Source organism: Candidatus Delongbacteria bacterium (assembly GCA_041675285.1).
In the GTDB taxonomy this organism is placed as follows: Bacteria; CAIWAD01; CAIWAD01; order CAIWAD01; family CAIWAD01; genus CAIWAD01.
Genome location: JBAYTZ010000005.1, coordinates 229,107 through 285,627, shown reverse-complemented (window position 1 = coordinate 285,627; position 56,521 = coordinate 229,107). Strand labels below are relative to the sequence as shown.

The 56,521-nt window shown below is 70.1% G+C and carries 49 protein-coding genes and 2 tRNA genes (2 of these 51 only partly in view); 2 read left to right on the top strand and 49 right to left on the bottom strand.

Going from position 1 to position 56,521, the window contains the following annotated elements; translation table 11 throughout:
• From scpA to WC326_07135, 33 genes are all read right to left on the bottom strand, one after another.
• Positions 1–21, bottom strand: partial view of a methylmalonyl-CoA mutase gene (scpA, locus tag WC326_07295; GenBank protein ID MFA7330861.1) — the 5' portion only. It extends 2,127 nt beyond the left edge of the window; only the first 21 of its 2,148 coding nucleotides appear in the window; it begins with the start codon at positions 19–21; its stop codon lies beyond the left edge, outside the window.
• A complete protein-coding gene (locus WC326_07290) occupies positions 18–1,874 on the bottom strand; it encodes a methylmalonyl-CoA mutase family protein (GenBank protein MFA7330860.1) in 1,857 nt (618 codons plus the stop codon). Before WC326_07290 ends, scpA begins: the two co-directional genes overlap by 4 nt.
• A 193-nt stretch (positions 1,875–2,067) precedes the next feature.
• The gene (locus WC326_07285; GenBank protein MFA7330859.1) at positions 2,068–2,751 is read right to left on the bottom strand and encodes a Crp/Fnr family transcriptional regulator; all 684 of its coding nucleotides are present in this window, start codon (positions 2,749–2,751) and stop codon (positions 2,068–2,070) included.
• A 37-nt stretch (positions 2,752–2,788) separates the two neighbouring features.
• On the bottom strand, positions 2,789–3,088 hold the full coding sequence (locus tag WC326_07280; protein MFA7330858.1) for a hypothetical protein: 300 nt from the start codon (positions 3,086–3,088) through the stop codon (positions 2,789–2,791).
• A 111-nt stretch (positions 3,089–3,199) separates the two neighbouring features.
• Positions 3,200–4,282, bottom strand: a complete 1,083-nt coding sequence (locus tag WC326_07275; GenBank protein ID MFA7330857.1) for a mannose-1-phosphate guanylyltransferase — start codon at positions 4,280–4,282, stop codon at positions 3,200–3,202.
• Complete coding sequence (locus WC326_07270; protein ID MFA7330856.1) at positions 4,279–5,928, bottom strand: Ig-like domain-containing protein; 1,650 nt, start codon at positions 5,926–5,928, stop codon at positions 4,279–4,281. The genes WC326_07275 and WC326_07270 overlap by 4 nt, the downstream gene beginning before the upstream one ends.
• 16 nt (positions 5,929–5,944) lie before the next feature.
• Positions 5,945–6,877: a UDP-glucuronic acid decarboxylase family protein gene (locus WC326_07265; GenBank protein MFA7330855.1), complete on the bottom strand. Its 933-nt coding sequence runs from the start codon at positions 6,875–6,877 to the stop codon at positions 5,945–5,947.
• 71 nt (positions 6,878–6,948) lie between these two features.
• Positions 6,949–8,250 (bottom strand): UDP-glucose/GDP-mannose dehydrogenase family protein, encoded by a 1,302-nt coding sequence (locus WC326_07260; protein ID MFA7330854.1) that lies wholly within the window; start codon positions 8,248–8,250, stop codon positions 6,949–6,951.
• On the bottom strand, positions 8,247–8,963 hold the full coding sequence (locus tag WC326_07255; protein ID MFA7330853.1) for a sugar phosphate nucleotidyltransferase: 717 nt from the start codon (positions 8,961–8,963) through the stop codon (positions 8,247–8,249). Before WC326_07255 ends, WC326_07260 begins: the two co-directional genes overlap by 4 nt.
• A 125-nt stretch (positions 8,964–9,088) precedes the next feature.
• Complete coding sequence (locus WC326_07250) at positions 9,089–9,709, bottom strand: hypothetical protein (protein ID MFA7330852.1); 621 nt, start codon at positions 9,707–9,709, stop codon at positions 9,089–9,091.
• Positions 9,706–10,305: a sigma-70 family RNA polymerase sigma factor gene (locus tag WC326_07245; GenBank protein MFA7330851.1), complete on the bottom strand. Its 600-nt coding sequence runs from the start codon at positions 10,303–10,305 to the stop codon at positions 9,706–9,708. Before WC326_07245 ends, WC326_07250 begins: the two co-directional genes overlap by 4 nt.
• Positions 10,290–11,336, bottom strand: a complete 1,047-nt coding sequence (holA, locus tag WC326_07240; protein ID MFA7330850.1) for a DNA polymerase III subunit delta — start codon at positions 11,334–11,336, stop codon at positions 10,290–10,292. The genes WC326_07245 and holA overlap by 16 nt, the downstream gene beginning before the upstream one ends.
• Positions 11,333–12,097 carry a gamma-glutamyl-gamma-aminobutyrate hydrolase family protein gene (locus WC326_07235; GenBank protein MFA7330849.1) on the bottom strand — a complete coding sequence of 255 codons (765 nt, stop codon included), beginning with the start codon at positions 12,095–12,097 and terminating at the stop codon, positions 11,333–11,335. The genes holA and WC326_07235 overlap by 4 nt, the downstream gene beginning before the upstream one ends.
• Complete coding sequence (locus tag WC326_07230; protein MFA7330848.1) at positions 12,097–12,918, bottom strand: undecaprenyl-diphosphate phosphatase; 822 nt, start codon at positions 12,916–12,918, stop codon at positions 12,097–12,099. The genes WC326_07235 and WC326_07230 overlap by 1 nt, the downstream gene beginning before the upstream one ends.
• Positions 12,918–14,588 carry an ABC transporter substrate-binding protein gene (locus WC326_07225; GenBank protein MFA7330847.1) on the bottom strand — a complete coding sequence of 557 codons (1,671 nt, stop codon included), beginning with the start codon at positions 14,586–14,588 and terminating at the stop codon, positions 12,918–12,920. Before WC326_07225 ends, WC326_07230 begins: the two co-directional genes overlap by 1 nt.
• Positions 14,589–14,590: 2 nt before the next feature.
• Positions 14,591–16,414, bottom strand: coding sequence for a glutamine--fructose-6-phosphate transaminase (isomerizing) (glmS, locus tag WC326_07220; protein ID MFA7330846.1), 1,824 nt, complete (start codon positions 16,412–16,414; stop codon positions 14,591–14,593).
• A gap of 93 nt (positions 16,415–16,507) precedes the next feature.
• Positions 16,508–18,049 carry a glutamine-hydrolyzing GMP synthase gene (gene guaA, locus WC326_07215; protein MFA7330845.1) on the bottom strand — a complete coding sequence of 514 codons (1,542 nt, stop codon included), beginning with the start codon at positions 18,047–18,049 and terminating at the stop codon, positions 16,508–16,510.
• Positions 18,046–18,834 (bottom strand): 5'/3'-nucleotidase SurE, encoded by a 789-nt coding sequence (gene surE, locus WC326_07210; GenBank protein ID MFA7330844.1) that lies wholly within the window; start codon positions 18,832–18,834, stop codon positions 18,046–18,048. The genes guaA and surE overlap by 4 nt, the downstream gene beginning before the upstream one ends.
• A complete protein-coding gene (accD, locus tag WC326_07205; GenBank protein ID MFA7330843.1) occupies positions 18,831–19,721 on the bottom strand; it encodes an acetyl-CoA carboxylase, carboxyltransferase subunit beta in 891 nt (296 codons plus the stop codon). The genes surE and accD overlap by 4 nt, the downstream gene beginning before the upstream one ends.
• Before the next feature lie 82 nt (positions 19,722–19,803).
• Positions 19,804–20,253, bottom strand: coding sequence for a ribosomal protein S18-alanine N-acetyltransferase (rimI, locus tag WC326_07200; GenBank protein ID MFA7330842.1), 450 nt, complete (start codon positions 20,251–20,253; stop codon positions 19,804–19,806).
• A complete protein-coding gene (folP, locus tag WC326_07195; GenBank protein ID MFA7330841.1) occupies positions 20,244–21,113 on the bottom strand; it encodes a dihydropteroate synthase in 870 nt (289 codons plus the stop codon). The genes rimI and folP overlap by 10 nt, the downstream gene beginning before the upstream one ends.
• A complete protein-coding gene (locus WC326_07190; GenBank protein MFA7330840.1) occupies positions 21,113–22,618 on the bottom strand; it encodes a hypothetical protein in 1,506 nt (501 codons plus the stop codon). The genes folP and WC326_07190 overlap by 1 nt, the downstream gene beginning before the upstream one ends.
• A complete protein-coding gene (locus tag WC326_07185; GenBank protein ID MFA7330839.1) occupies positions 22,615–24,018 on the bottom strand; it encodes a hypothetical protein in 1,404 nt (467 codons plus the stop codon). Before WC326_07185 ends, WC326_07190 begins: the two co-directional genes overlap by 4 nt.
• Positions 24,015–24,677 carry a carboxypeptidase-like regulatory domain-containing protein gene (locus tag WC326_07180; GenBank protein MFA7330838.1) on the bottom strand — a complete coding sequence of 221 codons (663 nt, stop codon included), beginning with the start codon at positions 24,675–24,677 and terminating at the stop codon, positions 24,015–24,017. The genes WC326_07185 and WC326_07180 overlap by 4 nt, the downstream gene beginning before the upstream one ends.
• Before the next feature lie 2 nt (positions 24,678–24,679).
• Positions 24,680–26,671 (bottom strand): ATP-dependent zinc metalloprotease FtsH, encoded by a 1,992-nt coding sequence (gene ftsH, locus WC326_07175; GenBank protein ID MFA7330837.1) that lies wholly within the window; start codon positions 26,669–26,671, stop codon positions 24,680–24,682.
• Positions 26,671–27,231 carry a hypoxanthine phosphoribosyltransferase gene (hpt, locus tag WC326_07170; GenBank protein ID MFA7330836.1) on the bottom strand — a complete coding sequence of 187 codons (561 nt, stop codon included), beginning with the start codon at positions 27,229–27,231 and terminating at the stop codon, positions 26,671–26,673. Before hpt ends, ftsH begins: the two co-directional genes overlap by 1 nt.
• Complete coding sequence (gene tilS, locus WC326_07165) at positions 27,207–28,565, bottom strand: tRNA lysidine(34) synthetase TilS (GenBank protein ID MFA7330835.1); 1,359 nt, start codon at positions 28,563–28,565, stop codon at positions 27,207–27,209. Before tilS ends, hpt begins: the two co-directional genes overlap by 25 nt.
• Positions 28,562–29,221 (bottom strand): hypothetical protein, encoded by a 660-nt coding sequence (locus tag WC326_07160; protein MFA7330834.1) that lies wholly within the window; start codon positions 29,219–29,221, stop codon positions 28,562–28,564. The genes tilS and WC326_07160 overlap by 4 nt, the downstream gene beginning before the upstream one ends.
• Before the next feature lie 117 nt (positions 29,222–29,338).
• A tRNA-Met gene (locus tag WC326_07155) sits at positions 29,339–29,412 on the bottom strand.
• Between the two features lie 6 nt (positions 29,413–29,418).
• Positions 29,419–29,491 (bottom strand) — tRNA-Met (locus WC326_07150).
• Between the two features lie 37 nt (positions 29,492–29,528).
• Positions 29,529–31,460 (bottom strand): homoaconitase, encoded by a 1,932-nt coding sequence (lysF, locus tag WC326_07145; protein ID MFA7330833.1) that lies wholly within the window; start codon positions 31,458–31,460, stop codon positions 29,529–29,531.
• A 104-nt stretch (positions 31,461–31,564) separates the two neighbouring features.
• Positions 31,565–31,777, bottom strand: coding sequence for a cold shock domain-containing protein (locus WC326_07140; protein MFA7330832.1), 213 nt, complete (start codon positions 31,775–31,777; stop codon positions 31,565–31,567).
• A gap of 9 nt (positions 31,778–31,786) precedes the next feature.
• The gene (locus tag WC326_07135) at positions 31,787–33,439 is read right to left on the bottom strand and encodes a carboxyl transferase domain-containing protein (GenBank protein ID MFA7330831.1); all 1,653 of its coding nucleotides are present in this window, start codon (positions 33,437–33,439) and stop codon (positions 31,787–31,789) included.
• A gap of 153 nt (positions 33,440–33,592) precedes the next feature.
• Here WC326_07135 and WC326_07130 point away from each other — a divergent pair, with 153 nt between their 5' ends.
• The gene (locus WC326_07130; protein ID MFA7330830.1) at positions 33,593–35,476 is read left to right on the top strand and encodes a (Fe-S)-binding protein; all 1,884 of its coding nucleotides are present in this window, start codon (positions 33,593–33,595) and stop codon (positions 35,474–35,476) included.
• Between the two features lie 378 nt (positions 35,477–35,854).
• Here WC326_07130 and WC326_07125 read toward each other — a convergent pair whose 3' ends face one another.
• The 13 genes from WC326_07125 to WC326_07065 all read right to left on the bottom strand — a co-directional run bounded on the left by WC326_07125 (position 35,855) and on the right by WC326_07065 (position 52,437).
• On the bottom strand, positions 35,855–36,799 hold the full coding sequence (locus WC326_07125) for an electron transfer flavoprotein subunit alpha/FixB family protein (protein MFA7330829.1): 945 nt from the start codon (positions 36,797–36,799) through the stop codon (positions 35,855–35,857).
• A 10-nt stretch (positions 36,800–36,809) separates the two neighbouring features.
• On the bottom strand, positions 36,810–37,556 hold the full coding sequence (locus WC326_07120; protein MFA7330828.1) for an electron transfer flavoprotein subunit beta/FixA family protein: 747 nt from the start codon (positions 37,554–37,556) through the stop codon (positions 36,810–36,812).
• A gap of 52 nt (positions 37,557–37,608) precedes the next feature.
• Positions 37,609–38,775: a tRNA guanosine(34) transglycosylase Tgt gene (tgt, locus tag WC326_07115; protein MFA7330827.1), complete on the bottom strand. Its 1,167-nt coding sequence runs from the start codon at positions 38,773–38,775 to the stop codon at positions 37,609–37,611.
• 337 nt (positions 38,776–39,112) lie between these two features.
• Positions 39,113–39,457 (bottom strand): MGMT family protein, encoded by a 345-nt coding sequence (locus WC326_07110; protein ID MFA7330826.1) that lies wholly within the window; start codon positions 39,455–39,457, stop codon positions 39,113–39,115.
• 2 nt (positions 39,458–39,459) lie between these two features.
• The gene (locus WC326_07105) at positions 39,460–43,386 is read right to left on the bottom strand and encodes a T9SS type A sorting domain-containing protein (protein ID MFA7330825.1); all 3,927 of its coding nucleotides are present in this window, start codon (positions 43,384–43,386) and stop codon (positions 39,460–39,462) included.
• 133 nt (positions 43,387–43,519) lie between these two features.
• Positions 43,520–44,941 carry a tRNA (N(6)-L-threonylcarbamoyladenosine(37)-C(2))-methylthiotransferase MtaB gene (mtaB, locus tag WC326_07100; protein ID MFA7330824.1) on the bottom strand — a complete coding sequence of 474 codons (1,422 nt, stop codon included), beginning with the start codon at positions 44,939–44,941 and terminating at the stop codon, positions 43,520–43,522.
• A 424-nt stretch (positions 44,942–45,365) separates the two neighbouring features.
• On the bottom strand, positions 45,366–47,114 hold the full coding sequence (gene rpsA, locus WC326_07095) for a 30S ribosomal protein S1 (protein MFA7330823.1): 1,749 nt from the start codon (positions 47,112–47,114) through the stop codon (positions 45,366–45,368).
• Between the two features lie 248 nt (positions 47,115–47,362).
• Positions 47,363–48,679 (bottom strand): pyridoxal phosphate-dependent aminotransferase, encoded by a 1,317-nt coding sequence (locus WC326_07090; protein ID MFA7330822.1) that lies wholly within the window; start codon positions 48,677–48,679, stop codon positions 47,363–47,365.
• A 64-nt stretch (positions 48,680–48,743) separates the two neighbouring features.
• Entirely contained in the window at positions 48,744–49,400 is a 657-nt protein-coding gene (locus WC326_07085; protein ID MFA7330821.1) for a lysophospholipid acyltransferase family protein, read from the bottom strand.
• Entirely contained in the window at positions 49,400–50,068 is a 669-nt protein-coding gene (cmk, locus tag WC326_07080) for a (d)CMP kinase (protein MFA7330820.1), read from the bottom strand. Before cmk ends, WC326_07085 begins: the two co-directional genes overlap by 1 nt.
• Positions 50,061–50,867 (bottom strand): pseudouridine synthase, encoded by an 807-nt coding sequence (locus WC326_07075; GenBank protein ID MFA7330819.1) that lies wholly within the window; start codon positions 50,865–50,867, stop codon positions 50,061–50,063. The genes cmk and WC326_07075 overlap by 8 nt, the downstream gene beginning before the upstream one ends.
• A complete protein-coding gene (scpB, locus tag WC326_07070) occupies positions 50,858–51,661 on the bottom strand; it encodes an SMC-Scp complex subunit ScpB (protein MFA7330818.1) in 804 nt (267 codons plus the stop codon). Before scpB ends, WC326_07075 begins: the two co-directional genes overlap by 10 nt.
• On the bottom strand, positions 51,658–52,437 hold the full coding sequence (locus tag WC326_07065) for a segregation/condensation protein A (GenBank protein MFA7330817.1): 780 nt from the start codon (positions 52,435–52,437) through the stop codon (positions 51,658–51,660). Before WC326_07065 ends, scpB begins: the two co-directional genes overlap by 4 nt.
• 180 nt (positions 52,438–52,617) lie before the next feature.
• On the opposite strand from WC326_07065, the gene WC326_07060 reads away from it, so the two are divergent.
• On the top strand, positions 52,618–52,788 hold the full coding sequence (locus tag WC326_07060; protein ID MFA7330816.1) for a hypothetical protein: 171 nt from the start codon (positions 52,618–52,620) through the stop codon (positions 52,786–52,788).
• On the opposite strand, the gene WC326_07055 is transcribed toward WC326_07060, so the two are convergent.
• From WC326_07055 to WC326_07045, 3 genes are all read right to left on the bottom strand, one after another.
• Complete coding sequence (locus tag WC326_07055; GenBank protein MFA7330815.1) at positions 52,775–54,034, bottom strand: permease; 1,260 nt, start codon at positions 54,032–54,034, stop codon at positions 52,775–52,777. The two genes, WC326_07060 and WC326_07055, sit on opposite strands and share 14 nt — an antisense overlap.
• 90 nt (positions 54,035–54,124) lie before the next feature.
• Positions 54,125–55,003 (bottom strand): hypothetical protein, encoded by an 879-nt coding sequence (locus tag WC326_07050; GenBank protein ID MFA7330814.1) that lies wholly within the window; start codon positions 55,001–55,003, stop codon positions 54,125–54,127.
• A 17-nt stretch (positions 55,004–55,020) separates the two neighbouring features.
• On the bottom strand, positions 55,021–56,521 hold the 3' portion of the coding sequence (locus WC326_07045) for a hypothetical protein (GenBank protein ID MFA7330813.1). 83 nt of this gene lie beyond the right edge of the window; the window shows 1,501 of its 1,584 coding nt (coding positions 84–1,584); the start codon falls outside the window, past its right edge; it ends in the stop codon at positions 55,021–55,023.

The following is a 56,521-nucleotide window of genomic DNA, read 5'->3' as shown; positions in this document are numbered from 1 at the left end:
GAAGTCGGGTAGGCGGCTCATGCGTGCTCCTCCAGGCGCTGCAGGACGGGGATCAACACTTCGGGCAGACTGGCCTTCAGGTGCAGGAAGCCCTGCACGCCCGCGGCGCGCAGCGCGTCCAGCTGCTCCGGGGGATGGCCGGCCAGCAGCAGCAGGGCCGGCGCGCGGCCGGCCGCCCGCTCCGCCTCCCGCAGGGCCGGCACGAAGACCGGGACCAGTTCGGGATAGCTCTCGTCGCTGGAACAGCAGACCACCACCGCGGCGCCGGACTGCGCGGCGGCAGCAGCGGCCGCCAGCGGGTCGGCGTGGCCCTCGTCCTGGCCGCAAGGCAGCCCGGCCACGGCCAGGAAGCCGCGGCTGAAGTCCGCCCGGGCCTTGTGCTGCTTGAGCGGGCCGAAGGTCGCCAGCCAGACCGGCGGCAGTCCCTGCCCCGCCAGGCGCGCACCCTGCTCGCGCAGGGCCTCCAGCTCCTCGGCCAGCCGGCGCCGGGGCGGGATGGCGAAGTCGGCGGCGGGCGGCGGCGGGACGGGCGCCCCAGGCTGGCCCCAGTCGGGCAGGGTCTCGCCCAGGTTGGGATAGGCGCTGGTGCCCACCAGGGTCTCCCGGCGGCGGGCCAGCCGGGCCTGCCGGCGCTCGCCGGCTTCGCGCAGCCAGGCCTGGGGCAGGCCCTCTGCCAGGGCGGCCCAATAGCCGCCGGCGGCCTCTAGCTCCTGGAAGAGCGTCCAGGCCCGTTCCGCCAGGGCCGCGGTGAGACTCTCCACGTAGGCGCTGCCCCGGGCGGGATCGGCCACCCGGGCCAGGTGGGCCTCGTCCTGGAGGATCACTTGGGCGTTGGCGGCCAGCCGCCGGGCCTGGGCGTCGGAGGCTCCCAATCCTTCGGCCAGCGTGGGCAGGTGCAGGAAGTCCGCGCCTCCCGCGGCGGCGGCGAAGCCCGCCAGCGCGACGCGCAGCAGGTTGACCCAGGGATCGCGCCGGGTCTGGTGGCGCAGGGAGCCCCGGGCGCCCAGACGGATGCCCCGCCCTTCCGGCGGCACTCCCGCGGCCTCCAGCCAGCGCGCAGCCAACAGACGGGCGGCCCGCAGGCGCGCGAGGCTCTCGAAGAGGTCGCGGCTGCTGGAGAGCTCGTGCTCGCTCTTCTCCAGCAGGGTCTCCAGCGGCACGCCCACGGCTTCCAGCTCGCGCGCGGCCGCCGTCCAGGCCGACAACCAGAGGGCCAGCTCCTGGGCCGAGGTGGCGCCGGCCTCGTGGGCGGCCACGCCGCTGATCCGCAGGGTGGCCGCGGGGGCTGCGGGATCCTGCCAGAGCGCGGCCAACTCGCCCGCCGCGGCGGCGGGATGGCGGCCCTGGCGCAGCCCGGCCGTGGTCCAGTCGCAGAGCAGGCGGCGGGTGACAGAGGTGGGCAGGGCGGCCAGCAGGCCCGCGCCCCGGGCGGGTTCGGCGCCGCAGGCCAGTTGCAGGATCGCGCCACCGGGCTCCCAGCCCTCCAGCAGCTCGGCCAGGCGGGCGGGTTCCAGCGGCCCGTTCGCCGCTTCCAGCCGCTCCAGGCTGAGCGGCAGGCTGGCCTGGCCGCGGGCGTCCAGCTCCTGCAATTCCGCGCGCAGCTCGGCGGGGGTCGTGGACAGGCACTCCTGGCGGATTTCCCAGGCCCCGGGCCGCGCGGATTCGGGCCCGGCCGGATCCGTCAGCTGGACGTGCGGCAGCCGCTCCAGGTCTTCCAGCCAATAGAGGGGTTCCAGCGACAGGCCGTCCTCGCTCTCGCCGCGCAGGCTGGCCAGGGGCCGGCCCTTGAGACTCTCCTGGGCGCAGCGTTCCCATACCGGACGGGTCACGGGGGCGAATTCGCCCTGCGGCAACCCGGCGTGTGTCGACTCCATGCGTGCTCCTCTGACAAAATCGCCGTCCCGCTTCCGAAAGCTGGGAAGCCGGAACGCCGGACGCCCCCGGAGGGGCGATGAACTCCATGGCGGGCAAGGGCCTTTTTACGGGCTCCCGCCGCTGGATTTGGAATGGCAAGCCGCGTGCCGGTTTGAACGCGCCTGCGCCCACTAGGCGGGGAGGGGCAGATTCTTAGGGGTGGAGCTTTTTGAAGTCGGCGAAGTTGTGGACCACCAGATCCGCCCCGCGGCGCTCCAGCCACTCCTCGCTCTCCAGCTTGGCCAGCAGGCGGGACATGGTTTCCCGGCTGGTGCCGGCCATGGAGGCCAGGTCGCGTTGCAGAGGGAGGTCGGTCAGCACCATGTCGGCGCCCTCGTCCCGGCCCAGGTCGCGGCAGAGGTGGACCAGGGTGTTGATCACCCGGCCGCGGGCGTCCAGGCTGGAGAGGCTGACCAGCTGGGCGTCGGTCTTGCGGATCCGCCCGGCCATCAGCTTGAGCAGCGAGATGGCCACCGAGGGATAGGTGTGCAGGATGTCGAAGAAGTCCTTGCGGCGCAGGCTGAGCAGCTCCACCTCGTCCAGCGAGGTGACCGTGGCGCTGCGCGGGCCGCCGTCGATGATCGACAGCTCGCCGAAGAAGTCCGCCCCGCCCAGGATGGCCAGGATCACCTCCTCGCCCGAGACGTTGATGCGCGAGATCTTCACCCGGCCGCTGCGGATGATGAACAGCACCTGCCCCTCATCCTCCTCGAAGATGATCAGGTTGTTCTTGCGGTACTTCTTGGCGCTCAGGCGCTCGGCCACCCGCATCAGGTCGCCGTCCTCCAGGTCCTCGAAGAGGATCACGCTGCGCAGGAACAGGGGGTCCGTCATCATCTCCGCCTCCCAGAGGTCCGCTTGGCTGCCCGTGTCTTCATCCGCCGTCCCCGGACGCGCCGCCCAGTTCGAGGATCCGTTCCCGGACCGCGGGCAGCAGAAAGGCCTTGTCCAGATCCTCGCGCGCCAGGATGCGCGCCAGCACCTGGGCCCGTTCGAAGGTCCCCAGACGCCGATTGAGGATGATCAGTTCGTCGGAGCGCGAGCGGCAGCGCCCGCTGCGGAAACTGCCGCGTTCCACGCGCACGCGCAGGCCCAGGGCGCGGGCCGCCTCCTCCAGTTGGGACAGGAGCAGGCGTTCTTCCTCTTCGCGTTGGGTGCTGCGGGCGGCGTCCATGGGGAAAAGGTAGCGCCCGCGCGGCCGGCCTCCAAGCTTGGTGGGCCGCTCCGCGGGCTATCCGCCAGGGTGCTCTCAGAGCAACTCGTGCAGGTGGTTCTAACTCAACGCTCAGAGCAACTCATGAAGGCCTTCCTCTTTCAGCCGCTGGATCACCTGGCGGATCTCCTGGTCTTGGCTGAGCGGGCAGACCAGCAGGGCGTCCGGCGTGTCCACCACGATGGTGTCCTGCATGCCCAGCAGGACCACGGTGCGGCGGTCGGCCTGGACGTGGCAGTTGCGGCTGTTCACGAACAGCGCCTCGCCCTGGGTCGTGTTGCCCTCGCCGTCGCCCTCCAGCATGCGATGCACTTCGGCCCAGGTGCCCACGTCGTTCCAGGGGAAGCTGGCGCGGATCACCCGCACCTTGCCGGCCACGCGCGCGGCGGGCTCCATCACACCCACGTCGATGGAGACCGGGCGCAGACCCGCGTAGCAGGCGGCCAGCTCCGCGCCGAAGTCCGATTGCCCCGGTGCGCCCTGCAGGGCGGCGATGGCCTCCCAGGTCTCGGGCAGCCAGGTCTCCAGGGCGGCGATGAGCGCGTCGTTCTCCCAGACAAAGATCCCGCTGTTCCAGAGGAAGTCCCCGCTGCGCAGGAAGCGCAGGGCGGTGGCCAGGTTGGGTTTCTCGGCGAAGGTCCGCACCGGGTGGACCCCGGCGCTCAGCTCCTCCTCGCCGTGCTGGATGTAGCCGTAGCCCGTCTCCGGGCGATCCGGCGCGATGCCCAGCGTGACCAGATGGCCGCCCTGGCAGGCCAGCAGGGCGCGCTCCAAGGTGCAGAGGAATTCCTCGGCGTCCCCCACGAAGTGGTCGGCGGGCAGCACGATGACCCGCGAGTCGGGTTCCCGGTCGCGGATGAGCTTGGCGGACAGCGCGATGCAGGCCGCCGTGTTGCGTCCCACCGGTTCGCCGATCACATTCTCCGGCGGCAGCTCGGGCAGCAGCTCGCGGGTCCGCTCCACGTGGAGCGCGTTGGTGACCACCAGGATGTGCGCCGCATCCAGTTGGCCGCCCAGCCGGTGGACGGTCTCCGCCAGCAGGGGTTCGGCGCTGAACACCGAGAGGAACTGCTTGGGGCGCTCCAGCCGCGAGAGCGGCCAGAAGCGGGCGCCGACGCCGCCCGCCATGATCACGGCCCAGACGGAAGAGGTCATGGAATCCACTCCGGCAACTGAAAGACGATTCCGCCCTGGATCCAGCCCGGCAGCACGTCCACCGTGTCGGCCAGGGCCTGCCAGGGCTCGGCGGGCTGATAGGGCGCCAGGCGGCCCGGCGACCAGCTGCCCGAGCCGTCCCGGTCCTGGTAGAGGGCGAAGGTGACGGGGCCCACGGGGAGGCGATCCAGCGTCTGCTCCAGGCCCGCCGTGCTCTCGCGCTCGCCGCCAGCCCCGCGGATCACCAGGCGCCAGCCCACCTCGCGCGGGGCGCGGTTCCAGCTCCACTGCAGGCCGCCCGTCCGGGGCGGATCCACCGGGGCCGCGGGCACGGGCAGGCTGAACAGGGAGTCCGGCCAGAGCTGGGCGCCGCGCGTCAGGAAGCCGCGCTCGAAGCGCAGCAGGCCGCCGGGTTGGGCCGGCACCAGTTCCAGCCGGTCCGCCGCCCGGCGCCGCACGCCCACGGCCAGCGTGTCCTGCTCCACCACCTGGCGGACCCGGGTGGCGTCGGGCCAGACGGCGTGGCTGCTGCGCAGGGTCAGCCGGCCCGCTCCCCAGCCCTGGGTCAGGGCCTGGGTGTTGACCAGCGCCTCGCTCAGGGCTCCGGCGGGCGGGCGCAGGCTCAGGCTGTCCGAACCGTCACGCAGACGCAGCACGTGGGACAGCGAGTCCGCCGGCTCCGCCAGATAGAGGCGCCAGGCCGATTCCTGTGGCGCCAGGCCGGCAAGCGGCAGCCGCCGTCCGGCGGAGTCCAATAGTTCGAGGAGATCCAGCCGCAGGCTGTCGGCGGCGTGGGAATCGCGCAGGCTGTCCGCCCAGTCCGCCAGCGCCGGGGCCTCCAGCCAGCCGCGAAACTCCACGCGCTCCCGGTCCAAGAACTGGCCGCCGTCCAGCGACAGGCTGTCCGTCCAGAGACCGTGGGTCAGGCGCAGGAGAATCGGCAGGCGGGCCAGCGAATCCGGGGCCAGCAGCGACCGGCTGGGCAGGCCCGCGCGCTCGTTTAAGGGATCCCACCAGCCGTTGCGGTCCAGGTCCTCCACGGCCAGGGCCAGCCAGCGGCCGGGCGGCAGGCCTTCGAAGCGCACGCGACCCTGCTCGTCCGGGCTGCTGCGCCAGGGCGCGCGACCGAAGGCGCGGCGCGGGCTCTCCTCCAGCGGCCAGAGCCAGACCTGGGTCAACCCCTCCCGGCCCGCCTCCTCCACGCGCAGTTCCAGGGAAAGCGAATCCAACCCCTCCCCCGTGCTGAACGGGATGCGCAGGGGACGGGTCAGATGGTTGCCCGCCAGGTCGCGCAGACCGGTGCCCAGTTCCAGGGTCCAGGTGCGGCCCGCAGCCAGCGGCTGCTCCGGACGGATCCAGAGGTGCCGGCCGCGCCAGTCCAATTCCAGTTCGCCCTCCGGGCGCGGATTGAGCGAGAGCGCCGGGCGCACCGTGGCCCGGTCGACGTATTCGTTGAACAGGAGGTGGAAGCGCTGATCGCCCGGCAGTCCCCGGGAGCCGGGTTGGGGGCTGAGGACGCGGACCTGTGGCGCGTCGGCGTCGGGGGCCTCGCCGGGGGGCGGCTGGATGCGCGCGCAGCCGAGGATCAGCCCCGCTGTCAGCAGGAGGGCGGCCCGGCGGCCGGCGCTTGGGGTCGGCCGGATCATGCCTGTGCCGTCTCCATCAGGCCGTCAGCACGCGGCGAAACCACTCGATGGTGGGGGGCAAGCCTTCGCGCAGCGGCACGCGCGGCTCCCAGCCCAGCTTCTCCCGGGCCAGCGTGATGTCCGGCCGCCGCAGTTTGGGGTCGTCCTGGGGCAGGGGCAGTTCGACCAGAGTGGACGTGCTGCCCGTCAGCTGGATCACCTGCTCGGCCAGTTCGCGGATGGTGAACTCCTCCGGGTTGCCCAGGTTGACCGGCCCGATGAAGCCGTCCTGGCGCATCATGCGCAGCATGCCCTCCAGCAGATCGTCCACGTATTGGAAACTGCGGGTCTGGCTGCCGCTGCCGTAGAGCGTGATCGGCTCCCCGCGCAGCGCCTGCAGGATGAAGTTGGAGACCACGCGCCCGTCGTTCTGGGCCATCCGCGGCCCGTAGGTGTTGAAAATGCGGATCACCCGCACGTCCACGCCGTTCTGGCGGTGGTAGTCGAACATCAGGGTCTCGGCCACGCGCTTGCCCTCGTCGTAGCAGGAGCGCGGGCCGATGGGGTTGACGTTGCCCCAGTAGCTCTCCGGCTGGGGATGCACAGCCGGGTCGCCGTAGACCTCGCTGGTGGAGGTGTGGAGGATCCGGGCCCGCACGCGCTTGGCCAGGCCCAGCATGTTGATGGCCCCCATCACGCTGGTCTTCACCGTCTTGACCGGGTTGAACTGGTAGTGGATGGGCGAGGCCGGGCAGGCCAGGTTGAAGATCCAGTCCACCTCAAGCAGCAGGGGCTCGGTGATGTCGTGGCGGACGAACTCGAAGTTGCGGTCGTCCAGCAGCTCTTCCACGTTGGCCTTGGAGCCCGTGAACAGGTTGTCCAGGCAGATGACCTCGTGCCCTTCGCGCAGCAGGCGGCGGCACAGGTGACTGCCGATGAAGCCGGCCCCGCCGGTTACTAGGGTACGCATGGAACTCCCGAGTGAAGGACAAGCCCCGCCGCCGGAAGACGACGGGGCCGGGTAGACTAAATCCGTGTGGGCTACGGCCGGCCGATGGACTGGTACTCGAAGCCCAGCTTGCGCAGCTTCTCGGGCCGGTAGATGTTGCGGCCGTCGAAAATGATCGGCGTCTTGAGCAGGGTCTTCATCCGCTCGAAGTCGGGTTCGCGGAAGTCCGACCACTCGGTGGCCACCAGCAGGGCGTCGGCGTCGCGCAGGGCCTCGTAGTCGTCCGCTGCGTAGCTCACCTTGTCGCCCAGCCGGCGCCGGGCCTCGTGCATGGCCTCCGGGTCGAAGACCTGGAAGCGCGCGCCCAGCGCCAGCAGCCCCTCGATGATCTCCAGGGCGGGCGCCTCGCGCATGTCGTCCGTGCGCGGCTTGAAGGCCAGGCCCCAGAGGGCGAACACCCGGCCCGTGAGGTCGTCGCCGAAGCGCGCCCGCACGCGCTCCACCAGCAGGCGCTTCTGCAGGGCGTTCACCTCCTCGACGGCCTTCAGGATGCGGAAATCGTAGCCGTAGTCTGCGGCGGTGTGGATGATCGCCTTGACGTCCTTGGGGAAGCAGCTGCCGCCGTAGCCCACGCCGGAATAGAGGAACTGCGAGCCGATGCGCGTGTCGCTGCCGATGCCCATCCGCACGTTTTCCACGTTGGCGCCCACCAGGTCGCAGATCCGGGCGATCTCGTTCATGAAGGAGATCTTGGTGGCCAGCATGGAATTGGCCGCGTACTTGGTCAGTTCGGCGCTGCGCACGTCCATGGTGATGATCGGGTGGCCCGAGCGCACGAAGGGCCCGTAGAGTTCGAGCATGATCTCCCGGGCGCGCTCGCTGTCGGCGCCCACCACCACGCGGTCCGGCTTGAGGAAGTCGTTGATCGCCGCGCCTTCCTTGAGGAACTCGGGGTTGGAGACCACGTCGAACTCGTGCTGGGCCACGGCGCGGATGGCCTCGCGCACCTTGTCCGCCGTGCCCACGGGCACCGTGGATTTGTCCACCACCACCGTGTAGCCGGTGAGGGCGGCGCCCACCTGGCGGGCGGCGGCCAGCACGTGCTGCAGGTCCGCGCTGCCGTCCTCGTCCGGCGGCGTGCCCACGGCGATGAACACCACCTGGGACTTGGCCACGGCCGGGCCCGTCTCCGTGGTGAAGGACAGCCGGCCCAGCTTGACCACGCGGTCCAGCAGTTCCTTCAGGCCGGGCTCGTAAATCGGCAGTTCGCCCCGGTTGAGCATGTCGATCTTGCGCTGGTCCACATCCACGCAGACCACTTCGTTGCCGGTCTCGGCAAAGCACACGCCGGCGACCAGTCCCACGTATCCCGTTCCAATGACGGTGAGCTTCATGCGGTGACTCCACTGATCAGTTGATTCGCCAGGGCCAGCGACTCGAAAGTGCCGGCATCCGTCCACCAGCCGTCCAGGACCGCGCTCTGCAGCGTGCCCCGGCGGATGTATTCGTTGTTCACGTCGGTGATTTCCAGCTCGCCCCGACCCGAGGGCTTGAGGGTGCGGATGATGTGGAAGACTCCCGGGGAATAGAAATAGATGCCGGTCACGGCGAAGCTACTGCGCGGATGGGCGGGCTTCTCTTCGATTCCCCGCACCACGCCGTCCCGCACATCGGCCACGCCGTAGCGGCCGGGGTCCGGCACGTCCTTCACCAGCACCAGGGCCTCCGCGCCGGACTCCAGGAAGCGGCGCTGGGCTTCGTGCAGACTGGACTGGAAGATGTTGTCGCCCAGCAGCACGAGCATGGGGTCCTCGCCCACGAAGCCCTCCGCCAGGCCCAATGCCTGGGCGATGCCGCCGGCCTCGTCCTGCACGCGGTAGGTGATCCGGCAGCCGAAGGCCCGGCCGGAACCCAGCAGGTTGACCACCTCGCCCATGTGTTCCAGGCCGGTGACCACCAGGATGTCCTGGATGCCCAGCTCGAGCAGCTTTTTGAGGGGATGGTGGATCATGGGCTCGCGACCCACGGGGAGCAGGTGCTTGTTGGTGACCTTGGTCAGGGGATGCAGCCGGGAGCCCGTGCCGCCTGCCAGGAGGATGCCCTTCATGATGTCCTTCCAACTGGCAGCCCGCTGCCACAGCTTGACCGGGCCGGGATCCCGCGGGTCCGCCGCGGCACGCGCCGCAGTCCGCTACGGTCGCCGGTGGGAAGGTAAAGAACCGACCTCGCTCCTCAAGGGGTGACGGTGACCGGGGTCAGCTTCTCGCGGGCCTCCGGGCGACGCGCGGCGTCCCGGCTGGAATCCGGCTCGTCGTAGGGCCGTTCGGCCAGCAGGCCCGTTTGGGCCGGGTCCGCTGCCGGATCGACACCGGGCGCGAGCAGCGAGTCCACCACGGGTGTCGGTTCCGCCAAGCGGGCCGCACTTTCCACCGGCAGGCCGGCGGGGGACTGGCCCGACCAGCGGGTCACCAGGCCCAGCACCAGCACGGCCGCGGCGCCCGTGGCCACCAGGGCCAGCGGCCGCCACCAGAGCGGCGACCGGCGCTCCACCAGCAGGGCCTCCGGCGGGGCGGCCTCGGCCAGGAAGGGATCCTCCTCGAAGCGGCCGGCCTGGGGATCCACGCCCGTCGTCCGCAGGTGCTCCAGGCGCTGCTGCAAGGATCCCTCGAAGCCCGTCGGCGCCACCTCCGCCAGGGAGCCCAGCCCGGCACGCAGCCGGCCGATCTCCTCGACCTGCAGGCTGCAGGCGGCGCACCCGGCCAGGTGGTCGCGCAGCTCGGCGTCCAGGGGATGCGCGGAAGCTTGCAGGAGCCAGTCCCACGCTTCGTTCGAAACCGTCTGGCAAGGAATCATGGGCGCTCGTCCTTGATCTGCTGGGACAACAGGGTTTGCAGCCGGCCGCGGGCGCGGTTGATCCGGCTTTTCACGGTGCCCAGGGGCACATGGAGCATCTCAACGATTTCCTCGTAGGAAAGTTCCTCAATCTCGCGCAGCAGAATGACTTCCCGGAATTCGTCCGGCAGCTGGTCGATGGCGGCCCGCACTTTTTCCACGGTCATGTTGCGGTGGACCTGGGCATCCACGGAAGGACCGGGATGGGGCAGCTCGATGGCCCGTTCGGAGGGATCGCGCGGCTCCAGGTCCACGCGCGGCTCGCGGGCCTGCCGGCGCATCTCCGAGCGCACCAGGTTGGCGGCGATGGTGAACAACCAGGTGGAGAAGCGCGCGATGTTGCGGTACTTCATCTTGTGGCGCCACAGGCGGATGAAGCTCTCCTGCAGGATGTCCTGGGCCAGCGGCGGGTTGCGCACCATCTGCTGGATGAAGGTGTAGAGCCGGTCCTTGTAGCGGCGCACCAGCTCGTCGAAGGCCAGCGGGTCCTCCTCCTGGAAGCGGAGCATGACCTCCTCGTCCGTCAACGGGGCCAGCGGATTCACTGGGTTCTGCATAAGCGGACCACCAACTGGAATAGAATCTGCGCCGGCGGCAGCGCGCTTTCGCCCTTCAGCCCCAGGTCCGCCTCGAGGATCAGGCGCAAGGCCTCCTCCACCCGGGGCAGGGTCCAATTCCGCGTCTGCTCCAGGCTGCGGCGCACCAGCCAGTCCTTCTGGCCCAGGCGCTCGCCGATCTCCCCCTCCCCCAGTTTCTGGTCGCGCAGCTGGCGCATGAACCAGGTGCGGCCCAGGCTCTTGCCCAAGAGGGGCACCAGCGTGTAGGCGCTCTCCGGCTGGTGCAGCAGGCTTTGCAGGATGGCCAGGGCCGCGCCCGTCCGACCCTCGTAGATCGCGTCCAGCAGCTTGAAGGGATTAGCGTCGGGCTCCATGCCCAGGGCCGTGGCCAGGTCCGCCTCGCTGATGGTGGCGCCGGAGCCCGCCAGCAGGCAGAGCTTCTCCACCTCCTGGCCGGCCATGCGCAGGGGTGTGGGCCCCAGCTGTTCCGCCAGTTGCTGGGCCTGGGGGGCGGGCAGCGTGCAGCCGGCCCGCGTGCAGGCATCTTCCAGCCAGGCGGCCAGCTGATCCGGGCTCAAGGGGTTGAATTCGTAGACGTCGCCCAGTTCCTGGACCCGCTGCCAGACCTTGCGGCGCTTGTCCACGCTGGCGGCCAGCAGCAGCAGGCAGGTGGAGGGCGAAGGCCGCTCCAGATACGTGGCCAGATCCGTCAACAGGGCGGCGGGTGCCTTCTCACAGCGCCGCAGCACCACCAGCCGGCGCTCGGCCATCATGGGAAAGGAGGCGGCTTGGGCGAAGAGCTCCTCGCGCTTCACCTCGTCGGCCTGGAACAGGTCGCGGTTGAAGTCGGCCATGGCCGGAACCGTGGTGTGTTCCCAGAAGAGCTGGAAGGCCTCCTCCAACAGGAACTCCTCTTCCCCGCAGAGCAGGACCACGGGCGGCAGCGGCCCCGCGGCCAGTTCGGCCGGGCTGGGCAGCCGGCGCTTGGCGGCCGGCTTGCGCGGCGCGCTGGCGGTCCGGGCGGCGCTCACGGGCGACTCCGCCGGCGTTCCACGGCGTCCAGGAAGGCCTCGAGCAGGGCCTGGGTGCTGGGCGCCTGGGGCATGCGCTCCGGGTGCCACTGGACGCCCAGGGCGAAGGACGCGCCCCGCAGGCGCACGGCCTCCACCACCTCGGGCTCGCCCGCGGCCGTGGCCAGGATCTCCAGTCCCTCGGCCACTCGGCGCAAGCCCTGGTGGTGCGTGCTGGTGACCCGCGCCCCGTCCAGGCGGCGGCTCAGCTCGTCGCCCGGCAGGACGCCCTGCACGCAGTGGATCAGTTGAAAGGGATCCTCGCAGCCGGGATGTCCGGGTCGGCCCGCCTGGCGCTCCAGATCCTGCCACAGGCTGCCGCCCAGGCTGACGTTCAGCTGCTGCATGCCGCGGCAGATGCCGAACAGGGGCAGCCGGGCCGCCAAGGCCTGCTTCACCAGCGCGTCTTCCCAGCGGCTGCGGGCGAACTCGTCCTCCGTCAGCGGCAGGACCAAGCCGCCGGGCTCCAGCTCCGCCTCGCCCCACAGGCCCGGATCCAGGTCGCTGCCCCCTGAGAGCAGCAGGCCGTCCACTCGTCCCAGCAGGTCCCCGGCCCGGGCAGGATCCGCTCCCACCGGCACCAGCAGCGGCTGCAGGCCGGCGGACTCCAGCAACTCGCAATAGGTGGTCAACAGGTAGTCCAGTCGGTGACCCGTGCGCCAGGGACGCTGGCGAGCGGGATCGGAGCTGCGCTCCAGACTGACGGCGATCACCGGCCGCATCAGAGATTTCCAAACAGCAGGGCGACCACGCTCAGCAGCACGCAGTAGCAGGCGAACAGGGTCAGGCTGCGGCGCCGGATGGCGATCAGCAGCCACTGCAGGGCCAGGTAGCCCACCACGGCGGAACTCAGGAAGCCGGCCAGCAGCGCACCCAGAGGCAGTTCCGGCCCGCTGCCCGCACCCAGCAGATCCAGGGCCTCGAGAAAGGCCGCGCCGGAAACCGCGGGAATCATGATCAGGAAGGAGAAGCGCGCCGCTTCCACCGGGCGCAGGCCCACGGCCAGGCCCGCCACAATGGTGGAGCCCGAGCGGCTGATCCCCGGCAGGATGGCCAGGGCCTGGGCCAGGCCGATGGCCAGCGAGCGCCAGGGGCCGTTGTCCTCGGGCAGGCGGTCGCCGCGCCGCAGGCGGTCCCCGACGAAGAGGATCGCCGCCGTGCCCAGCAGCAACAGGGCCACCAGATGCGGGTCGCCGAACAGGGCGGTGATGGGGTCCTTCAGCGTCAGGCCGATCACGCCCGCCGGAATGCTGGCCAGCAGGATGGCCAGGATCAGGCGGCGGCGGCGCGCGAGTTCGGCCGGCGGCAGGCGCCGGGCCCAGGCCGGAACCAGGGCGGCGATCAGCTCGGCCAGGTCGGCGCGGTAAGCCACCAGCACGGCCAGCAGGGTGCCCAGGTGCAGCAGGACCTCGAACAGGATGTTGGCATGTCCATCGCTGAACAGTCCCAGGGCATGTTCCCCCAGCACCAGGTGCCCGGAGCTGGAGATGGGCAGGAACTCGGTCAGCCCCTGCAGGATGCCCAGGAGAATCGCTTCCAGCATCAACGCGTCCTTTCCGCCAGGGTGCGACGGCCCAGCACCCGATATTCACGACCCGTCCAACCCAACAGGAGCGGACCCTCCGCCTGGGCCGCCCCCAGTTTCAGCGAACCGGCGAACAGGCTGGGCTCGCGCAATTCGCCCAGTTCGCGCTCCAGTCCGCGCCCGCTGCGCCGGGCCCGTTCGGCGGCCAAGAGCAAGAGGCGCACCGACTCGTAGGAGCGGCTCTCCAGCGTGTTGGGGCCGCGACCCTGCCGGGCCTGGACCTGGCTGCGGAAGGCCTGCCAACCGGCCGTCCCCGCGGGCCCGGCCAGGTCCGCCACCTCCGCGGGCAGCCAGTCCGTCAGGATCAGCAGGCGGCCCGCCAGACTGGCCGGCACCCGGTTCCCCAGCGCCTCCAGCAGGCCCGTGTCGCCCACGACGTGCACGCCGGCCGGCGCGGCGGCCAGCGCCTCCGCCAGGGCCGGACCCTCGCGCGGGCTGCCCAGCACCAGCCAGACTCCCGGGGCGCCCGAGCCGCCCTGGAAGAGCAGCAGGTTCTCCAGTTGCCGCTCCAGATGGCGCGCCCCGAAGAAGTACCACTGCTTCTGTCCCAGCTCCGGGGCGGGCGCGCGGCCGTTCAGCCAGCCCTCGAAGCCGTCCACCAGGCGCATGGAGGCCCGGGTGGCCGGTCCCAGCGTGCCCACCTGGCCGGCCCGCAGGCTGTCCCGGGCCAACTCCGCGGCCAGGGCGCCGACGCTGGCGGGATCCAGCCCGAAGTGCAGCAGGCGCCGGTTGAGGCTGGCGGGGGCCGGACCCTCATAGCCCAGGGCCAGCACAGGGACGGCCAACTCCAGCCCCGTGGTGGCGGCCAGATAGCCGGGCAGGCCCGGCAGCAGCACGGCGTCCGCCGCCTGCGCCGCGCACAGTGTCAGCTGCTCGCGCGTCAACAGAGGGTCGGACTGACAGTCCCAGACCACCAGCTCGCAGGGCGAGCCCGCCGCCCGGGCCTGCTCCAGCGCGCCTTCCACGCCCAGTTTGAGCGCCTGGCCCACGGCCGCGTCCGGGCCGCTCAGCGGCACCACCAGCAGCAGACGGCCGCGGATCCCGCGGCTCTGCCGGTGGGCGCGCCACCAGTCCCGGTCGGCCCGGTCCGCCGTCTGTTCCAGCCGCAGGCGCACGCTGTCGGTCAGGGCCTCGTCGGCCAACTGGTCCAGCAACCGGGCCGCCCGCGCGCTCCACTCGGACTCCGGCCGGCCGGCCGCCAGCCGCAGCAGGCGCGGCGCCGCGGCCTCCGGACCCAGCCGGCGCAGCACCCAGCGCGCGCTCCACCAGTCCGCCGCCGTCTGGCACGGGCTGCAGGGCCAGTCCTTCAGAAAGGCCGCCCGGGCCTCGGGCAACCGGGAATCATCCTCCCACTCCGCGCGCAGCCACAAATCCAGACAGGCCCAACCGCCGCCGGGATCCGTCCCCCCGGCCAGGCCCTGGTCCACCAGACCGCGCAGGGCCGCGGCCTGCCCGGAGTCCTGGGGAGCGCCTTCCAGCGCCAGGGCCAGCGCCCGGGGCCAGTCCGGATCCGGCTCCAAGCCCTGGGCCGGGACTCGCCCCACTCCCAGAGTCAGCAGCAGGCCCAGCAGCAGGCGCAGAGCGGGCAGGCACAGAGCGGGCAGGCACAGAGCGGACGCGCGCGCCATGCTCATTCCACGGTAACGGATTTGGCCAGGTTGCGCGGCTGGTCCACGTCGCAGCCCCGCTTGACGGCCGTGTAGTAGGACATCAACTGCAGCGGGATGGCCGCCAGGATGGGCAGCGTGATGGGCTGGGCCTCGGGGATCAGGATGATCTCGTCGGCCAGCTCCGCCAGCTTGGTGTCCGCGCGGGTGGCCACCACCACCACCTTGCCGCGCCGGGCCCGCACCTCCTGGATGTTGGAGATCACCTTCTCGTAGTTGTCGTCCCGGGGCGCGATGACGATCACGGGCATGTTCTCGTCGATGAGCGCGATGGGCCCGTGCTTCATCTCCGCCGCCGGATAGCCCTCGGCGTGGATGTAGCTGATCTCCTTCAATTTCAGCGCGCCTTCCAGCGCCACCGGGAAGAAGGTCCCGCGTCCCAGGTAGAGGGCGTTGTTGTGGCCGGCCAGCTTCTCGGCGATGACGCGGATGTGCTCGGAGCCGTCCAGGATCTCCTGGACCCGGCCGGGCAGGGCGCGCAGCTCGTCCACCACCTGGCGGCCGTGGTTGTAGCCCAGGTTGCGCAGCCGGCCCATGTGCACGGCCAGCAGGATCAGGACCACCAGCTGGCTGGTGAAGGCCTTGGTGGAGGCCACGCCGATCTCCGCGCCGGCGTGCAGGTAGACGCCGGCGTGGCTCTCGCGGGCGATGGCGCTGCCCACCCGGTTGCAGATCCCCAGCACCAGCGCGCCCTTGCGCTTGGCCTCCTTCATGGCCGCCAGCGTGTCCGCCGTCTCGCCGGACTGGCTGATGGCGATCACGCAGCAGTCCTCGTCGATCACCGGGTTGCGGTAGCGGAACTCGCTGGCGTACTCCACTTCCACCGGGATGCGCAGCATGTCCTCCAGGATGTACTCGCCCACCAGGGCCGCGTGCCAGGAGGTGCCGCAGGCCGTCAGGATCAATCGCTTGCAGGCCTTGAGGCGGTCGATGACCGGCGCGATGCCGCCCAGCCGCACGCCGCCCTCCTCGGGCAGCAGGCGGCCGGCGAAGGCGTCGCTGATGGTGCGCGGCTGCTCGAAGATCTCCTTCAACATGAAGTGCGCGTAGCCGCCCTTGTCGATGCGCTCCAGCTCCTCGGCCAGCTCGATGGCCTCGCGCTCCACGGGCTGCATGTCCACGGTGAAGACCGAGACGTCCGAGGCTCGCACCACGGCCATCTCGCCGTCCTCGAGCACGATGAAGCGGTCCGAGTGGCCCACCAGAGCCTGCTGGTCGCTGGCGATGAAGGACTCGTCCGCCCCCAGCCCGATCAACAGAGGCGAGCCCATCTTGGCCACCACGATGCGGTCGGGCTCGTCCTGGTGCAGGACGCAGATCCCGTAGGCGCCGCTGACCAGCCCCAGCGCGATGCGCACGGCCTCGGCCAGGTCGCCGTGGTAGTGGCGCGCGATCAGGTGCACCAGCACCTCGGTGTCGGTCTCGCTGCGGAAGACCACGCCCTCGGACTTGAGCTCCTCGCGCAGCGGCTGGTAGTTCTCGATGATCCCGTTGTGGATCAGCGCCAGCTTGCCGTCCGCGCTCACATGCGGATGCGCGTTGGCCTCGCTGGGCACGCCGTGTGTGGCCCAGCGCGTGTGGCCGAAACCCACGTGCTCCGAGCGCGCCCGGCTCACCTTGAGGCTGAGTTGGCTGACCTTGCCGACGGTCTTCAGCACCTGCAGGCCGTGCTCGCCCAAGAGGGCCACGCCGGCGGAGTCGTAGCCGCGGTACTCCAGCCGCTTGAGTCCGTCCAACAGGTAAGGCACGGCCGGTTTGGGGCCGATGTATCCCACGATGCCGCACATCCGCTTGTTCTCCTTGCTTGCCTTCTACTCAGGCGGACGGTCGCGCCGACGCGCCCGGCGACCCGGCCCCTTCCCGGACCCGGTCTGCGGTTGTCATTCCCATTCGATGGTGGCCGGGGGCTTGGACGAGATGTCGTAGACCACCCGGTTGATGCCCTTCACCTCGTTGATGATCCGGTTGGAGATCCGGCCCAGCAACTCCCAGGGCAGGCGGCTGAAGTCCGCCGTCATGGCGTCGGTTGAATCCACCACGCGCAGGGCCAGCACGTTCTCGTAGGTGCGCTGGTCGCCCATCACGCCCACGGTGGAGACCGGCAGCAGCACAGCCAGCGCCTGCCAGGTCCGGTCGTACCAGCCGCTGCTGCGCAGCTCCTCCACCAGGATGTGGTCGGCCCGCTGCAAAGTGGCGATGCGCCCGGCGCTCACCGGCCCCAGGATGCGGATGCCCAGGCCCGGCCCCGGGAAGGGGTGGCGCCAGAGCAGGCTATGGGGCAGGCCCAGCTCCTCGCCCACGGCGCGCACCTCGTCCTTGAAGAGCTCGCGCAGGGGCTCCAGCAGCTGGAAGTTGAGCCGCTCGGGCAGGCCGCCCACGTTGTGGTGGGTCTTGATGGTCTGGCTCGGGCCGCGGTGCATGACCGATTCGATCACGTCCGGGTAGAGCGTGCCCTGGGCCAGGAATTCGGCCCCGCCCAGCCGGCGCGCCTCCTCCTCGAAGACCTCGATGAAGGTGTGGCCGATGAGCTTGCGCTTGCGCTCGGGCTCGGCCACGTCCGCCAGCACGCTCAGGAAGCGCTCCGTGGCGTCCACGGCGTCGAGGTTGATCTTCAGGTTGTCGCGCATCATCAGCTGGACGGCCTCGAACTCGCCCTGCCGCAGCAGGCCGTTGTTGACGAAGATGCAGGTCAGCTGGTCGCCGATGGCGCGGTGGATCAGCGCCGCCGTGACGGTGGAGTCCACGCCGCCCGAGATGCCGCAGAGCACGCGGCCCGAGCCCACGCGCTGGCGGATCCACTCCAGCTGGCGCTCGATGAAGCGGCCGGGCGTCCAGCTGGGCTCGCAGCCGCAGATCCCGAACAGAAAGTTCTGCAGGAGCTGCCGGCCGGCCTGGGTGTGGTGGACTTCCGGGTGGAACTGCACGCCCCAGAACCCCGCCTCGGGCACGTGGATGGCCGCGCAGGGCGTGTTGGCCGTGGAGGCCAGGATCCGCGTCCCGGCGGGCGGCCGGGCCAGGGAATCGCCATGGCTCATCCAGACCGGACTCTCGGCGGGCACGCCCTCCAGCAAGGGGTCGGCCTGTTGGATGGCGAGCGTGGCCAGGCCGTACTCCCGGCGCGGCGAGGCCTGCACGTCCCCGCCCAGCAGCTTGCCGGCGATCTGCAGGCCGTAGCAGATGCCCAGCACGGGCACGCCCAGGGCGCGCAGGTCCAGGTTCAGGCCGGGGGCATCCTCGTCGTAGACCGAATTGGGGCCGCCGGAGAGGATCACGCCCTTGGGCGAGTGGGACAGGACCTCCTCCAGCCCGGCTCCGCAAGAGAGGATCACGGCGTCCACCTTGAGCTCCCGGATTTTCCGGGCGATCAGCTGGGTGTACTGGGAGCCGAAATCCAGGACCAGGATCTGGTGGGTCGTGCTCATCGCTCCTCCGGGGGCAGGCTGTCCAGCCGCCAGGGATCCAACATGCTGGACCAGGCGGGGTGGGTGAGGTCCAGGCGCAGGGGGGTCACGCTGACCCAGTCCGCGTGCACCTGATAATCGTCGTGTTCGGGTTCCAGGTCGTCCCCGTTCTTGGCGCCGTCCATCCAGTAGTAGAGCCGGCCGGAGGGGTCCCGGCGCTCGTGGAAGGCTTCATGGAAGCGGGCGTGGCCCATCCGCGAGACGCGGATGCCGTGGATGCGCTCCGCCGGCAGGTTGGGCACGTTGACGTTGAGCAGGACCTCCGGCGGCAGGGGCTGCGCCTGCTGGCGCGCCACCAGCAGGCGGGCCACGCGCACGGCGCTGGCCAGGCCGTCCGCCCACTCGCAGCCGGGACCGGCGGCCACGGAGAGGGCCAGGGCCGGCACCTCGGCGAAGGTGCCCTCGGCGGCGGCGGCCACCGTGCCCGAGTAGAACAGGTTCTGGCCCGTGTTGGCGCCCTGGTTGATCCCCGAGATCGCCAGGTCCGGCGGGTGGCCGGCGCAGAGCACGGTCAGCCCGAACTTCATCGCGTCGGCGGGCAGACCGCTCACCCCGTGGAAGCAGAGGCCCTGCTCCTCGTGCCGCAGGATGCGCAGGGGCTCGCGCAGGGTCAACCCGTGGCCCGTGGCCGAACAGTCGGCAACGGGCGCAGCGATCAGCACCTCGTGCTCGGCGGCCAGCGCGAGCGCCAGGGCGTGCAGGCCCGGAGCGCGGTAGCCGTCGTCGTTGCTCAGGAGGATTCTCACTCGGAGGGGCTCTCGTCTTCGTCCAGCGGGGCCAGGCTGGCGGGCTCCTGGTTCAGGAGGTGGCAGAACAGCCGGTGCAGCGTGGCCTTGAGTTCGGCGCGCGGCACCACCTGGTCCACGAAGCCGTGCTCCAGCAGGAACTCGGCGCGCTGGAAACCTTCCGGCAGGTCCTCGCCGATGGTCTGCTTGATCACGCGCGGGCCGGCGAAGCCCACCAGGGCGCCGGGCTCGGCCAGGATCACGTCCCCCAGCATGGCGAAGGAGGCCGAGGTTCCGCCGGTGGTGGGATCGGTGAGCAGGCTGACGAAGGGCAGGCGCTGCTCGGCCAGCTTGGTGAGCAGGGCCGAGGTCTTGGCCATCTGCATCAGCGACAGGGTGCCCTCCTGCATGCGCATGCCGCCGGAGGCGGAGAGGATCAGCAGGGGCTGGTGCTCGGCGATGGCGTGCCGGATGGCCAGGGCGATCTTCTCCCCCACCACGCTGCCCACGGAGCCGCCGAAGTGGGTGAAGTCCATCAGCGCGGCGGCCACGGGCAGACCCAGGATGCGGCCCGAGCCCGTCAGCACGGCGTCGTTCAGGCCCGTCTTGCGCGTGGCCGCGGCCAGGCGCTGGGCGTAGGGCTCCGTGTCCATGAAGCCCAGGAAGTCCCGCGAGACCAGGTTCTGGCCCAGCTCGACGAAGCTGCCGGCGTCGAACAGGATGTCCCGGTAGCGCCGGCTGTTGATCCGCATGTGGAAGCGACACTGGGGGCAGACCTCCAGGTTCTTCTCCACTTCCTTGCGGTAGAGGATCTGGCCGCACTTGTTGCACTTGATCCACAATCCATCGGGCACCGTGCTGGCCACGGCCTTGCGCGGTCCTTCGGGAGTGCGTTTGAACCAGCTCATGCGGACCTTCCTGCTTCTTGGTGGCGCCGAACAAAAGTAAGGAACCGGGCGCGGGGGTCAATCGACGGGGCGCGGGACCGGGTCAGTCTATGTCGTTGTCCAGCTTCAAACAAAACAACAGCGCGTCCTCGCCGTCGGAATAGTAGCGCGGGCGGCGCCCGGTGGCCGTGAAGCCCGCGCGGTGGTAGAGGCGCAGCGCCGGCTCGTTGGAGGCGCGCACCTCCAGCCAGACCACGCGGCCCTGCCGGGCGCGCACCTCGGCCAGGAACTCCAGCAGCAGGCGCCGGCCCCAGCCCTCGCCCTGGCGGGCGGGATGCACGGCGATGGAGTGCAGTTCGGCCTCGTCCGCCGCCAGCCGGCCCAGGGCCGCGCCCCAGAGTCGGCCCTCCCGGCACAGGCCCAGCGCCAGCACGCCCTCGCCGCCCAGGGCCGAGGCCAGCAGGTCGCCGGGCCAGGGATCCTGGGGAAAGCAGAGTTGCTCCAGAGCCTCCATCTCCCGCAGGTGGCGCTCCTCCAGGCGAATCACTTCCATGCCGGATCCTCCAGCCAGCGCCAGACCTGCAGGGCCTGGCGCGTCTGCGCCACGTCGTGGACGCGCAGCACGTGGACGCCCTGCGCGGCGGCCCAGAGGGCGGCGGCCAGCGAGCCGCCCAGGCGCTCGTCCGGCGGGGAGGCGGGCTGGCCGGCGGTCTCCTCCAGCTGACCGATGAAGCTCTTGCGCGAAGCGCCCAGCAGCAGCGGGTGGCCCAGTTCGCGCAGGCCGGCCAGGGTGCGCAGCAGGGCGCGATTGTCCTCCAGGCGCTTGCCGAAGCCGATCCCCGGATCCAGCAGGATGCGCTCCCGGGGCAGGCCGCGGGCGGACAGGTCGGCGGCCCGCGAGCGCAGGAACTCCGCCACCTCCAACGCCACGTTCTCGTAGCGCGGGGCCTCCTGCATGCCGGCGGGTCGGCCGCGCATGTGCATCAGCACATAGGCCAGCGGCTGGCTGACCACCCAGGGCAGCAGCTCCGGATCCCGCCCTCCGGCGCTCACGTCGTTGACCAGCACGGCGCCGGCTGCCTGGGCGACGGCCGCCACGCTCCGGCGCTGGGTGTCGATGGAGAGCCAGGCCGGCAGGTCTGCGGGCAGGGCGCGCAGCACGGGTTCGACCCGGGCCAGCTCCTCGGCCTCGTCCACCGGCGCGGCGCCGGGCCGGGTGGATTCGCCGCCCAGATCCACGATCTCGGCTCCCGCCGCCACCAGCGCGCGCACCTGGTCCAGGGCCCGGCCGGGCTCCTGCCAGCGGCCGCCGTCGCTGAAGGAATCCGGCGTCAGGTTGACGATGCCCATCAGCAGGGGCCCGCGGCCGGGCTCGCGCAGGCGGCGCAGCAGGGCGTCCAGCGGGCGGGCCATCAGCGCGCTCCGCCGGATAGGGAATCCAGCAGCCGGCGGGTGGAGGCCAGCTCGTCCGCCGGGCCGCCCAGGGCCAGCCGCCGCTCGAGCGTGCGGCGCGCGACCTCCCGGTGGCCCAGCTTGTGGTGCGCCAATCCCAGCAGGTGCAGGCTGGCGGGCGGGCTGCCCAGGGCGACGGCCTGCTCGAGGGTCGGGATGGCCGCGGCCCACTCCCGGTGGATCACGTGCAGCTGGCCCAGGTTCAGCCAGGGTCGGGCGTCCCCGGGCAGGCGCGTGCAGGCTTCCCGGTAGCGGCGCCGGGCGGTGGGATAGTCCAGCACCTCGTAGGCGATGTTGCCGCGCAAGAGCAGCAGTTCGCCGTGCCCCGGATAGGCGCAGAGGGCCCGGTCCACGGCAGCGCCGGCCACGGAACCGCGCTGGCTGGCCAGCCAGTCCGGCACTTGCTCCAGCAGGGCGGGCACGAAGACCGGGCAGAAGCTCAGGCAGCGCAGGCGGGCCTGGACCCGGTTGTCGTAGCCGAAGGGTTTCAGACGCGAAGGAGCCAGGTGGGCCAGCTGCCAGTAGATCAGCGGATGGCCGGCCTCCAGGGCCAGGGCGTTGGTCAGGGCCTGCCCCACCTGCTCCCAGTCCCCCTGGCGCGCGAACCAGAAGCCCGCCGCCAGCCAGGGCTCGGCCCCCAGCGCGGCGCCCGAATCCGCCCGAGCCAGCGCGCGCCCCAGTCCGTCCACGACCTGGGAGGCCGGGGCGCCCAGTGCGCCCAGCAGGTCGGTCCGGCGCAGATCCTCCCAGGCCGGCAAGGTTCCTGTGGGCAGCTCCAGCCAGAGCCGAGCCGAGTCCGCCACGGGGACGTAGAGCGGGGCCCACTCCGCTCGCCAGGCCGCCGCCGGGGCGGGCGCGCCAGGGAATTGGCGCGTCAGCAGCTCGTGCAGCGCGGCGGCCAGGGCCGCGTGGCTCGTGTCCGCCGCCGCCTGCTGGTCGTCCAGCGTGCAGACCTGCCAGCGCAGGTGCCAGAGCCGCAGGCTGGGAGCCTCCGGCGGGCCGCCCAGCTGGACCAGGAAACGCACGTTCAGGGCCTCCAGCAGCTGGCGGGCTTCCTCCGCTGTTTCCGGCTGGGCCCGGCCCGGGGCCAGCAGGTGTTGGGTGATCCTCAGCTCCAACGGCTGGCCATCCCAGCGCAGACCGCCCGCCAGCTGGGCCGCGCGCAGACCCTGCTCCGCCCGGGCGAAGACCGCCACAGCGCCTGCGGGCTGGTCCGGCGGCCAGAGCAGCAAGTTGGGCGGCGCTTCGGGCGGCATGCTGCGGGCGCGCAGCAGCACGTGCAAGCCGAGCAGGATCAGCCAGCCGCCCCCCAGCCAGGCCGTGGGACGGCGATCCCGGAACACGCCGATGGGCCGGATCACCAGATAGAGCAGCGCAGGCCAGAGGCCCAGCGCGGGCAGCAGCCAGAGGGCCCCGCCGGGCAGGCCGCCGCCGGCCCAGTTCCACAGGCGCAAGAGCTCGCTCATGGTCCCACCTTCAGATGGAGCCGGTCCAGCCGGGCCGCGCTGCGCGACTCGGCGCCGCTCTGCAGCAGCAGTTCGTTGCTCCCCGGTCGCAGCAGACTGGAGACCGGCCAGCTGCGGGTCTGCCCGCCCTCCTCCAGCTCCAGATCCCGGGCCAGCACGGTGCCGTTGAGGCTCACCGTGAGCAGGGCCCCGCGGGTCAGGGTCAGCGGATAACGCCGGCCCGAATCCCGCGCGCTCAGCTCCAGCACGGCCGGCCAGCCGGGTTGGGTCTCCCGCGGCAGGTCGAAGGTGAAGCGGGCGGCCTGGGAACCGCCGGGCCGGCGGTCATGGAAGGCGCGCCCCAGCAGCAGGCCCGCGCGCTCCAGCTTGGGTCCGCGCTCCCGATCCGGCGTGAAGGTCGCCCCGGGCATGACGTAGCCCCGCTCGGCCAGGGTCAAGCCTTGGACGCCCGGCGCGGCCGGACTCCAGCCCAGGCTCAATCCGGCCACGTGGCGCACGGACACGCTGGCGGGCGCCGTCGCCGTCAGGGTCAGCGGGGCGGGCGGCAGCAGGCCGGGCAGGGCGGGAAAGCGCAGGTTGAGCGGCAGGTCGCTGCGCGGGATCAGGCAGCGGCCCCGGCCCAGCACGCGCTCCCCCTGCACGATCTCGGCCTCTGCGGGGCTGACCCGGACTTCCACCACGCCTTCCCGGGCCGGCAGAACCAGGGTCCGCGCGCCGCCGCCGCGCAGCAGCGTGTCCAGCAGCGGCCGGCCGGCCAGTTCCACCACGATGCGATGCGCTCCCCCCGTCAACTGGCGCGCCGCCGCCGGATCCAGGACCCGGCCGTCGACCTTCAGCCGGTAGGCGGGATCCCAGTTCTGCCAGGTGAGTCGCAGGGATTCGTCGGGGTGCTCGGGCACGCCGGCCGGCTGGCGCAGGGCCTTCTCCAGCAGGGGGGCCAGTCCCACCGCCGGGGGCGCGGCGGGCGGCGCGGCGGCAGGCAACCCGCCGGCCTCGGCCGCGCCGCTGTCGGCGGAGAGGGCGGGCGCCGGGGCCTGCATGCTCAGCTGGAACTCCACCTGCTCGGGCAAGCGGGCCGGATCCAGCCGCACGGAGAGGGGTTGGGCGAAGTGGCCGGGCAGGCGCACCTGCAGGAGGGCGGGTCGGGCGCCCGGCGGCAGCTCCGCCGGCGTGTGCAGGCCGGTGAAGGCCAGGTCCAGCCAGATCTCGGCCCCGGCGGGCGTGCTGAGCACGCGCACGGTTCCCGGGGCGGGTTGGGGTTTCAGCAGGAGCCAGCCGGCCAGCCCCGCCGCCAGCAGCAGGGGCAGGATCCAGACCAGCGGTCGCCAGGGCACGGGACGGGGCGGCGGATCGGCGGAGCGAAAGCCCTGCCCGGCCAGGTAGACCGGTTTGGGGCTCATGGCAGGGGACGCAGCCGGATCTGCACGTCCAGCTCGCCGCGGGGAGCCAGTTTCAACACCACGAAGGGCTCGTCGGCGGGCAGGTAGCCGGCGTGCCGCACTTCCAGCAGGTGCTCGCCGGGGTTCAAGTCCAGACGCGCGTCCGTGACCTTGCCCGTGTCCTGGCCGTCGACGATGATGTGCGCGCCCGGCACATTGCAGAGCACGACCACGCTGCCGCGCTCATCCAGCAGGTACCAGATCGCCAGGCCCGCCAGCACCAGGCCGCCCGCCAGCCAGGCTGCCAGCTTGAGCCAGATCTTGCGCCGGGCCTCCTCCAGGTTCTCCACGTTCTCTTCGTAGTCGAAGTAGCCTTCGCGGGCGAGGATCTGCTTGCGGGTCAACCACTCCGAGTCGCCGTTCTCGTTGATGTACTCGTAGTAGTCGGGGGAGTTCTGGTAGTAGGCGCGGGCTTCCTCGGCCATGATCCGGCGCCGGGCCTGCTCCTGCTGGAACAAGACCTCGGCGTGCTGCCGGGCCTCGTCCTCCTGGACGCGGCGCTGGTCGGCGGCCTCGATCTGGCGGCGCACCTCCTCGCGGATCTGCGCCTCCTGCTGGGAATCCAGGGCCGCGCCGCCGGCGGGGCGCCCCTCCGCGTCATCCGGCAGGTGTTCCGCCATCGTCAGGCCACTCCCGGCTGGCTCAGCGGCTCCAGCTCCGGCCCCGGCAGGGCGGGTCCGCTCTCCCCGGCTCCGCCCGCGGCGGAGTCCGGCTCGGGAACCCGCACGGGGGCGGCCAAGATCTCGCCGCTCAGGATGCGCACGATCTCGTCGGCGTCGAGAATTTCATGGATCAGCAGCGCCTCGGCCAGCAGGTCCAGCTTGTCGCGGTTGTCGCGCAGCAGGCGCGCCGTCTCCAGCCGTGCCTCCTCCAGGATCCGGTTGATCTCGGAATCGATCAGCTCGGCCGTGCGCTCGGAGAAGTCCCGGTGCTGGGCGATCTCGCGCCCCAAGAAGATCTCCTCCTGCTTCTTGCCGTAGTTGCGCAGCCCCAGGGCCTCGGACATCCCCACGTCGCAGACCATGGCCTCGGCGATCTGGGTGGCGCGCTTGATGTCGTTGGAGGCCCCGGTGGTGATGTCATCGAACACCAGCTTCTCCGCCTCGCGCCCGCCGTAGAGCACGCGCAACTCGGCCAGCAGCCGGCCGCGCGACTGGTGCACCTTGTCCTCGGGCAGCTGCCAGGTCAGACCCAGGGCGCGGCCGCGCGGAATGATGGTCACCTTGTGCAGCGGGTTGGCCTGGGGCAGCAGTTTGCTGATCAGCGCGTGGCCGGCCTCGTGGTAGGCCGTGATGCGCTTGTCGTCCTCGGTCAACAGCAGGCTTTTGCGCGCCGTGCCCATCAGCACCTTGTCGCGCGCCTCTTCGAACTCGGACATCCCGACCTTCTGCTTGTTGCGGCGCGCCGCCAGCAGAGCGGCCTCATTCACCAGGTTGGCCAGATCGGCGCCGGCCAGCCCGGGCGTGCCCTTGGCCATGGTGGTCAGGTTGACGTCGTCCTCCAGCGGCACCTTGCGGGCGTGCACCTTGAGGATGCCCTCGCGGCCGCGCACGTCCGGCCGGTCCACCACGATCTGGCGGTCGAAGCGGCCGGGCCTGAGCAGGGCCGGATCCAGCACGTCGGGCCGGTTGGTGGCGGCGATGAGGATCACGCCCTCGTTGGACTCGAAGCCGTCCATCTCCACCAGCAGCTGGTTGAGGGTCTGTTCGCGCTCGTCGTGGCCGCCGCCCAGGCCCGCCCCGCGCTGACGGCCCACAGCGTCGATCTCGTCGATGAAGATGATGCAGGGCGCGCTCTTCTTGCCCTGTTCGAACAGGTCGCGCACCCGGCTGGCGCCCACGCCCACGAACATCTCAACGAAGTCCGCGCCGCTCATGCTGAAGAAGGGCACGCCGGCCTCGCCGGCCACGGCCCGGGCCAGCAGGGTCTTGCCCGTGCCGGGGGGGCCCAGCATCAGGGCACCCTTGGGGATGCGCCCGCCCAGCCGGCTGAAGCGCTTGGGATCCTTGAGGAACTCGATGATCTCGCGCAGCTCCTCCTTGGCCTCGTCGGCGCCGGCCACGTCCTTGAAGGTGACCTTGACCTGGGTCTCGTTCATCATCTTCGCGCGGCTCTTGCCGAAGGAGAACACGCCCTTGTTGCCACCGCCGCCCTGCATGCGGCGCATGATGAAGATCCAGATGCCGAACAGGACGATCCAAGGCAGGATCGTCGTGGCCAGGTAGGCCGCCCAGTTGGTCTTGCGCTCCTCGAAGGTGTAGGGGATGCCCTTCTGGTCCCAGAGGGTCATCTCCTCGCGGAACTCCGGCGGCAGGATCACCGAGAACTTGCGGTTCTCCGGGGCGCCCTCGGCGTTGGCCACGGCGCGCTCGCCCTTCAACACGGGCGCCACGTCGTCGGAGATGACCACCATGTTGCGGATGCCCGGGTCCGCCTGCCCGATGAGCGTGCGGTACTCGGTGTAGTTCAGGTGCTCCTCGGCGGGCTTGCTGTCGAAGGCCCGCGAAAAAAACACCATGATCAGCAAGATGATGGCCCAGAACGTGATGGTGCCGCCCGCCTTGCGCCAGTTGCTGCCCGGCTCGAGGGGCGGTCGTTTGGGACTGGAGTTCATCAGGCTCCGTGCTCGCTTTCCCGACCGTCCACGCGGACATAAATGGCCGGCAGATTGCGCCAGTTCTGCTTGTAGTCCAGGCCGTAGCCGATCACGAATTCGGGGCCGATCTCGAAGCCCACGTATTCGAGGCCGAAGTCCAGCCGGCTGTTGTCGGGCTTGTGCAGCAGCGTGGCGAAGGCCACGGAGGCGGGCTGCTGCATCTCGAACTTGTTCTTGAGGAAGCTCACGGACAGGCCGCTGTCCACGATGTCCTCGACCACGATGATGTGGCGGCCGCCCACCAGGCTGTCGTAGTCCTTCTTCATTTTCACCTCGCCCGTCGAGGTCAACTGATCCCCGTAGCTGGAGATCTTGATGAAGTCCACTTCCACCGGGATGTCCAGGGCGCGCATCAGGTCCGAGCCGAAGATGAAGCCGCCGTTCAGCACGATCATCAGGATGGGGTTCTTGTCCCGGTAGTCCCGCGTGATCTGTTCGCCCAGCTCGCGGACGCGCTGCTCGATTTGCTGCCGGCTGATCAGGACGTCGAAGGTCATCTTGTCGACGGTGAGGTGCATGTGCCTACCCAGATTGTATGTGGACTCTTCGCCCCGCTTGGCTCGGGCGGCCACGCCCTCCCCAGCCCGGGGCACCAGCGAATCTCGCCATCGACCTGCAGCACCAGCTGCAGGCGCTTCTGCGCGGGGGCGTAGCCCCGCTCGCCCATCAGGTCCGCCAACAGGCGTCGGGCCGTCGGCGAGACGCGCAGCCGATCCCCGGGCAGCCAGCTGCGCAGCAGCACGGTCCGGGCCTCGTCCCCGGCGGCGGGCCGCCAGGATTCTCCCGCAAGGGGGCCGGCATTCCAACTGATCCGCTTGCCCAGCAGCTGGATCTCCTGACCCGGCCGCAGGCGGCGCAGCTGGGGACGCCAGGGGCCGTCCACCACCCAGGCCCGCTCCCGGCCCAGTTCCAACCAGCGGCCGGAACCCAAAGGAAATCGGCTGCCGCTGCGCGCCTCCGCCAGCTGCCGCGCCCAGAGACTCAAGGTCCGCCGGGCGGGGTCGCGCGACCACCAGCCGAGCCGCCTCCCCAGCCGCCGCAGCAGGTCCGGGGAAAGCGCTTCATGATATGGAAGAAAGGGCGCCCGTTCAAGCGACCAACCCACGGGGGTGGGCTGAAGGTCAAGCTTGACAAGCAGATCCTCCAGATTTCCCGCATGTTCCAGGGCGGCCTGCGCGAGCTTGCGGGCGATCCCGGCCAGCAACTGATCCACCTCGTCTCCGGCGACCTGGCGCAGGGGGGCCAGCAGGCGGTGCCGCAGGTGGCCGCGCTCGTGCGTGCCGTCCGCATTGCTGGCGTCCTCGCGCCACTCAAGCCCCAGCTCGCCGCAGCGGCGGCGCAGCTCGGCGCCGCCCACCCCCAGCAGCGGCCGCAACCAGCGGCCATCCCGCTCCTGCAGGGGCCGCAGCCCCCAGGGCGCCTTGCCCTTGAGCAGCCCGGCCAGCACGGTCTCGCTCTGGTCCCAGGCCTGGTGTCCCAGCAGGATCACGTCATCGGGACCCGCGCAGGACTCCAGAACGTGGCGCCGGCACTCCCGCGCCCAGTCCTGCTTGTTGCGGCCGGCGGGCAGGGGCGGGGCGCAGGCCACGCTCAGGGGCCAGCCCAGCCGGGCGGCCTGGACGCGCACCAGCCGCTCGTCGCGGTCGGAGTCCGCGCCGCGCCAGCCGTGGTTCAGGTGGACGACGTGCAGGCGGGCGCCCAGCCGGGGCGCCAGCCGGTGCGCGACCTGGAGCAGGAAGAGGGAGTCGGCCCCGCCGGAGACGGCCACCACCCAGCGACGCTCAACGGGTCGCAGACACGCGTGCAGGCGGTCGGCGACCCGGTCTTCGAGGCTGCTGGCGGCGGGGTTCATTCCTCGGCGAGGTTCACCTGGATCTGGTGGTGCGTGGTCTGGGCGGGCAACAGGCCCACGGCCGCGTTGCTGTAGACCGTGCGGTTGCGATAGCGGACCTCGAGGGCGTAGACGTAGCCCTGATCGGCCTCCCCCTCCTTGGTGAGGGGCAGGTTGAGGAACACGAAGCGCCCCTGCATGTCGGTCTTGGTGCTGCGGAACTGGATGGGCGGATTGTTCTGGCTGGACCGCCGCAGGATGAGCTGCACGCCGCTGATGGGATGGCGGTCCTGGTCGTTCACCACGTCGCCCGAGATGTGGGCCACGGCCGTGCGCACGGAATCCCGGCGCTCCTGGCCGCCCTCGCGCTCGCTGTCCAGCTGGCGCCGCCGCTCCGGACCGATGTAGTCCCCGCCCGGCCCGCGCCGCTGACCGGGGCCTCCCTGGCCTCCGCCCTGACCCTGGCCCGGCTGCCCCTGGGAAGGCCGGGGACGGCCGTTGGCCGGCGGCAGATCCGAGAGCTGGACCTTGAGGTTCATGATGGCGTCTTCATACTCGCCGGGCGCGAGGATGCCTTTGTCCTCCAACAGGTACACCAGTGCGTTGATCCTGCGGTTGGTGTCAGAACCAGCGTGTACCGGGGCCGGACTGGCGCCCTTGCTGCGATGATTGCGCATTTGAATTTCCGATTTCACCACCGGGTGGGTGGGACCAGTGCCTTGGACAGCCGCTGGGTGATTGGATCAAGTGTTGAGGGATGGAACACACACTGCTTGCTCACATGACAGGTGCAATAGCAGTGCAGGGACTCGAACCCCGGACACGCGGATTATGATTCCGCTGCTCTAACCGACTGAGCTACACTGCCACGTGATAGCGGGGACAGGATTCGAACCTGTGACCTTTGGGTTATGAGCCCAACGAGCTGCCAACTGCTCCACCCCGCAATGAGGACACGCAATATAGTCGCGCAAGCTGCGCATGTCAAGCCTGCAAGCGAGAAAGCACCCAAGCCTCCAGCCCGCCGGCCAAGATCAGCTCCTGCGCCGCCGTGCCCACCGGGAAGAGCGGGAAGCGTCGCCCCTGGGCCAGCAGCACGCTCTCGCGCACGTCCAGCCGGGCCGCCCAGCCCGTCCGCCGGGTGGCCTCCCCCTTGCCCGGGAAGGCCTCGCGCAGCGCGGCCACCAACTCGGGAGCCTCCAAGGCCAGGAAGCCATTGTTAAGCGCATTGCGCTTGTAGGTCTCGCTGAAACTGCCCGCCAGCACCAGCTGGATGCCGAAGTGCTTGAGAGCCGTGGCCGCCTGTTCCCGGCTGGAGCCGGTGCCGAAATTGAAGCCGCCCACCAGCAAGTCGCCACGCCGGGCCAGCTGGCGGAAGGCCGGATCGTAGTTTTCCATCACCACTGCGGCCTGGTCGGCCGGACCCATCTCGTCCTGGTAGGTCCACTTGCCGGCGTAGATCCCGTCTGTGTTCAGGTTGTCCACGTCGCAGAAGACCAGTTCGCCCTCCAGGACGGCGGGGAAGCCTTCAATGACGCGCACGGCCGTGCTGGCAGGCCGCACGAAGAGCGGGCGCTCCAGCCGCAAGCTTGGGACGCCGTCCGACAGTGGCAGCGGACCGGTGATGTAGCCGGCCGCCGCCGAGGCGGCCACCACCGCCGGCGAAGCCAGGTAGGCCAGCGAGTCGGCGTGGCCCATCCGGCCCTTGAAGTTGCGGTTGGTGGCGGAGATTCCCGTCTCCCCCTCCTCCAGCAGGCCCGTGCCCAGCCCGATGCAGGGCCCGCAGCCCGGCGGCAAGGGGCGTGCCCCGGCCTGGAGCAGGATCTCCCAGCTGCCCTCCGCCTCCGCCGCGGCCTGCACCTCGGAGGACGCCGCCGAGACGTAGAACTCCACCCCCGGCGCCACCTGCCGCCCGCGCAGCACGTCTGCCGCCTGGGCCAGATCCGAGCTGCGGCTGTTCACGCAGGACACCAGATAGGCCTTCTGCACGGCGATGCGCTCGGTGTCCAGGGCGGCCACCGGCCGCGCGCGCTTGACCGAGTTGGGGCCGGCCACCCAGGGCCGGATGCTCTCCAGCTCCACGTCCAATTCCAGTGCGTACGAAGCCCCGGGATCCGCCGCGGGCGGCTGGGCGCGCAACTCGGCCAGCCGCTCCGGGCGCAGGCGGGGATGGTCCGGGCGGGCGGCCACCCGGGCCTCCAGCCACTCCAGCAGCCGCTCGTCGATCGGGAACAGCCCCACCAGGGCGCCCCACTCGGTGGTCATGTTGGCCACGGCCAGCCGGTCGTCGATGCTCAGCGCGGCCACGCCCGGGCCGCTGAATTCCACAGCGTGGTTCAGCACCTCGTCTTGGTTGAAGCCGCCGCAGAGGGTGAGGATCAGGTCCTTGCCCGTCACGCCCGGCCGCAGCGCGCCGCTCAGGGTCACGCGGGCCACCGGCGGCACCTGCCACCAGGTGCGGCCCGTGGCCCAGATGGCCGCGGCGTCCGTGCGCACCACGGGCGTGCCCAGGCAGCCCACGCCGCCGTACATGTTGGAGTGGCTGTCGCTGGCCACCATCAGCGTGCCCGGCCAGGCGAAGCCCTCCTCCACCATGATCTGGTGTCCGATGCCCCGGCCGGCGGGGAAGAAGGGCACGCCCATCTCCCGGGCAAAGGCTTCGATGCGCGCGTACTTGGCCAGATTGGCCTCGCTGCGGTCCTGGACGTTGTGGTCCAGGGCGAAGACCGGCTGGGTCGGATCCGCCAACCGGCGGGCCCCGATGGAGCGGAACTTGGGAATCACGGCGCCTGTGTTGTCGTGGGTCATGACGTGGGCCGGGCGGATGCTCAGCAGGTCGCCGGACTGCACCAACTGGCCGGGTTCCAGGTCCACGGCGTGGCGCTGGGTCAGTTTCTCCACCAGGTTCTGGGGCATGTGGCCCTCCTCGAGTTTGGACCAGCCGCAGGAGCCCGCAGGCACGCAGCGGATACAGTGGCCGGTGGGACTGCCGTCCGGCCTCGTGCAGGCGAGTCGACGTTTCAGGCGGGGTCTCCCTGGGGCCGCACGGCCTCAGCGGACGGCCCCTTCTCCCCTTCCACCAAGATGAAGCTCACTTCCTGGCCGGGTCGCAGGACCTTGCGGCCCTTGACCTTGATCTGCGAATAGTGGACGAAGATATCCTGTTCGATCCCCAGGCAGGTGATGAAGCCGTAGCCGTGCTTTTCATCAAAGAAGCGGACGGTTCCCAGCATCCTTCCCCCTCACGTTTGGATCACCCCGGGATGAAAGCGCGGAATGTGCGGATTGTGGCTCGCCACTTCAAGACCGAGGTCCACGGCGCGCCGGATCTGGCGCGGATCGAGGATCTCGTCCACCCAGAGCCGGGCCGCGGCGTAGCGCGGATCCATCTCCCGCTCGTACTTGGAGCGGATCTCCTCCAGCGCCTGGGCCTGCTCCTCGGCCCCCAGTTCCACACCCCGGTGCTTGGCCTGGCCCAGTTTGATGTCCAGCAGCACGCGCGAGGCCTGGGCCCCGCCCATCACGGCGATCTTGGCGCTGGGCAGCGCGTAGATGAAGCGCGGATCGTAGGCCTTGCCGCAGAGCGCGTAGTTGCCGGCGCCGAAGCTGTTGCCCACGATGAAGGTCAGCTTGGGCACCGTGGAAGTGGCCACGGCGCTCACCAGCTTGGCCCCGTCCTTGATGATCCCGCCCTGCTCGGCCTGGCTGCCCACCATGAAGCCGGTCACGTCCTGCAGGAAGACCAGCGGGATGTGGCGCTGATTGCAGTTGAGGATGAAGCGCGCGGCCTTGTCGGCGCTGTCCGAGTAGATCACTCCGCCCACCTGCAGCTCGCCGCGCCCGCTCTTCACCATCTGGCGCTGGTTGGCCACCAGGCCCACGGTCCAGCCCTCGATCCGGGCCGTGCCGCAGAGCAGCGTGCGCCCGTAGTCCGGCTTGTATTCCAGCCACTCGCTGCCGTCCACCAGCCGGGCCAGCACCTCGCGCATGTCGTAGGGCCGGGCCAGATCCTGGGGCAGGAGGGCCAGCAGGTCGTCGGCCGGGTAGAGCGGCGGGCGGGGCTGCGTCCGCTCGAAGGGACCGGCCGGCGGCTGGGGCCAAAGGCCGATGGTCTCGCGGATTCGCTGCAGGCAGTCGGGATCGTCCTTGGCCTTGTAGTCGGTGACGCCGCTCACCGAACAGTGCATGCTGGCGCCGCCCAACTTTTCGTTGTCGATCACCTCGCCGATGGCCGCCTTGACCAGGTGGGAGCCGGCCAGGAACACACTGCCCGTGCCGTCCACGATCAGCGCCTCGTCGCTCATGATGGGCAGGTAGGCGCCCCCGGCCACGCAGGGTCCCATGATGGCCGCCACCTGGGGCACGCCCAGCGAACTCAGCACGGCGTTGTTGCGGAACATCCGGCCGAAGTGCTCGCGGTCGGGGAAGATCTCGTCCTGCAGGGGCAGATACACGCCGGCGGAATCCACCAGGTAGACGATGGGCAGACGGTTCTCCAGGCAGATCTCCTGGGCGCGCAGGTTCTTCTTGGCCGTGATGGGAAACCAGGCGCCGGCCTTCACCGTGGCGTCGTTGGCCAGGACCATGCACAGGCGTCCGGCGATCCGGCCGATGCCCATCACCGTCCCCGCCGCCGGCACCGCGCCGTGATGCGGATAGAGCTGGTCGCCGGCCCGCAGGCCCAACTCGAAAAAGGTGCCCGGATCCACCAGCAGATCAACCCGTTCCCGGGCCGACAACTTGCCCTTGTCGTGCTGACGGGCCAGGGCCGCCCCGCCGCCGCCCAGGCGGATCTTGGCCGCGTGGGTCTCGCTCTCTTCCAGCAGCTTGAGGTAGGCGGCGCGCTGGGCGCCGGCGACCTCGTTTTCCACCAAGGGATTGCCCAACCGGTTCATGGATCCTCACCTGGCTTGGATTCCACTCAGCTCCAGCTTGCTCGCGCCGAAACAGTTTCATGATATTAACCATTTAACGTCACTCATGCGTTCCGGGCGGGCCGCCGCCTGCGACAAATCACCGCCGGCAGATTCCAGAGAAAGGGCCGAACCATGGGCTACTGGTTGGCAAAAGGATTGCTGTTCAGCGCGTTGACCCTGCTCTCCGGCCGGCTCTTCTGGGTCGAGTTGTCCCGCCGGCTGGCGGCCGCGCGCAAGGCCAAGGGCCCCTTGCCCCACGATCTGCCCGAGCGGCGCTGGCTGCGCGTGGTGCGGGAAGTCCTCTTCCAGACCCGGATCATCCGGCACCGGCCCCTGCCCGGTCTGGCCCACGCCCTGCTGGTTTGGGCCTTCCTGGCTTTCGGCCTGGAAACCGTCGACCACCTGAGCCACATCTGGCTGCCGGGCGGCTTCCTGCCCGCCGCCGGCCTGTTCCACGACCTGTTCCAGGGTTTCGTGGCCCTGTTCGCCTGGGCCGCCGCGGCGGGCATCGTCTACCTGGCCTTCCGCCGCTTCGTGCTGCGTCCCAAGGAGTTGGGCTCAAAGCTCTCGGGTTCCAGCGGTCTGGTGGCCGTCTTCATCCTGACCCTGATGCTGACCTATCTGGCCAAGCATTACGGCTGGGTGACAGAGGGCAGCGCCGCGGCGGAGGCCAACTGGATGCTCCACACCTTGGTGCTATTGGCCTTCCTGGCCCTCATCCCGCGCTCCAAACACCTGCACCTGGTGCTGGGGCCCGTGGCCGTCTACTTCCGCAACGAGCGACCCGGGGAACTGAAGCCCCTGGACTTCGAGAAGGAGGAAATGGGCGTCACGCGGCTGGCGGACTTGGAGCAGAACAACGCCCTGGCCGTCTTCGCCTGCGTGGAGTGCGGCCGCTGCCTGGAGCACTGCCCGGCGGCCCTGACGGGCAAGGCCCTGGACCCCAAGGAGCTGGTGCTGCGCATGCGCGCGGGCTTTCTGGACAACCCCGAGCAGCCGGCCCTGCCCGCGCAGCTGCCCGTGGACTGGCTCTGGCAGTGCACGACCTGCGGCGCCTGCGCCGAACAGTGCCCGACGGGCAACGACCAGCCGCTGAGCATCCTGGAATTCCGGCGCGGCCTGACCAGCGAGGGCGAGTTCCCGGACACCCTGCGCACGCTGTTCGACAACCTGGAGCGCAGCGGCAACCCCTGGCGGCACGCCGCCCGGGACGGCGTGGCCTTCATCGAATCCCAGGGCATTCCCGTCCACGACGGCTCGCAGAAGGTCCTCTATTGGATGGGCTGCATGGCCCGCTACGACGAGGCCTACCGCAAGGTGGCGCTGGATTTCGTGGCGGTGATGCAGGCCGCGGGCGTGGACTTCGGCGTCCTGCGGGACGAAAAGTGCACGGGGGACGCGGCCCGGCGCGCGGGCAACGAGTTCCTCTTCCAGCAGCTGGCCATGGAGAACACGGAGAAGCTCAACGCCGCCAACCCGGACCTAATCGTCTCCACCTGCCCGCACTGCGTCAAGACCCTGGGCGAATACCGCGGGCTGGCCGAGGAGATGCGCCTGAAGGATCTGCCCGTCCTGCACCACACGCAGTTCATCCGCCAGCTGCTCGAACAGGGCCGCCTGAAGCTCGATCCCGCCGCCCGCCAGGAACTGGAGGGCCGGCTGGTCTACCACGACCCCTGCTATCTGTCCCGCTATCAGGATGACAGCGCCGTGGACGCGCCCCGGGAGGTCCTGCGCGCCGCCGGCGGCCAGCTCAGCGAGGCGGAGCGGCACGGTCGGCGCAGCTTCTGCTGCGGGGCGGGGGGCGCCCAGCTCTTCCTTGAGGAGACGGAGGGCACGCGCGTGAACCACGCCCGGACGGAGGAGCTGCTGCGCACCGGCGCCCAGGCCGTCTGCGTGGCCTGCCCCTTCTGCAGCACCATGCTGCGCGATGGATTGACGGACAAAGGGCACCCGGAGATGCCCGTGCTGGACGTGGCCCAGGTGGTGGCCCGGGCGCTAAAGCCAGTGAATTAGCTTTCCGGACGATTTCGTGTAAGCCGGGCTTTCCACTCTCCTTGTGGAGTTAACCAAGTCTGGCTGACTTGCCCCAGTTTGGGGCATGCCGGCGGCCGCCCGCCTCAGGGTGTCCGCAGGGTTGAATGGAAAGGCCATGTTCGGCAAGCGGTTCGACTTTGGAACTTTTATCGGAGCAGTGGGTTTGAGGTGGCACGTTTGTTGCTGAAAAGCACAGGGTCGGGGCAAGAAGTCCTTGACTTCGGGCACCGGCAATCTGCCTACCCAACCCTCTCTGTATAGCTGTGTGTGACGCGACAACCGTTGACAAGCCCCGTCAACGGGGAAGGGGCCCCAACCGGGGCCCCTTTTTTGTGTGCAGGCGGCTGCGGAGTGGAATCAGGCCAGCGCGCGGCTCAGGGCCGGCACCACCTCGAACAGATCCCCCACGATGCCGTAGTCGGCCAGCTTGAAGATCGGCGCCTCGGGGTCCTTGTTGATGGCCACGATGTAGCGCGAGTTCTTCATCCCGGCCAGGTGCTGGATGGCCCCCGAGATGCCGCAGGCGATGTAGAGGGTGGGGTTGACCACCTTGCCCGTCTGACCCACCTGCTGGCTGTGCGGACGCCAGCCGGCATCCACGGCCGCCCGGGAGGCGCCCACCGCGGCGCCCAGTTTGGCGGCCAGCTCCTCCAGCGGCGCGAAGCCCTCCGGCCCGCCCACGCCGCGCCCGCCGCTGACGATGATGTCCGCCTCGCTCAAGTCCAGCTTGCCGCCGGCCGCGGCCAGGATCTCCTCCACCACGGCCTGCATCTCCCGCGCGGCCAGGGTCGCCTGCTCCACGTGGGCGGCCGGGCCGCCTTCCTGCACGGCGAAGACCTTGGCCCGCAGAGACACCAAGGCTGGCTTTCCGGCGACCGGCGCCGTCACCAGCACCTTGCCCGCAAAGATCGGCCGGGTGGCCAGCCACTGCCCGTCCTGCCAGGCCAGCTCCGTGCATTCCGCCACCAGTCCCGTGCCCAGCCGGGCGGCCAGCCGCGGACCCAGTTCGCGTCCGCTGGCGCTGGCGGAGAGCAGGATCAGGTCGGGGGCCAGCGGGCCCAGGGCCTCGGCCAGACCGGCGGACCAGGCGTCGCTGGAGCCCGGGCCGTCCAGGGCCGGCAGTTCCACCACGCGATGGGCGCCCCAGCCGCCCAGGGCCGCCGGGTCGCGCAGGCTGCCCAGGACCAGGCCCGTGACCTGCCCGCCCGCGGCGTCCGCCAGGCGGCGCGCCAAACCCAGGGCCTCGCGCGCGCTGCCGCGCTCCAGGCCGCCCGTTTGTTCGATCAGACAGACGATGTTCATGCTCATTCTCCTACAGCACCCGGGCTTCTTCCTTGAGCAGCCGCAGGAGTTCCCCCGCCGCCTGCGCACCTTCGCCGATCACGCGTCCCGCCGGCCGGGCCGGGGGCAGGGCCACGCGTCCCGCCTCCGCCTCGGGCGCGGCCTGGCTCTCCAGCACCTCGAGGGGCTTCTTCTTGGCCAGCATGATGCCCTTGAGGCTGGCGTAGCGCGGCTCGTTCAAGCCCTTGTCGGCGCTAAGCACGCAGGGCAGCGGCAGGCGGATGCGCTCGCGCCCGGCCTCCACCTCGCGCTCCACGCGCACGCCGTCCGCCACACGTTCCAGCGCGCAGATGGCCGTGGCTGAGGGCAGCCCGAGCAGCTCAGCCAGCATGCCGGGCACCGCGCCGTGGTCGTAGTCCACGCCCTGCTTGCCCGCCAGGATCAGATCCGCCGGGTGGGCGCGCAGCCAGTCCGCCAGCAGGCGGGCCGTGCTCCAGGGGTCGCGCAGATCCTGCGGCACCTGCAGCAGGACGGCCTCGTCGGCCCCCATCGCCAGGCCCTTGCGCAGGGTGCTGTCCGCCTCCGCCTCGCCGGCGCAGAGCAGCACGACCTCGCCGCCCTCCGCCTCTTTCAGCTGCAGGGCAGCCTCCAGGGCATATTCGTCGTAGGGGTTGATGATGTAGTTCAGATCCCCGCGTTCGATGGTCGTCCCGTCCGGGGTCAGGCGGATCACGCTCTCCGTGTCCGGCACCCGTTTCAGGCACACAACAATGCGCATGCAGCCTCCCTGCCTTTCCGGTTTCCGTCGTTGTGGATGCAATGTATCAAGCTCAGGACGTGGCCGCCCGCTCTGTCCCGTCCGCAGCGGGCCGGCGGTACGGCGCCAGCGTCTGCTCCACGTAGGCCGCGTAGCGTCCCGCCTGGATGGCCTGCCGCGCCCCCTGCATCAGTCGCAGAAAGTAGCGCAGGTTGTGCAGGGTGCCCAAGCGCATGGCGCTGAACTCCTCCACGTGGAAGAGGTGCCGCAGGTGGGCGCGGTCGTAGTGCCGGCAGGTGAAACAGTCGCAGGCCGGATCGACGGGCTGGTCGAAGGACTCGCTGTGCCGCGCCGAGCGCGCGGAATAGCGGCCCAGGCTGGTGAACAGGGTGCCCTTGCGCGCGTTGCGCGTGGGCAGCACGCAGTCGAACATGTCGATCCCCAGGGCCACGCTCTCCAGGATGTCCTCCGGCGTGCCCACGCCCATCAGGTAGCGCGGCAGCCCGGCCGGCAGCTCGCGGCCGCAGAGCTCGGTGATCCGCCGCATGTCCGGCTTGCCCTCCCCCACGCTCAGACCGCCGATGGCCACGCCCGGCCAGTCCTGCTGCAGCAGCAGGTCCATGGAGCGCCGGCGCTGGCCGTCGTACACGCCGCCCTGGACGATGGGAAACAGGGCCTGGGGATGGCCGTGCAGGGGCCGGCTCTCCTCCCAGGCCCGGCGGGCCCGGACCGCCCAGCGCGCGCTGCGCTCCAGGCTGGCCGCCGCGTATTCCTCGCTGCAGGTGCCGGGCGGGCACTCGTCCAGTTGCATCATCACGTCCGAGCCCAGCCCGCGCTGGATCTCCACCACCGACTCCGGCGTGAACAGGTGCCGGCTGCCGTCCAGGTGGCTGCGGAAATCCGCGCCCTCCTCGCGCAGCTTGCGCAAATCCCCCAGGCTGAAAACCTGGAAGCCCCCGGAATCCGTCAGGATCGGGCCCGGCCAGCGCATGAAGGCGTGCAGGCCGCCGGCCCGGGTCAGCAGCTCGATGCCCGGCCGCAGGTAGAGGTGGTAGCTGTTGCCCAGCAGCATGCTGATCTCCAGCTCCCGCAGGTCGCGGCAGTCCAGGGTCTTCACGCTGGCCCGGGTGCCCACGGGCATGAAGACGGGGGTGGGCACCTCGCCGTGGGGCAGGATCAGGCGGCCGGCCCGGGCGCGGCCGTCCCGGGCTTCCAGCTCAAAGATGCGGGCCAGTTCCATGAGGCTCCGGATTGGGGTTGGGATGGGGCACGGACGGATAAAAAAAGTGCCCGCCCGACGAATCGGGCGGGCGCCTTCTCCTGGGCGGGCGTGCTTCCACGCCCTTAGGGCAAACCGAAAGGGCTCTGCCGTAGCGGGGCAGATCCAGTCGGCACCTGTCCTTCATCCGTTCCCGCTTGTATCCCCACATTCAGGAACCGATGAACAGGGTCACGACAAGTGCCGAAGGCTTGCTCAGCAGCAATCGTGCCAATGTCAAAGCAGGCCCAAGGCCTTGTCCAGCAATCCAATCAGAAAATCGCCCGGATTTCCATTGCCTGAAATCCGGCGCCCTTGTTCAAGTTCCGGCGAGCAGGGGATCCTCGTGCTGCTCGTCGGGCCGCCAGCAGGCCAGCGCCATGTCCACCTGCTCGCCCGCCCGGAACGGCACGTCCTCCAGCCAGAGCCGCTCGAACTGCTCGCGCCGGGCCGGACCCTCGGGAATTCGCGAGCGGCCGTCGGCGGAGAGCACGCGGTGCCAGGGCATCGCCGGGTCCGGCAGGTGCCGGCAGAGCCAGGCCGCCAGCCGGGCCTGGCCGGGCGCGCCCGCCAATTCGGCCAGCTGGCCGTACGACAACACCCGGCCGGGCGGAATGGCGGCCAAAATGGCGCTCATGCGTTCCAGCACGGCCAGGCGTTCCATGCTCAGCGCACCAGCAGCAGGCGCCGCACGTCCTGTTGGTCCCCCTGCCGGGCGGTCAGCAGGTAGAGGCCGCTGGCCAGCCCGGCGCCGTCCACGCGGAATTGCCGCGTGCCCGCGGGCAACGGTCCGTCGTGCAGGCGCGCCACTTCCTGGCCCAGCAGGTTGTGCAGGGTCAGGGTCAGGGGCAGCCCGTTTGGGTTGTGCACTTCCACGTGGCTGACCGGATTGAAGGGATTGGGCCAGGGCTCGCCCAACTGGAAGCTGCGGGTCAGCGGGGCCGGCTCGGCCACGGCGACGCCCGACTGGTTCACCAGCCGGATGTCGTCGGCGAAGTAGCCGATGTGCAGGCCGTCGCTGTCGCCGTCGGCCTGGAAACCGATGCGCAGCTTCAGGTCCGCCACACCCACCCAGGGCGCCAGGGAGAGGCGGGTCTCCAGCCAGCCGCGGCCGTTGGTGCGCGTGGCCAGCAGGCTCCACTCCTCGCCGCCGTCCGGGGAGACCTCGATCCAGGCCTCGTCGTCGCCGTTCTCCAGGAACCAGGTCTCCCACAGCACCAGGGCGGGATCCGTCACCTGCCGCAGGTCCAGGCTGCCCGTCCAGGTGGCCCGGCCCGTGCTGCCCGGTTCGTAGAAGCCGTCCTCGCCGCTGCCCAGGGCGTAGTCGCCGCTGTGCACGCGCGTGGTCTGGGCCGTGAAGACCCCTTCCATGCTCCAGTCCGGCAGCAGGGGCTGCTCAAAGGTCGCGATGCTCTGCTCGGAGCCCAGGCTGAGCGCCAGCTCGGCGGTGGCGGCTTCCCACTGCTGGGTGGAGGCGTCCCGCGCCAGGGCGCGCAGTTCCACCACCGGCAGTTGTTGGCCAGGACTGAAGTCCACGTGGCCGCTGAAGCGCCCCGGGCCCTCCTCTTGCAGGTCCGCCAGCTCGGCCCACTGGCCGCCGGGCGCACGCCACTCCAGCCAGACCCGCGCCAGCGGCAGGTCCAGGTTGTCCTCCGCCGCCACGTCCACGGTCCAGAGCGCCGTCCAGCCCGCGGCGTCGGTGGGCGCCTGCAGGAAGCTCACGGCCGGCGGAGTCTGGTCCGCGCCCACGCGGAACTGAAACCATTCCGCCGGATTGGCGGGCAGATAGGCCACGAAGCCGCCCTCGCCCTGGGCCTCCAGCCGGTATTCGATGGTCTGCTCCCAGAAGGGACCGGGGATCACGGCCACGTGTCCGTCGTCGCCCGCCTGCATGGGCAGGGTCTGGAGTGCGCCGCCGTCCACGCGATAAAGCAGGTCGAAGCGACTGAGCGCGGCGGGCGTGTTGACGCGGGCCTCCACCGGGAAGCCAGTCTGGGCGCCGTCCTCGCTGTCCCCCAGCGCCTCGTGCTCGATCTGGGACGGGGCGGCGAAGCCCAGGTACTCCAGCAGGTCCACGTACCAGCCCGCCTCGGTCACCGAGGTGTCACTGAACAGGTTGAGCCGCAGCCGCACCCGGTCGCCCGGGGCCGTCAGCTCGGTCAGGTCGAAGACCAGACTCTCCCAGCCCGCGCTGGCGCCGGTCAGGGCCGGCGTGAAGGGCAGGACGTTGTTGTCCGGCGTGTTAAAGTCGTAGCCGCTGAGCGGGGTCAGCAGATTGTAGGTCGCGCTGCCGTTCAAGGCATATTCCACATTGACGCCGTCCCAGCCCTCCTCCACGCTCAGCCAGTGCCGGAAGCGCACGATGACCTGGTCCTCGTCGTCCACCTGCTGCTCGGCCAGCACCAAGCGCGAGAGGTTCATGTCGGGATAGTTGCCCGTCAGGTTGGTGCCCCAGCAGAGCGCGCCGTCGAAGGCCGCGCCGGGTCCGTCCTGGGGCTCGCCCCACTGCCAGACCTCGTTCAGGGTCTCCCCGCCGGGGGCGAACTCGAAACTCTCCGTCAAGCCCGCGTTCCAGACGAAGCGCGTGCGGAAGACCTGCTCCGGCGCGCCCACCGGGCTGGTGATCTCCACCCCGGCGGAGTTCTGCACCCGGGCGTAGTACTGGAGCACCGTGTTCCAGGGCTGGCCAGGCAGCGCGCCCGTCCAGGTCCCGTCAGCCTGCAGCTCCAGCAGAAGGCTCTGGGGTGTCTCCTCCCCGACCCAGTAGAGCAGCTCCACGGCGTCCGGGGTGACGAAGGCCGGCGCGCTGAGCGTGGCCGTCAGGGGCAGGGTCTCGGAAGGCGCCCAGGTCTGGGGCGGATCGCCCAGGCTGAAGTCCGTGCTCATCCAGGCCAGGACGCTGCCGATGCCGTGCAGGTTGAAGGCGGCGTTGATCTCCGGGTAGTGCGGGGTCAGGTTGCTCAGATCCTCGTCGTCGTCGTCCACCACCAGCAGCTCCAGGAAGTACTCGAAGCCGGCCCGGCCCAGGTCGGCGTCGTCGGGCGTGCCCCAGCGGGCGAAGTGGTGCAGCGGGCGGACGGCCTCCAGGCCCAGGGCCTGGCGCAGGTCGTACATGGCGCCGCCGATGATCTCGCCGTCGTAATGCACCTCGCCCTGGATGTCCTCGGGATAGCGCTGGTCGTTGTCCAGTTCGCGGATGTTCCAGCCCGGCGCCACGTAGTGCTCGTCCTGGAGATAGATCGAGGTCACGTCCGCGAGGCCTTCGTGCATGGCGCCGTTGGTCATGCCCCAGGGCGCCCCGGCCTGGCGGTACTGGCGATCGTTGATCCCGTGGCCGTATTCGTGGTAGACCACGCCCGCCACCCGGCCCGTGTTGGGGCAGCCGCCGCCTTCCTGGAAGAAGTTGATGCTGCTGCCGTCCCAGTAGGCGTTGCAGGTCTCGGCGATGTTCACGCGCACGGTCAGGGGTTCGTCCAGCCCCGTGAAGCTGGGATCCATGTCGGTGATGAAGTCGTGGACGCGCGTGGTGTGGTGATAGGCGTCCAGCTCCACCACCTGGGCGTCCTCCAGCCCCACGGTGAGGACCTGGCCGCTGGCGTCCATCAGCAGGCTGAAGAAGCCGTCCGCCCCGTCCTGGCGCTGCACGTCGGCAAAGCGTCCGTCCAGCGCGCCCGTGACGTTCCAGGGCGGCGTGGCGCTGGTCTCCAGGCTGAAGTAGCCCTCGGAGTCAGCGAAGACTTCCTGGCCGTCGAAGGAGAAGCGCAGGTGGGGCAGGGCGTGGGGGCTGTCCGGGTCACTGGGCTGCTGCTCTTCCAGCAGGCCCTGCAACTGGCCCTCCACCTGGAGGTGGCGCACCTCGTTCCAGCTCCAGAGCACGTCGCCGTTCGCGCCGTCCAGAAAGACCCGCCAGATCTGCTCGGGATCGTCCAGGACCACGCGCACCGGCCAGGCGCTGCGGTACTCGTAGCCTTTGGCGCCCAGCCGGGGCAGGACCACCCAGTCCGCCGCCTCCACCGCGCGCACGGCGGGCGTGCGGGAGAGGCCACGCGCGGCGGCCAGCGCCTGCTCGCGGCTCAGCCGCGGCTCGCGGACCTCGATCTGCCCGTGCAGGTCGCTGCCGGCCAGCAGCAGGCGTCCGGCGGGCGAGACGCGGAACACCAGTTCGGCCTCCTCCACGCGCTGGCCCTTCCAGGTCTGCTGGTAGTTGGCGTACCAGACCTGGCCGTGACGCTCCACGTGCCGGGCCTGCAGGTCCTTCAGCTGGGCGTCGCGCCCGCCGTGCAGCAGGCCCGGATGGGCCTCCAGGAAGGCGCGCAGCCGGCGGTCCAGATCCGCGCCGTCCGCGATGGGGCCGCCCGGCAACTCCAGGCCGGGACCCAGGACGCGATGGGGATAAGCGTGGAAGCGGTCCCAGTCCGCCACGCGCCAGCCGCTCTGCGCGGCGAAATCCGTCCAGGCCGGGCCGGCCGCCAGGCGATCCTGTTCCAGCAGGCGGGCCTGGGCCTGGGGCAGATCCACCTGGGCCAGTTGGGCCCGGGCCGTCAGCGCGCTCAGGCTGAGGCCAAGAAGTGCAAGGGAGTGGCCAAGCCGCATGGGTCTGCCTTCCGTTACGAAGTGTCAATTGACGTGTGTTTCAGGTCGGAATCGCGCCCCGATGGGCGGGATCCGGCGAACACGGACGCACCGGGCCGCCAGAATCGAACCATCCGTCAGTTATATGCAAAACTCACGCCAGCGAAGCCAGATCCGACGGCGACGCTAGCGCCCGGCCGCGCAGCCATTCGCCGCGATCTTCGAGCAATTCCACCGGCAGCAGGCGGTTGACCCAGTCGCCCGCCCCGCTTTCAGCGCCGTCCGCCACCGGCAGCGGAATCTCCACCCGCAGGTAGTCGGCCGTGTAGCCGAACAGCGCGCCGTCCTGTTCGCGCTGCTCGGGCAGCACTTCCGCCACCCGCCCCAGCGCCCGGGCGTGGGCCGCCGCCTGCAGGCGTTGGCCCAGGTCCAGCAGCCGGCGGCTGCGCTCCTTGCGCAGCTCCCGGGGCACGGGGTCGGGCAGTCCGGCGGCCCGGGTGCCGGCGCGCACGCTGTAGGGAAAGACGTGCAGGTAGCTCAGCGGCAGACGTGCCACCAGCTCGTGGGTCTGGGCGAAGTCCGCCTCCGTCTCGCCGGGAAAGCCGGTGATCAGGTCCGTGCCCAGGCCGGCGCCCGGCAGGTGGCGCTGGATGCGCTCGAACAGCTCCTCCAGGCCCCGCCGGTCGATGCGCCGCTGCATGGCCTTGAGCACGGCGTCCGAGCCGGACTGGAGGGCCGTGTGCAGATGGGGGCAGAAGCGCGGATCCGCGGCCATGGCGCGCAGCAGCTCGTCGTCCACGTCCCAGGGCTCGATGGAGGACAGCCGCAGGCGCAGCAGGCCGGGCAGCTCCAGCAGGTTCTGGCAGAGCCAGGTCAGGCTGCGCGCCGGTAGCAGGTCCCGGCCGAAATCGCCGATGTGCACGCCGGTGAGCACGAGCTCGCGGAACCCTGCCTCCAGCAGCCGGCGGGCCTGTTCCAGCACGTCCTCCGGCCGCATGCTGCGACTGCGCCCGCGGGTGAAGGGAATGATGCAGAAGCTGCAGAACACGTCGCAGCCGTCCTGAATCTTCAGCCAGGCGCGGGTCTGATGCTCGAAGCCGCTCAAGGTGAGCAGCTCGCGATCCTGGGCGCCGCCGGGGCGCGCCACGCGGATCAGCGGCTCGGGTTGTTTCTCCAGCCCGTTCACCAGCGCGGGCAGGTCGCGCTTCTCCCGCGTGCCCACCACGTAGTCCACGCCCGGGATGCGCGCCACCTCGGCCGCCGCGGCCTGGCTGTAGCAGCCCATCACCACCACCACGGCCTCCGGGTTGCGGTGGATCATCCGGCGGATCAGCGCGCGGGCCTTGGAGTCGGCCCGGTCGGTCACGGTGCAGGTGTCCACCAGCAGCAGGTCGGCCTCGTCGGCGGGCGCCACGCGCGTCCAGCCCAGGCGCTGGAACTGGCCCACCACGGCTTCGGTCTCGTAGTGGTTCAGCTTGCAGCCTAGCGTAGCCGCGGCAATCCGTGGCGCCGGGCCCGCCACCTTGCCAGGATCTGCGCTCTCGGTTGAGATGCTCTCGTGGAATTCGTTGTCCATCTGGATCTTCGGCCTCTCTACGATGTCTCCCGGGAGCCCTTGTTTTCCACCTTTCTGCTTGCGCCAGAAAGGTGGAGCCAAAGAGGCGCTTTTTCTCAACCGCCAGAGTCAGGCCACCTCGCGGTGGCCTTCCGCTGGCGGCAGCGGTCCCTTCCTGACACCACGTAGTTGGTTCGTCCTTCGGACTTCACCCATTTTCTGGTTCAGGCCTGAAGGCCTTCACCTCACGTGACACCATCCGTCTTCGAGACTTCGAGCCTTCGTGTTCAAAGAGATTTACGGACGACCCTTCCCCCGACCCCGGCCAAATCCAACTTCACCTCTGTGCCCCTGTGTCTCTGTGGTTGTTTCCCGAGGCGCGGGCCAAGAAAAAAGGGCGGCCCGGGCATTCCCGAGCCGCCCTGTCAGGGACGAAGGACCGGAACTACTCCGGATCGCTGCCGAAGCCGGCTTCGCGGAACGCGTCGGCGATGGCGCCGCCGCCGCCGCCCCGGACCGGCTTCTTGGTGTACTCGGCCACCGACTTGGCCTCCTCGCTCTGCACGCGCGGCGTGGCCAGGATGACCTTCTTGTTGTCGCGGTCGTACTCGATGACCTTGAAGGTGGCCATGTCGCCTTCCTTCAGAGCCACCTTGGTGCCGTCCACTTCCATGGGGCGCAGCTTGCTGTTGGGCACGAAACCTTCCAGGCCGTGGGGCAGCGTGACCACCACGCCCTTGTCGATGACCTTGGCCACCTCGCACTCCACTTCGCTGCCCACGTCGAACTGCTGCTCGAAGGACTCCCAGGGGTTCTCCTCCAGCTGCTTGACGCCCAAGGCGATGCGCCGCTCGTCGCGATCGAAGGAGAGCACCTGCACCTGCAGCTTCTCGTCCTTCTTGACCATCTCGCCCGGGTGGCGCAGCTTGCGCGTCCAGCTGAGGTCGCTGATGTGCACCAGGCCCTCGATGCCCGGCTCCAGCTCCACGAAGACGCCGAAGGGCACCAGGTCGCGCACGAGACCTTCGTGCACGGATCCCACCACGTACTTCTCGGCCAGGGCTTCCCAGGGGTTGGCCTCGGTCTGCTTCAAGCCCAGGCTGATCTTGCGCTCGTCCTTGCGGACCTCTAGCACCATGACTTCCACGTCCTGGCCCACGGAGAGGATCTGGGACGGGTGCTTGACGTGCTGGGTCCAGCTCATCTCGCTGATGTGGATCAGGCCTTCCACGCCGGCGGCCAACTCCACGAAGGCGCCGTAGCGGGTCAGGCTGACCACCTTGCCGGCCACGCGCGTGCTGATGGGGAAGCGGGCTTCCACGTCGTTCCAGGGGTGCTCGAGCAGCTGCTTCAGGCCGATGCTGATGCGGTTCCGCTCGCGGTCGAAGTTGAGGACCTTGACCGTGATCTTCTGGTCCAGCTTGACCACGTCGGAGGGATGGTTCACGCGGCCCCAGCTCAGGTCCGTGATGTGCAGCAGTCCGTCCACGCCGCCCAGGTCCACGAAGACGCCGAAGTTGGTGATGTTCTTGACCACGCCCTCGCGGATCTGGCCGACTTCCAGCTCGGTCAGGACCTTGTCGCGGATCTCGCGCATATCCTCTTCGATGAGGACCTTGCGGCTGACCACGATGTTCTTGCGCACGTCGTTAATCTTGACGATGCGGAAGTCCATCTTCTTGCCGATCAGGCTGTCGAAATCGCGCACCGGATGGATGTCGATCTGGCTGCCGGGCAGGAAGGCGTCGATGCCCATCAGGTCCACCACCAGGCCGCCCTTGATGCGCCGCACCACCTTGCCCTCGATCACCGCGCCTTCGGTCTCCAGCTCCTTCAGGCTGATCCAGGTGCGCTCCACGTCGGCGCGCTTCTTGGAGAGCTGCAGGGCGCCGTTCACGCCTTCGAACTTCTCGATGAAGACATCCACCGGGTCGCCGATCTTGACGCTGGAGGGATCCTCGAACTCGTCGATGGGAATCCAGCCTTCGGACTTGAAGCCGATGTCCACGGCCACGTCGCGCTCGGTGATGTTGACCACCGTGCCGCGGGTGATGGAGTTCTCTTCGTTGTTCGAGAAGGTCTTGTCGTAGAGCTTCTCCAGCTCGTCGCGCTCTTCCGTGGAATAGCTGAACTCGTCGCTGAAAATGGCCTCGTCGCCAAAACCGTCGGGGATCTTGCGGGAATCGTCGGACATGTTGGGTTCCTTGTGGTTGACTGCTTACGCCCCTGGGTCGCGCCTCCGGCCGGACATGCCGGAAATGGCAAGCGCACAGTATACGATTGGAACGCGGGCGGGAAAAGCGAAGCGAGAAAGAAAGTCCCTTGGATCGTCCAGCCGCCGGAGTGCCCGGCAGGCGATTTCGCCGCGTTGGGCTGGGTCGGAGTGGCTCAACCCAAAGCTATTTCGGGGCGAAGGGGCGAAGCGGGCGCGGGGCCCGGGACTCAGCGGGCCTCCTGCTCGGCGGCCAGGGCCGCCAGCCGGCGCTCCATGTCCGGGAAGCGGCTGGCGTCGGTGAAGCTGACGCAGGCCCGCAGGCCCTCCGTCCGGCAGCTGCCCGTGATTCCGAGGGTGATCAGGCTGACCCCGTGGCGCAGCAGCTCCAGTTGCAGTTCGGGCCCCGTCAGCCCCGGGCGCGAGACCGTGAAATAGAAGCCGTCGGCGATGGGCTGGCCCAGGTCGTTGTCGTAGACCAGCTGGAAGCCGTGGCGCAGGAAGCAGGCCTTGAGCCAGGCGGCGCGCGCGCAGTATTCGCGGATGTTCTCCAGGAAGCCGCGGTCGCCGTCGTTGGCCATCTTCAGCAGGGCGGCCAGGGCGTATTGCCCGCTGTGGCTGACCCCGGCCGTGCTGCAGTAGATGCCCCCATGGATGAAGGCGTGCAGGAAGCGCTCCGTGCCGAAATAGGGCAGCAGATTGGGGAAGCTGCGCGTGGCCAGCTCCGGGCTGAGCACCATCAGGCCCACCCGGGCGCCGGCGAAGCTGAAAAGCTTGGAGCCGGAGAGCAGCAGGACCCAGGTCTTGCCGCGCCGGGCCACGCTGGGCTGGTAGGGCGGCACGCCGGGCTGGAACACGTCCGTGCGCAGGTCCATCCCGAAGTAGGCCTGATCCTCGATCATCAGCACGTCGTGGCGGTTGCCGCACTCGGCCAGTCCGTCCAGCTCGTCCTGGGTCAGGCTGATCCAGGCCGGGTTGTTGGGGCTGGACCAGATCACGGCGCCCACGTCGCCCCGGGCCAGGCGCTCGTCCACGGCTTTGACCAACACGTCGCCCCGGTGGTCGTAGAAGTCGATGGAGTCGCTCTTCAACCCGAAGAAGCGGGCCTGCATCTTGTTGACGGGAAAGCCGGGATTGAGGAAGAGCACGGTGTCGCGGCCTTCGTGCATGCGCACGCCCAGATACTGGCTGACGAAGCCGCCCTGCATGGCCCCGCAGGTGGGCATGCAGACCTCCAGGGGCACGTCCAGACCCATGAAATTCTTGACGAAGCGCCGGCACTCGGCTTTCAGTTCGGGAATTCCGTCGAAGGGCGGGTAGATGCGCTGGGCGTCCCGCTCGCGGATGGCCTGGACCTCCGCTTCCACGGCCACCTGGGGCACGGGCAGGTTGGGCACCCCGAACTCCATCCGGATGAAGGGTTCGCCGGCGAGGGGTTCCAGCAGCTCCACCAGCCGCTTGAGTTCGCGGATGGCCAGGCGGTCCGGCTGGTAGCCCAAACCGGCGATCTGCTCCAGCACGGATTCACGCGTCAAGGGAAGGGCCACGGGAGACTCCTGGGTTTGCCTGTGAAGAGGATAACACGCGCCCTGCCAAGCCGCAATCCGCGGCTCAGGGATTCGGCTTGTCGGGCGGGTTGGCGCTGGCGTACATGGCCTCGATGCGCTGAAAGACCACGCGGGTCAACGCCTCGGCGCGCGAGGAGCGGCCGCGGCCTTCGAGCTCGCCGGGGTCCCCGGCCAGGGGCAGCGCGGCACGCGGGATGGGGGCGCCGAACTCCAGCCGGATCACCGGTCGGAAGCCGGGCAGGCCGGGCGAGCTGCGGCTGCCCAGGATCAAGACGGGCAGCACGTCCACCTCCGCCGCGGAGATGATCAGCCCCAGGCCGGCCCGCGGTTGGCCCAGCCGGCCGTCGCGGCTGCGCGTGCCCTCGGGAAAGACCAGCAGGTCGTGCCCCTGCCCCAGCCGGGCGCGGATCTCCCGCAGGGCCCGCAGGTCCACGCCGCTGCGGTCCAGCGGCAGCGCGTTGAAGTGGCGCATCAGCCGGGCCAGCCAGGGATTCTCGAAGAGCTGCTTCTTGGCCACGAAACTGATCTCGCGCGGAAAGAAGCAGCCGATCAGCGGCGGGTCCAGATTGGATTGGTGGTTGGAGGCCAGGATCAGGCTGCCCTGGCGCGGGATCCGTTCCAGGCCGCTCACCTCCAGGCGGTAGCCCAGCCGGAAGACCTGGCGCAGCACCCAGGCCACGAAGCGATACGACGCGCGCACTAGCTCCTCCCCAACTCCCGCCGCACGCGTTCCAAGATCCGCCCGGTCTGCTCCTCCAGGCTGAGGAGCGTGGTGTCCAGCAACTCGGCGTCCGGGGCCCGGCGCAGCGGGCCCGTGCTCCGCGCGGCGTCGCTGGCGTCCCGGCGCTCCAGCTCGGCCGTCAGCTCCTCCAGCGGAACCGTCAGCCCGCGCCCGGCCAGCTCGCGCTGACGCCGGCGGGCCCGTTCCGTCAGATCGGCCACCAGGAAGAACTTGAAGCGCGCGGCGGGAAAGACCACCGTGCCGATGTCGCGCCCGTCCAGCACCGTGCTCTCGCGGCTGCCCAGCCGGCGCTGCAGGTCCACCATCCAGGCCCGCACCTCGGGCAGGGCGCAGACCGGGCCCATGCTCACGCTGACCTGGTTGTCGCGGATCGCCTCGCCCACGTCCTGGCCGGCCAGCCAAACCGTGCCGGCCCGCCAGTCCAGCTCCAGTTGTGCCAGACAAGCCAGCACGCCGGCCTCGTCCTTGGGCGAGCGGCCGCGCCGCAGCACGTCCAGGGTTAGGGCCCGGTACATGGCGCCCGTGTCCAGGTATTGGATTCCCAGCTCGCCGGCCACCCGCCGGGCCGTGGTGCTCTTGCCCGAGGCCGCCGGTCCGTCGATGGCGATCTGGTAGCGCTCAGGCACGGCGCGGGCCTGCGCCGGGTTTGCGCGTCCGGGTGGGGGCGGGTTTGGCCGCCGGCCGGGGGGCGTCCCCCGCGTTGGCTTCGGCGGCCAGCCGCACGGCCTTGCGCAGCCGGTCCACTTCCTTGCCCAGCAGCACGCGCCACTGGCCGGGTTCCAGATCCTCGACGCTCAGGCCGGCCAGGCTGCGCCGGTGCAGGCGCTCCACGTGGGCGCCGATGCTGTCCAGCATGCGCCGGATCTGCCGGTTGCGGCCCTCGGTCAGCACCATCCGGTAGCGCGGGCGGCTGCCCGTCCGGCCGATGCGCTCGATCTCGCAGGGTTTGGTGCGGCTGCCGTCCATCCGGATGCCGCCGGCCAGCTTGACGATTTCCTCGGGGGTCAACTCGCGGTCAGTGAGCACGATGTATTCCTTGGGCACGTGGCTGGACGGATGGAGCAGGCTGTTCATCAGCTCTCCGTCGTTGGTCAGCAGCAGGGCGCCGGTGGAGTCGGCGTCCAGCCGGCCCACGGGCACCACGCGCAGGTCCAGCTCCACCAGATCCATCACCGTGCGGCGGCCGTGGGTGTCCGTGACGGTGCAGAGCACGCCCTTGGGCTTGTTGAGCAGCAGCACCACGCGCCGGCTGGGGGGATGGATGGCGCGGCCGCTCACCTGCACCAGATCAGTCTCGGGATCCACCTGCACGCCCAGTTCCTGCACGGCTTCGCCGTTCAGCTTGACCTGGCCGGAGCGGATCAGTTCGTCGGCCTTGCGCCGGCTGCAGAGGCCGCCTTCGGCCAGAAATCGATTCAGTCGCATGGGGAATCCTCAGGGCTGGGCCACGGCGGAGCGGGCTCCGCGGGGGGGGGATCCTGGGCCACGGCGGGATCGGCGGCAGGCGTCCCCGGCGGAGTCAGGGGCTGCAGCCACAGCGGCGGCAGCTCGTCGGCGCTGCGGTCTCGGGGCCCCTTGAGCCAGGCCTGGATTTCCTTCAAGCGGGGCAGCTCCTGCAGGCTGGCCAAGCCGAAGGCCTCCAGGAAGCCCCGGGTCGTGCGGTACAACAGCGGGCGGCCGACGCCCTCGCTGCGCCCGCCGATCAGCACCAGGTTGCGCTCCAGCAGGGTGCGGATCACCGCGTCGGCCTTGACGCCGCGCACAGCCTCGATCTCGCCCTTGGTCACCGGCTGGCGGAAGGCCACCACGGCCAGGGTCTCCAGCGCGGCCCGGCTGAGCCGCGGCCGGACGGTCTCCTTGAGCAGGCGGCGCAGCAGCGGCGCGTAGCGGCGGCCGGCCACCAACTGCCAGCCGCCGGCCAGCCGGCGCAGTTCGAAGGAGCGCCCCTGGCGCCGGTAGTCCTCGTTCAAGGCCTCCACCAACTCGAGGACCCGGGCTTCCGGGAGTTCCAGCAGCGCGGCCAGACGCGGCGTGTCCAGGGCCTCCTCGGCGGCGAAGATCAGCACTTCCAGCAGGTCGCGACCGTCCTCAAGCACGGCCTCGGCCGTTTCCGGACCGGCGGATTCCGGCAGGCCGGCCTCCTCCAGTCCCTCCCCGTCCGGAAACAGGACGGGGTGGTCCGTCTCCTGCGGCGGCGCCAGGGGATCCAGCCCGCTCATTCGGCCAGATCCCGCAGTTGGCCCAGCCAATCCGTCGCGCGCTGGGGATCGAAGAGCCAGATCTCGCCGCCGCCGCCGGTCTGGCGCGCGGACAGCTCCTGCCGGCGCATCATGTCCAGCACGGCCAGCAGGCTGATCACGTTCAAGGGTCGATCCATCGGCTCCTCGTGCAGTTTCGAGAGCGGCAGCAGGCTGTGGCGTCCCAACTGGTCGCGGATCCGGCGCACCTGATCCTCCACGGTGAAAGGAAACAGCTCCACCTCGTGGTGCCGCGGACGCTGGGGCCGGGCCACCAGTTCGGCGTAGCAGCGCGCCAGGTCGAACAGGCTGACGCTGCGCAGGCTGTCGTCCCGCGTGCCAGGTTCCACGTCGCCCCAGTGGACGAAGCGCCGGGGCCAGAGCTCGCGGCCCTCCTCCTCCAGCTCCGCCAGCGACTGGCTGAGTTCGCGCAGCCGCTGGTAGTCCAGCAGGCGCAGGGCCAGATCCCGGCGCGGATCCTCCACCTCGCCCGCCGGGCTGGGCTCCTGGGGCAGCAGCAGGCGGGCCTTGATGCTCAGCAGTGTGGCCGACATCAGGATATAGTCCCCGGCGGTGTCCAGGTCCACCTCGCCGATCTCGTTCATCCACTCCTGGTACTGGCGCGTGATCGAGACGATGGGAATGTCCCAGATGTCCAGCTCGTTTTCGCTGACGAGAAAGAGCAGGAGATCGAGGGGACCCTCAAAATCCTGCAGACGAACGCGCATGCCCGGCTGAATGGTGGCGGCCAATGCCATGGCGCCAACCTAACATTGCCCGCCCGCTGTTCGTGGCTCATATCCACCATGCAGGCGCATGTGAAGGATCCCCTCGGCCCCAGGGGTTCGCTTTTCAAGTCATGTCTGGCTTGAGAGTTCTGATTTCTGCTCAGCAAAATCTGGCACGGCGCTGGCAATCCACACAGCCGGAGGTGACCCATGCTGTACTTGCTGAAAGTCCCCGTGCGCAGCGGCGATCCGCGCCGGCAGCTGGATGTGGATGGACCCGAGCTGGAGGAAGTGCTGGGACCGCGCCACCTGGCCGTGGCCACGGTGCAAACCCTGTTGGTGGTGGGCGTGGCCTGGAGCCTGGTGCTCAGCTGCCTGTAGCCGGTTCCGCGGCCGGAATCTCGTAGCCCGCTTCGGCCAGCACGGCCGCCAGCCGCGCCCGCACCTCGCCGGGCGTGCCTGCGCGCAGCCGGACCCGCAGCCGACCCTGGCCCACGTCCAGCTGCAGGATGTCCACCAAGCCGGTGGCCAGCACGGCCTTCTCCACCCGGCCCGCGCAGTGCTCGCAGGTCATGCCGTGCACGCTCAAATCCAGCTCCGTCTCCGTTTGCACTGGCGCCACCGCGGAGGCTCCCCGTCGCCGCCGCCAGCGGGCCAGATAGTGCCGGGCCAGCAGGAGGCCCAGCAGCCCGGCCCCCGCCCACTGGTACCAGGTCGTCGGATCCCCGTGCTGGTGGACGTGGGACAGCCCCGCGGCCAGGTCCGGCTGGACGATCCCCAACAGCCAGCCCGCCCCCAGTGCGAAGCCGGCGATGGTGACCAGGTAGATCAGCAAGACGCGCCAGCCCAGGCTGCCCTTGAGCATGACCATGGTGACCATGTTGGTGGCGGGCCCGGCCAGCAGGAAGACCAGCGCCGCTCCGGGATGCAGGCCCTTGAGCACCAGGGCCGCGGCGATGGGCGTGGAGGCCGTGGCGCAAACGTAGAGGGGCAGGCCCACCGCCAGCATGACTAGCATGGAGACCCAGGGACTGAATCCGTCCACGGAGCCCAGCCACCCGTCCGGCAGCAGGACCAGGATCAGGGTGGCGAGCCCGAGGCCCACCAGCAGGTTGTCGGCCAGGCTGCCCACCAGTTCCTGCACATGGTGGAGGAACTCCCGCCACCAGGCTTGGCGCTGAATCGCGGCCTGCGCCGCCGCCGCCGGCAGGGGCGCCAGTTCCAGCCGGCTCCAGTCCAGGATCAGCCCGGCCGTTAGGGCCGTCACCAGGGAGGTCAGCAGGCGATAGCCGGCGAAAAAGGGGCCCAGCAGGCCCTGGGTGAGCAGGAAGGAGTCGGCGCCGATCTGCGGGGCGGCGATGAGGAAGCTGACCGTGGAGCCGCTGCTGGCCCCTTTGCGGCGCAGGGAGGCCGCCACCGGTACCACCGAACAGGAGCAGAGCGGGAGGGGAATGGCGAAGGACGTGGCGCGCAGCACCGAGCGCCAACCCGGCCGGCCCAGCTGGCGCAGGACCATCTCCTCGGTCACCAGCAGGTGCAACAGGCCGGCCACGGCCAGTCCGAAGATCATCAGCGGACCGATTTCGAGGATCAGGCCGCCCAGGGATTCCAGGAAGAGGTTCAGCATGAGGCCAAGGTCAGGATCCACTCAGACTTTGGCAAACCAAACTTGGATGGAGAACGGAAAAGGGGCCCCGCGGGGCCCCTCCGGAATCGCTCACTTGCCCGGTTTCTTGATCCACTCCAGATCCACGCTGCCCATTCCCACGGACATCTGGAAGGAGAGGTTGCCCGGTCCCTCGCGCCAGTTCTTGCTGTACCAGGTGTTGTTGCTGGTGCGTTGCAGGCGGTCGAACTCGTGGCTGGAGAGGAAATTGTCGTCGTGGCGGATCTTCACGCCCATGTTCTCGGGAATGCGCAGGTCCAGACTGCCCATGCCCACGTCCAGGCTGACGTCCACGTACTGGCGGTAGGTCCCGCCGAACTCCAGCACGGCCGAGCCCAGCCCGCCGGCGAACTTCATGCTGCCCATCTTGAGGTTGGACAGGCCCCGGACCTCCATAGAACCCAGGCCGGTGACCAGCTCCACCACCCGGGCCTGGCCCGCGCAGGGTGTGGAAAAGTCCAGCTCCACGTCGCTCAGGCCCGTGGCGAACTTCAGCTCCTCGATGTTCAGCCCGCCGAAATCCGCGCTGCCGGACCCCAGTCCGAACTCCACGTGGATGACGCAGGGCAGATCGCGCGACAGGCTGATGGACCAGTTGTTCTTCACCGCCTGGTTCTTCTGCTTGCCCAGGATGGAGAACCCGTTGCCGTCCTCGTTGTTGGAGCGGACGCTCAGGTTGCCGTCCCCGCCCGAGCGCGAGAAGTTGATCTTGGGCGCGTCGGGCGCCGTGTAGAGGATGTTCATGCGCACCAGGGGCGGACCCTTGTGGCTGGTCAGGTTGAGCTCCGCCGCCCCCACCTGCAGATCCAGCACCAGGCGCTTGGCCCCGTCGGCGGCGATGTCCTTGACCAGTCGTTTCTGTTCGGCATGGGCCGGGCTCAGGGCCAGGCAGGCCGCCAGCACCAGTCCGGGAATCCAGATGTGTCCCATTGCCGGCCTCCTTTTGCCTAGAAGCGTCGCTGAATGCGGAAAAGCAGGCGCCAGTCCGCGGCGCCCGAGTCGGTGGCGCGGAACATGGCCAGGCGGAAGTCGTCGTCCTCGTCCGAGACGCCGATGCCCACGTCGGAGCGGTACTCGTCGTTGTCGAGCTCGTCCAGACCCGGGGCGATCTGCCCCACGTCGGCCATCAGCAGCAGGTCCAGCGAGGAGAGGGGCCAGAAGTCCAGGGCTTCGCCCGAGAAGCGGTTCTCCAGGCTGAAGAGCACCATGGCCTGGCCGCCGCCCGCCAGATCCAGGCTGACTCGGTCCTGGTGGTCGTCCGCGCCCAGTCCGTCGATGGACTTGCTGCGAAAGCCAGGCAGGGCGTCGGGGCCACCCAGCCGGAACTGGTATTGCTCGGGGGCGTGCCCGCTCAGCGAACCCACCAAAAGCCGGCCGCTTAGATGTTCGAACTTCTGCCGGCTGAGGGGCAGGGCGAAGCGCAGGTTGCCCAGCATGCGCTCGTAACTCCAGTCGTAGCCGTTGCCGTCCAGGCCCTTCTCATAGGTCACGGTCAAGCCCGCGCCCTTCTGCCAGGCCTCGTTCTCCAGCTGTTCGGCTTCGCGCCAGAGACAAAGATCCAGCCCGCCGCGCAGACCCTGGTTGTCGCTGCCCATGTAGCCCAAGCCCGCCGAATACAGGTTGGGCCGGTAGACCCGGTCGGCCCGCGACCAGGACCACTGGGTCCCCACGTCCATGGGCTCGTAGCTCTCGCGGAAGAAGCCCGCGTTGGCGTGCAGCAGACCGTCGAACAGGAAGGCGCCCAGTTCCCCCGTGTAGCCGCGGTTGTCGTAATAGTCCCGGTAGTCCAGCTGCAGGAGCCAGCCCGCCAGGGAATTCTCCATGCTGCTCAGCATCCAGCCGTCCTGGGTGTCCGTCAGGCGATGGGCCCCCGCGGCCAGGTAGAGGTTGGGGCTGTCCAGCAACTTGCGCCGCAGTTTCACCCGCCACTCCGGCCGCTTGGAACCGAAGGCCCAGGCGGCGTAGCCCGTCAGGTCGGCGAATTTATTGGGCAGCAGCGGGCTGCGCCCCGAGGCCAGTTGCAGGCCCAATTGCAGGCCGGCCACCCGGTTGAACGAGAGGAAGAGGTCCGTGTCGTCCTCGGACTCCCAGACGTGGCGGGGTCGGCTGGCCTCGGCGCCGGAGTCGTCGTCCCAATCCCCGGCCTCTTCGTCCGACTCGCCTTCCAGCGGTTGGCCTTCCATTTCGAAGGGACTGGAGGATTCCGCCTGGGCGGCCTTGAGGAAATCCCGCTGGGAGATCCGCCCGCTCACCTGCTCGGGGTTGTCCAGGCTCAGCTGGCCCTGCACCACCGCCAGATTCCCGGTGATCTGCGCCCCCGGCTCCAGCCGGCAGTCCCCCAGCATGACCACGACGTTGCCGTCCACCACGCCCTGCACCGTCAGGTTGCCTCGGTAGATGGACAGGTCGCCCGCCAGCGTGTCGCCCGCCTGCACCTGCACGTCCTTC

Coding starts and splice junctions, on each gene's coding strand:
- WC326_07290 (MFA7330860.1), bottom strand. CDS start 1,874: ATGGAGTCGACACACGCCGGGTTGCCGCAGGGCGAATTCGCCCCCGTG.
- WC326_07285 (MFA7330859.1), bottom strand. CDS start 2,751: ATGATGACGGACCCCCTGTTCCTGCGCAGCGTGATCCTCTTCGAGGAC.
- WC326_07280 (MFA7330858.1), bottom strand. CDS start 3,088: ATGGACGCCGCCCGCAGCACCCAACGCGAAGAGGAAGAACGCCTGCTC.
- WC326_07275 (MFA7330857.1), bottom strand. CDS start 4,282: ATGACCTCTTCCGTCTGGGCCGTGATCATGGCGGGCGGCGTCGGCGCC.
- WC326_07270 (MFA7330856.1), bottom strand. CDS start 5,928: ATGATCCGGCCGACCCCAAGCGCCGGCCGCCGGGCCGCCCTCCTGCTG.
- WC326_07265 (MFA7330855.1), bottom strand. CDS start 6,877: ATGCGTACCCTAGTAACCGGCGGGGCCGGCTTCATCGGCAGTCACCTG.
- WC326_07260 (MFA7330854.1), bottom strand. CDS start 8,250: ATGAAGCTCACCGTCATTGGAACGGGATACGTGGGACTGGTCGCCGGC.
- WC326_07255 (MFA7330853.1), bottom strand. CDS start 8,963: ATGAAGGGCATCCTCCTGGCAGGCGGCACGGGCTCCCGGCTGCATCCC.
- WC326_07250 (MFA7330852.1), bottom strand. CDS start 9,709: ATGATTCCTTGCCAGACGGTTTCGAACGAAGCGTGGGACTGGCTCCTG.
- WC326_07245 (MFA7330851.1), bottom strand. CDS start 10,305: ATGCAGAACCCAGTGAATCCGCTGGCCCCGTTGACGGACGAGGAGGTC.
- WC326_07235 (MFA7330849.1), bottom strand. CDS start 12,097: ATGCGGCCGGTGATCGCCGTCAGTCTGGAGCGCAGCTCCGATCCCGCT.
- WC326_07230 (MFA7330848.1), bottom strand. CDS start 12,918: ATGCTGGAAGCGATTCTCCTGGGCATCCTGCAGGGGCTGACCGAGTTC.
- WC326_07225 (MFA7330847.1), bottom strand. CDS start 14,588: ATGGCGCGCGCGTCCGCTCTGTGCCTGCCCGCTCTGTGCCTGCCCGCT.
- glmS (MFA7330846.1), bottom strand. CDS start 16,414: ATGTGCGGCATCGTGGGATACATCGGCCCCAAACCGGCCGTGCCTTAC.
- guaA (MFA7330845.1), bottom strand. CDS start 18,049: ATGAGCACGACCCACCAGATCCTGGTCCTGGATTTCGGCTCCCAGTAC.
- accD (MFA7330843.1), bottom strand. CDS start 19,721: ATGAGCTGGTTCAAACGCACTCCCGAAGGACCGCGCAAGGCCGTGGCC.
- rimI (MFA7330842.1), bottom strand. CDS start 20,253: ATGGAAGTGATTCGCCTGGAGGAGCGCCACCTGCGGGAGATGGAGGCT.
- folP (MFA7330841.1), bottom strand. CDS start 21,113: ATGGCCCGCCCGCTGGACGCCCTGCTGCGCCGCCTGCGCGAGCCCGGC.
- WC326_07190 (MFA7330840.1), bottom strand. CDS start 22,618: ATGAGCGAGCTCTTGCGCCTGTGGAACTGGGCCGGCGGCGGCCTGCCC.
- WC326_07185 (MFA7330839.1), bottom strand. CDS start 24,018: ATGAGCCCCAAACCGGTCTACCTGGCCGGGCAGGGCTTTCGCTCCGCC.
- WC326_07180 (MFA7330838.1), bottom strand. CDS start 24,677: ATGGCGGAACACCTGCCGGATGACGCGGAGGGGCGCCCCGCCGGCGGC.
- ftsH (MFA7330837.1), bottom strand. CDS start 26,671: ATGAACTCCAGTCCCAAACGACCGCCCCTCGAGCCGGGCAGCAACTGG.
- hpt (MFA7330836.1), bottom strand. CDS start 27,231: ATGCACCTCACCGTCGACAAGATGACCTTCGACGTCCTGATCAGCCGG.
- tilS (MFA7330835.1), bottom strand. CDS start 28,565: ATGAACCCCGCCGCCAGCAGCCTCGAAGACCGGGTCGCCGACCGCCTG.
- WC326_07160 (MFA7330834.1), bottom strand. CDS start 29,221: ATGCGCAATCATCGCAGCAAGGGCGCCAGTCCGGCCCCGGTACACGCT.
- lysF (MFA7330833.1), bottom strand. CDS start 31,460: ATGCCCCAGAACCTGGTGGAGAAACTGACCCAGCGCCACGCCGTGGAC.
- WC326_07140 (MFA7330832.1), bottom strand. CDS start 31,777: ATGCTGGGAACCGTCCGCTTCTTTGATGAAAAGCACGGCTACGGCTTC.
- WC326_07135 (MFA7330831.1), bottom strand. CDS start 33,439: ATGAACCGGTTGGGCAATCCCTTGGTGGAAAACGAGGTCGCCGGCGCC.
- WC326_07130 (MFA7330830.1), top strand. CDS start 33,593: ATGGGCTACTGGTTGGCAAAAGGATTGCTGTTCAGCGCGTTGACCCTG.
- WC326_07125 (MFA7330829.1), bottom strand. CDS start 36,799: ATGAACATCGTCTGTCTGATCGAACAAACGGGCGGCCTGGAGCGCGGC.
- WC326_07120 (MFA7330828.1), bottom strand. CDS start 37,556: ATGCGCATTGTTGTGTGCCTGAAACGGGTGCCGGACACGGAGAGCGTG.
- tgt (MFA7330827.1), bottom strand. CDS start 38,775: ATGGAACTGGCCCGCATCTTTGAGCTGGAAGCCCGGGACGGCCGCGCC.
- WC326_07110 (MFA7330826.1), bottom strand. CDS start 39,457: ATGGAACGCCTGGCCGTGCTGGAACGCATGAGCGCCATTTTGGCCGCC.
- WC326_07105 (MFA7330825.1), bottom strand. CDS start 43,386: ATGCGGCTTGGCCACTCCCTTGCACTTCTTGGCCTCAGCCTGAGCGCG.
- mtaB (MFA7330824.1), bottom strand. CDS start 44,941: ATGGACAACGAATTCCACGAGAGCATCTCAACCGAGAGCGCAGATCCT.
- rpsA (MFA7330823.1), bottom strand. CDS start 47,114: ATGTCCGACGATTCCCGCAAGATCCCCGACGGTTTTGGCGACGAGGCC.
- WC326_07075 (MFA7330819.1), bottom strand. CDS start 50,867: ATGCGACTGAATCGATTTCTGGCCGAAGGCGGCCTCTGCAGCCGGCGC.
- scpB (MFA7330818.1), bottom strand. CDS start 51,661: ATGAGCGGGCTGGATCCCCTGGCGCCGCCGCAGGAGACGGACCACCCC.
- WC326_07065 (MFA7330817.1), bottom strand. CDS start 52,437: ATGGCATTGGCCGCCACCATTCAGCCGGGCATGCGCGTTCGTCTGCAG.
- WC326_07060 (MFA7330816.1), top strand. CDS start 52,618: ATGCTGTACTTGCTGAAAGTCCCCGTGCGCAGCGGCGATCCGCGCCGG.
- WC326_07055 (MFA7330815.1), bottom strand. CDS start 54,034: ATGCTGAACCTCTTCCTGGAATCCCTGGGCGGCCTGATCCTCGAAATC.
- WC326_07050 (MFA7330814.1), bottom strand. CDS start 55,003: ATGGGACACATCTGGATTCCCGGACTGGTGCTGGCGGCCTGCCTGGCC.